General features: G+C 43.0%; 45 protein-coding genes, 2 tRNA genes and 1 pseudogene (1 of these 48 running past the window's edge). 20 read left to right on the forward strand and 28 right to left on the reverse strand.

Translation table 11 applies throughout. The features are described from left to right. Together RH96_RS14580 and RH96_RS14585 are read right to left on the reverse strand one after the other, a co-directional pair. The coding region (locus tag RH96_RS14580) for a hypothetical protein (RefSeq protein WP_010199868.1) at nucleotides 1-1,729 on the reverse strand (1,729 nt) is incomplete at its 3' end. 769 nt (nucleotides 1,730-2,498) lie between these two features. After that, on the reverse strand, nucleotides 2,499-3,377 hold the full coding sequence (locus RH96_RS14585; protein ID WP_010199869.1) for a transferrin-binding protein-like solute binding protein: 879 nt from the start codon (nucleotides 3,375-3,377) through the stop codon (nucleotides 2,499-2,501). A gap of 110 nt (nucleotides 3,378-3,487) precedes the next feature. Here RH96_RS14585 and RH96_RS15125 point away from each other — a divergent pair, with 110 nt between their 5' ends. Beyond that, nucleotides 3,488-3,802: a hypothetical protein gene (locus tag RH96_RS15125; RefSeq protein WP_010199870.1), complete on the forward strand. Its 315-nt coding sequence runs from the start codon at nucleotides 3,488-3,490 to the stop codon at nucleotides 3,800-3,802. Here RH96_RS15125 and RH96_RS15375 read toward each other — a convergent pair. The 7 genes and pseudogenes from RH96_RS15375 to RH96_RS08685 all read right to left on the reverse strand — a co-directional run. After that, nucleotides 3,801-3,962 (reverse strand): annotated as a pseudogene (locus tag RH96_RS15375) (transferrin-binding protein-like solute binding protein); the annotation flags it as partial. The gene RH96_RS15125 and the pseudogene RH96_RS15375 sit on opposite strands and share 2 nt — an antisense overlap. Beyond that, nucleotides 3,890-4,081 carry a hypothetical protein gene (locus tag RH96_RS14590; protein WP_010199871.1) on the reverse strand — a complete coding sequence of 64 codons (192 nt, stop codon included), beginning with the start codon at nucleotides 4,079-4,081 and terminating at the stop codon, nucleotides 3,890-3,892. The pseudogene RH96_RS15375 and the gene RH96_RS14590, both read right to left, overlap by 73 nt. Nucleotides 4,082-4,104: 23 nt before the next feature. Further along, nucleotides 4,105-4,722, reverse strand: a complete 618-nt coding sequence (locus RH96_RS08665) for a hypothetical protein (RefSeq protein WP_010199874.1) — start codon at nucleotides 4,720-4,722, stop codon at nucleotides 4,105-4,107. A gap of 309 nt (nucleotides 4,723-5,031) precedes the next feature. After that, on the reverse strand, nucleotides 5,032-6,426 hold the full coding sequence (locus RH96_RS08670) for an outer membrane protein (protein ID WP_010199876.1): 1,395 nt from the start codon (nucleotides 6,424-6,426) through the stop codon (nucleotides 5,032-5,034). Nucleotides 6,427-6,911: 485 nt separating this feature from the next. Next, nucleotides 6,912-8,426, reverse strand: a complete 1,515-nt coding sequence (locus RH96_RS08675) for an outer membrane protein transport protein (RefSeq protein ID WP_010199878.1) — start codon at nucleotides 8,424-8,426, stop codon at nucleotides 6,912-6,914. A 415-nt stretch (nucleotides 8,427-8,841) separates the two neighbouring features. After that, nucleotides 8,842-10,374 (reverse strand): OmpP1/FadL family transporter, encoded by a 1,533-nt coding sequence (locus RH96_RS08680; RefSeq protein WP_010199881.1) that lies wholly within the window; start codon nucleotides 10,372-10,374, stop codon nucleotides 8,842-8,844. Between the two features lie 216 nt (nucleotides 10,375-10,590). Next, the gene (locus RH96_RS08685; RefSeq protein ID WP_010199882.1) at nucleotides 10,591-10,872 is read right to left on the reverse strand and encodes a SlyX family protein; all 282 of its coding nucleotides are present in this window, start codon (nucleotides 10,870-10,872) and stop codon (nucleotides 10,591-10,593) included. A gap of 243 nt (nucleotides 10,873-11,115) precedes the next feature. Between RH96_RS08685 and RH96_RS08690 the strand changes: the two genes are divergently transcribed. The 6 genes from RH96_RS08690 (at nucleotide 11,116) to RH96_RS08715 (ending at nucleotide 17,674) form a co-directional block, all read left to right on the forward strand. Further along, nucleotides 11,116-13,059: an ATP-binding cassette domain-containing protein gene (locus RH96_RS08690; RefSeq protein WP_010199884.1), complete on the forward strand. Its 1,944-nt coding sequence runs from the start codon at nucleotides 11,116-11,118 to the stop codon at nucleotides 13,057-13,059. A 527-nt stretch (nucleotides 13,060-13,586) separates the two neighbouring features. Further along, nucleotides 13,587-14,171: a ubiquinol-cytochrome c reductase iron-sulfur subunit gene (gene petA / locus RH96_RS08695; RefSeq protein ID WP_010199886.1), complete on the forward strand. Its 585-nt coding sequence runs from the start codon at nucleotides 13,587-13,589 to the stop codon at nucleotides 14,169-14,171. 7 nt (nucleotides 14,172-14,178) lie between these two features. Further along, a complete protein-coding gene (locus RH96_RS08700) occupies nucleotides 14,179-15,399 on the forward strand; it encodes a cytochrome b N-terminal domain-containing protein (RefSeq protein WP_010199888.1) in 1,221 nt (406 codons plus the stop codon). Then, nucleotides 15,399-16,112: a cytochrome c1 gene (locus RH96_RS08705; RefSeq protein WP_010199891.1), complete on the forward strand. Its 714-nt coding sequence runs from the start codon at nucleotides 15,399-15,401 to the stop codon at nucleotides 16,110-16,112. The genes RH96_RS08700 and RH96_RS08705 overlap by 1 nt, the downstream gene beginning before the upstream one ends. Before the next feature lie 205 nt (nucleotides 16,113-16,317). Beyond that, entirely contained in the window at nucleotides 16,318-16,932 is a 615-nt protein-coding gene (locus RH96_RS08710; RefSeq protein ID WP_010199892.1) for a glutathione S-transferase N-terminal domain-containing protein, read from the forward strand. A 304-nt stretch (nucleotides 16,933-17,236) separates the two neighbouring features. Beyond that, entirely contained in the window at nucleotides 17,237-17,674 is a 438-nt protein-coding gene (locus RH96_RS08715) for a ClpXP protease specificity-enhancing factor (protein ID WP_010199894.1), read from the forward strand. Nucleotides 17,675-17,807: 133 nt separating this feature from the next. Here the strand turns inward: RH96_RS08715 and dcd are convergent, their stop codons facing one another. The 7 genes from dcd to RH96_RS08750 all read right to left on the reverse strand — a co-directional run bounded on the left by dcd (nucleotide 17,808) and on the right by RH96_RS08750 (nucleotide 23,989). Then, nucleotides 17,808-18,383 carry a dCTP deaminase gene (dcd, locus tag RH96_RS08720; RefSeq protein ID WP_010199897.1) on the reverse strand — a complete coding sequence of 192 codons (576 nt, stop codon included), beginning with the start codon at nucleotides 18,381-18,383 and terminating at the stop codon, nucleotides 17,808-17,810. A 127-nt stretch (nucleotides 18,384-18,510) separates the two neighbouring features. Further along, nucleotides 18,511-19,614, reverse strand: a complete 1,104-nt coding sequence (locus RH96_RS08725) for a DUF2804 domain-containing protein (RefSeq protein WP_010199898.1) — start codon at nucleotides 19,612-19,614, stop codon at nucleotides 18,511-18,513. 23 nt (nucleotides 19,615-19,637) lie between these two features. Then, nucleotides 19,638-20,063, reverse strand: a complete 426-nt coding sequence (locus RH96_RS08730; RefSeq protein ID WP_010199900.1) for a hypothetical protein — start codon at nucleotides 20,061-20,063, stop codon at nucleotides 19,638-19,640. A gap of 123 nt (nucleotides 20,064-20,186) precedes the next feature. Continuing rightward, entirely contained in the window at nucleotides 20,187-21,413 is a 1,227-nt protein-coding gene (apbC, locus tag RH96_RS08735) for an iron-sulfur cluster carrier protein ApbC (protein WP_010199902.1), read from the reverse strand. A gap of 196 nt (nucleotides 21,414-21,609) precedes the next feature. Beyond that, nucleotides 21,610-22,410 carry a 3-hydroxybutyrate dehydrogenase gene (locus RH96_RS08740; RefSeq protein WP_010199905.1) on the reverse strand — a complete coding sequence of 267 codons (801 nt, stop codon included), beginning with the start codon at nucleotides 22,408-22,410 and terminating at the stop codon, nucleotides 21,610-21,612. A 57-nt stretch (nucleotides 22,411-22,467) separates the two neighbouring features. Continuing rightward, nucleotides 22,468-23,097 (reverse strand): CoA transferase subunit B, encoded by a 630-nt coding sequence (locus RH96_RS08745; protein ID WP_010199923.1) that lies wholly within the window; start codon nucleotides 23,095-23,097, stop codon nucleotides 22,468-22,470. Nucleotides 23,098-23,275: 178 nt separating this feature from the next. Continuing rightward, on the reverse strand, nucleotides 23,276-23,989 hold the full coding sequence (locus RH96_RS08750) for a CoA transferase subunit A (protein ID WP_010199924.1): 714 nt from the start codon (nucleotides 23,987-23,989) through the stop codon (nucleotides 23,276-23,278). 402 nt (nucleotides 23,990-24,391) lie between these two features. Here RH96_RS08750 and RH96_RS08755 point away from each other — a divergent pair, with 402 nt between their 5' ends. From RH96_RS08755 to RH96_RS08810, 13 genes are all read left to right on the forward strand, one after another. Continuing rightward, nucleotides 24,392-25,807 carry a GntP family permease gene (locus RH96_RS08755; RefSeq protein WP_010199925.1) on the forward strand — a complete coding sequence of 472 codons (1,416 nt, stop codon included), beginning with the start codon at nucleotides 24,392-24,394 and terminating at the stop codon, nucleotides 25,805-25,807. 349 nt (nucleotides 25,808-26,156) lie between these two features. Continuing rightward, nucleotides 26,157-28,250 (forward strand): methionine--tRNA ligase, encoded by a 2,094-nt coding sequence (gene metG, locus RH96_RS08760; RefSeq protein WP_010199926.1) that lies wholly within the window; start codon nucleotides 26,157-26,159, stop codon nucleotides 28,248-28,250. 37 nt (nucleotides 28,251-28,287) lie between these two features. Next, complete coding sequence (locus RH96_RS08765; RefSeq protein WP_010199927.1) at nucleotides 28,288-28,572, forward strand: hypothetical protein; 285 nt, start codon at nucleotides 28,288-28,290, stop codon at nucleotides 28,570-28,572. A gap of 439 nt (nucleotides 28,573-29,011) precedes the next feature. After that, complete coding sequence (locus RH96_RS08770; protein ID WP_010199928.1) at nucleotides 29,012-30,058, forward strand: ABC transporter substrate-binding protein; 1,047 nt, start codon at nucleotides 29,012-29,014, stop codon at nucleotides 30,056-30,058. Nucleotides 30,059-30,150: 92 nt separating this feature from the next. Beyond that, nucleotides 30,151-31,176 (forward strand): ABC transporter substrate-binding protein, encoded by a 1,026-nt coding sequence (locus tag RH96_RS08775; RefSeq protein WP_010199930.1) that lies wholly within the window; start codon nucleotides 30,151-30,153, stop codon nucleotides 31,174-31,176. A 356-nt stretch (nucleotides 31,177-31,532) separates the two neighbouring features. Beyond that, the gene (locus RH96_RS08780; protein WP_010199932.1) at nucleotides 31,533-32,432 is read left to right on the forward strand and encodes an ABC transporter permease; all 900 of its coding nucleotides are present in this window, start codon (nucleotides 31,533-31,535) and stop codon (nucleotides 32,430-32,432) included. 72 nt (nucleotides 32,433-32,504) lie between these two features. Beyond that, a complete protein-coding gene (locus RH96_RS08785) occupies nucleotides 32,505-33,299 on the forward strand; it encodes an ABC transporter ATP-binding protein (protein WP_010199934.1) in 795 nt (264 codons plus the stop codon). A 163-nt stretch (nucleotides 33,300-33,462) separates the two neighbouring features. Next, the gene (locus RH96_RS08790; protein ID WP_010199937.1) at nucleotides 33,463-35,805 is read left to right on the forward strand and encodes an FdhF/YdeP family oxidoreductase; all 2,343 of its coding nucleotides are present in this window, start codon (nucleotides 33,463-33,465) and stop codon (nucleotides 35,803-35,805) included. Between the two features lie 63 nt (nucleotides 35,806-35,868). Then, on the forward strand, nucleotides 35,869-36,852 hold the full coding sequence (locus RH96_RS08795) for a formate dehydrogenase accessory sulfurtransferase FdhD (RefSeq protein ID WP_010199939.1): 984 nt from the start codon (nucleotides 35,869-35,871) through the stop codon (nucleotides 36,850-36,852). A 581-nt stretch (nucleotides 36,853-37,433) separates the two neighbouring features. Further along, complete coding sequence (locus tag RH96_RS08800; protein ID WP_010199941.1) at nucleotides 37,434-39,104, forward strand: sodium:solute symporter family protein; 1,671 nt, start codon at nucleotides 37,434-37,436, stop codon at nucleotides 39,102-39,104. Between the two features lie 85 nt (nucleotides 39,105-39,189). After that, on the forward strand, nucleotides 39,190-39,324 hold the full coding sequence (locus RH96_RS15230) for a putative transporter small subunit (protein WP_210539970.1): 135 nt from the start codon (nucleotides 39,190-39,192) through the stop codon (nucleotides 39,322-39,324). Between the two features lie 181 nt (nucleotides 39,325-39,505). Continuing rightward, nucleotides 39,506-39,579 (forward strand) — tRNA-Cys (locus tag RH96_RS08805). Nucleotides 39,580-39,703: 124 nt separating this feature from the next. Further along, nucleotides 39,704-39,790 (forward strand) — tRNA-Leu (locus RH96_RS08810). 366 nt (nucleotides 39,791-40,156) lie between these two features. On the opposite strand, the gene RH96_RS08815 is transcribed toward RH96_RS08810, so the two are convergent. The 12 genes from RH96_RS08815 to tssC all read right to left on the reverse strand — a co-directional run. Further along, nucleotides 40,157-41,218, reverse strand: a complete 1,062-nt coding sequence (locus tag RH96_RS08815) for a hypothetical protein (RefSeq protein WP_010199943.1) — start codon at nucleotides 41,216-41,218, stop codon at nucleotides 40,157-40,159. Nucleotides 41,219-41,283: 65 nt separating this feature from the next. Then, nucleotides 41,284-42,486 (reverse strand): DUF6708 domain-containing protein, encoded by a 1,203-nt coding sequence (locus RH96_RS08820; protein ID WP_010199952.1) that lies wholly within the window; start codon nucleotides 42,484-42,486, stop codon nucleotides 41,284-41,286. Nucleotides 42,487-42,488: 2 nt separating this feature from the next. After that, entirely contained in the window at nucleotides 42,489-45,098 is a 2,610-nt protein-coding gene (locus RH96_RS08825; RefSeq protein WP_010199955.1) for a T6SS effector BTH_I2691 family protein, read from the reverse strand. Nucleotides 45,099-45,116: 18 nt separating this feature from the next. Beyond that, on the reverse strand, nucleotides 45,117-46,031 hold the full coding sequence (locus RH96_RS08830; RefSeq protein WP_010199957.1) for a hypothetical protein: 915 nt from the start codon (nucleotides 46,029-46,031) through the stop codon (nucleotides 45,117-45,119). A 55-nt stretch (nucleotides 46,032-46,086) separates the two neighbouring features. Beyond that, the gene (locus RH96_RS08835) at nucleotides 46,087-48,825 is read right to left on the reverse strand and encodes a contractile injection system protein, VgrG/Pvc8 family (protein WP_010199963.1); all 2,739 of its coding nucleotides are present in this window, start codon (nucleotides 48,823-48,825) and stop codon (nucleotides 46,087-46,089) included. A 103-nt stretch (nucleotides 48,826-48,928) separates the two neighbouring features. After that, entirely contained in the window at nucleotides 48,929-50,080 is a 1,152-nt protein-coding gene (gene tssA, locus RH96_RS08840; RefSeq protein WP_010199965.1) for a type VI secretion system protein TssA, read from the reverse strand. Then, a complete protein-coding gene (gene tssH, locus RH96_RS08845) occupies nucleotides 50,080-53,058 on the reverse strand; it encodes a type VI secretion system ATPase TssH (protein ID WP_010199967.1) in 2,979 nt (992 codons plus the stop codon). Before tssH ends, tssA begins: the two co-directional genes overlap by 1 nt. Nucleotides 53,059-53,220: 162 nt before the next feature. Next, a complete protein-coding gene (tssG, locus tag RH96_RS08850) occupies nucleotides 53,221-54,276 on the reverse strand; it encodes a type VI secretion system baseplate subunit TssG (protein ID WP_010199969.1) in 1,056 nt (351 codons plus the stop codon). Continuing rightward, nucleotides 54,240-56,063, reverse strand: coding sequence for a type VI secretion system baseplate subunit TssF (tssF, locus tag RH96_RS08855; RefSeq protein ID WP_010199971.1), 1,824 nt, complete (start codon nucleotides 56,061-56,063; stop codon nucleotides 54,240-54,242). Before tssF ends, tssG begins: the two co-directional genes overlap by 37 nt. Before the next feature lie 77 nt (nucleotides 56,064-56,140). After that, complete coding sequence (tssE, locus tag RH96_RS08860) at nucleotides 56,141-56,632, reverse strand: type VI secretion system baseplate subunit TssE (RefSeq protein ID WP_010199973.1); 492 nt, start codon at nucleotides 56,630-56,632, stop codon at nucleotides 56,141-56,143. Nucleotides 56,633-56,733: 101 nt separating this feature from the next. Next, a complete protein-coding gene (locus RH96_RS08865; protein ID WP_010199975.1) occupies nucleotides 56,734-57,237 on the reverse strand; it encodes an Hcp family type VI secretion system effector in 504 nt (167 codons plus the stop codon). A gap of 54 nt (nucleotides 57,238-57,291) precedes the next feature. Continuing rightward, nucleotides 57,292-57,671: the end of a type VI secretion system contractile sheath large subunit gene (tssC, locus tag RH96_RS08870; RefSeq protein WP_010199976.1), read on the reverse strand. Its footprint extends 1,111 nt past the window's final position; only the last 380 of its 1,491 coding nucleotides appear in the window; its start codon lies beyond the right edge, outside the window; it ends in the stop codon at nucleotides 57,292-57,294.

The raw sequence follows: 57,671 nt of genomic DNA on the forward strand, positions 1-57,671 counted from the left end.
TACCCGCTGTTAAACCAATCTTACCGGCTTTATCGAAGGTGAGATCGCCTTTGACGTTTTGAGCGACAAAGTCTGCGGTAAATACTGATTTACCAAACTCGATGTCATTACCGATGCCCAGCTTGCGATAAGTGGCATCTCCTGTGTAGCCAACCTTACCTTCCGTCGGCATGTTGGCAGCTTGGGTGGCATTACCAACGACAGCTACGCCATTTACTGGTAGCTTATTTGCACCAAGAGCTGCTGCACCATCAATGTGACCGATGCGCATGTCATCGCCAAAGTCTTTATAGGTTGAGGTATAAGTTAATGGCAGTACACCAAGGGCGGTTGTAATATCAGTGCTGTCGTCGTGAGATTTAAATCCGTTTTGTAAGTTGGTGTCATTCGTACCAGAGGTGGTGATATTGACGATTGGTAATAGACTACCTGAGGCAGTGTCTGCTCGAGCTTCAACACTGTTTGCGGTAGTATTAAAGTCACGACTAGTAGCGGTAAAGGCATTAGGTAAGCCAGCAGCTGATGGGTCGATGTTCAATGACTGAACACCTGATTTAGTGGCTTCGGGCGCATTCTTGATGGCTGCTGCTGCCAAGGCTGCTTCGGCGGCTTGTTGGGCTTGCTGAGCAGCAGCGACTTGAGCGGCGGCAGCTTGTTGAGCAGCTTGTTGAGCAGCTTGAGCAACAGCTTGGGCCTCTTGGGCTTGAGCTTGGGCTTGCTCTGCTAATTTTGCTTTGCGCTCGGCTTCTTTCTGTAAAGCTTCCGAACCACCACCATTTGCTAGAACTTCTTCTAAAGCTTTTTCTGCTTCTAATTTAGCAGCTTCGGCTTTAGCACGAGCGGTTTCTGCAGCTACAGTTGCTTTTTCTGCTTCTGTTTTAGCTTCTTCTGCTGCTTTTGCCTTTGCTTCCGCGGTCACTTTGGCATTGGCTTCTTGTTTGGCTTTCTCCGCTTCTGTTTTTGCGATAGCTTCAGCCGCTTTTACTCTTGCTTCTGCAGCCTCTATCGCCGTCTTCGCTCTAACCTCTGCTTCTTTAGCTTTGTCTTCTGCGACTTTTACTTTTTCTACTGCTTCTGCGGCAGCTTTTTTAGCCAAGTCAACCTGTGATTTAGAGGCTTTTGCTGCTGCTTCAATTTTAGCTACAGCTTCTGCTCTAGCTGCTTCTGCTGCGATTTTAGCTGTTGCCGCTTCTGCTTTAGCAGCGGCAACAGCTTTAGATGATTCTACTTTAAATGTCTCTTCAGCGGTTTTAAGTGCATCTTGAGCAGTTTGTGCCGCTTTTTTAGCAGCATTTATTTCTGATTTTGATGCATTTTCTAAAGCATCAATTTTTTCTTGTGCATCTTTTTTCGCCGTGTCTAGTGCTTTGGTAGCTTCTGCCAATTTAGTTTGTGCAATTTTTGTCTGATTTTCTGCAATTACCGCTTTAGCTTCTGCATCTTTGGCTCTAGCCTCTGCTGCTTTGATTGCTGCTGTATCACCACCAGTTTCACCGCCACCAGTTTCACCGCCACCAGTTTCACCGCCACCAGTTTCACCGCCACCAGTTTCTCCATATTCCACCCCTGGTAAAACAGGGGTTGGTTTTGGAGCAATAGAGTTATCTCCTCCACTCGTTGAACATGAGGCTAGGATCATAGCAGTCAAAAGAACAACACTAGCTTTGAGCGGGGTATTTAATTTTTTTGCTGTTGATACAGCCAAGATTGAATGACGGTCAAGTGGCATTCGAATTCCTCCATGAAAGTTTTATGAATATTCCGTTAAACATAACTTTTATCTACTAACGCGTATAGATAAACAAATTACATACAAAAAGTCAATAAATAAAAATGGAATAATGTCCACTGTAACTTTTAGTTACTAATTAATATCTGTTAAATAGAATATATAGAAATTATGAGGAATTTTAAATGTATGTGTATACCTATTGCTTTGCTAATATTGCATGCCAAAAGTTTAAATTGGTAACCACTATTTATGAGCAATCTATAAAAGTGATTAGATAGAGGCAATATTTGAACTATAGTTCTTTTACAAAGCTAAAATAAGTAGAATATTCTTGGTTTATGCTTATAAAGGCTATGAAAATACAATAATCTCTGATTATTGACGTATTTTCATCAAAAAATTCTGAGTCAATCCGATTAACTGTGATAGAGATGCTTTATTAATATTTTTGTAATGCTCAGGTGACATAGTGAGTGTGTGAGAGTCATCACTTTTAAATGATTGAGAGATAATAATTAGTTATGATTGATGGACTAAAATACTGACTATGTATTCGATATACACCAACATATTAATATATAATTATAAACAATAGTTTGTCTTTAAAAACAAAAATATTTTTCGTTGTGGAATCATCCTTTAATTAAATAAACATTAATTCACTAAAAGAACATTTGTAAACTGAAATAATGATTGCTTTCTCAGTTTATTATCTACAAAAAAAAGCGCCCTAAGGCGCTTTTTTATTACAAACTGTCAGACTAATTTATTGTTTTTCAGCACCGAAGGTACCTTGGAAGGTTGTACCTTCACCTGGTTGAGCACCCTTACCACCTTGGGTTAAAGCTTCCTGATAAACACCGCCTAAGAAATTAGCATCTTCACCATAGAAACCTCCAGCGGTATCGATATTATTCGCATTACCAGCAAAGGTATTGCCAGTGATGTCGGCATTGATATTAATCTCATTACCAGCAGGCATATACTTATAATCACCTTCTGCAAATGTCAATGTACCTTCAAGTTTACTGTTAACAAAATCGACATCAAACTTAGATGAACCATCAACTACTGGACCACTACGATCACCATCTTTCAGATGTAGGTTTTCCATATAGGTAGCGACACCAGCATAAGCCACCATACCGTCATTGATATTATTATCAATATTGTATTGTGCGAGGTCTTTCATGTACTGCATGTCTTCAAGGTTGGTACCATTGCCTTGTACATAGACAGTAGAAACGCGCGCTAGATCTCCTAAGAAACTCTGATTAGGATCACCATACACATGCCCTATTTGCATTTGTGAATCGAAGTTCTTATAAACAGATGAATAATTGAAATCTAATGCTACAGGACCTTGAACCGTAGTAGTCTCAGTGTGAAGCTTGAAGCCATTGGTTAAGTCGGAATCATTAGCACCACTTATATTAATAAGAACTTGCTCTTTCACAGAATCAGGCTTAGTCATGTCAGCACGTGCTGAAAAGCTATCATAACTGGTAAAGTTGTTACCAGCACGATTGTCTACAGGTACTTCAGAACCATCTACAGTCACAGTTTCTGTAAAGTCAGACTTGTCATCACGTATCTCTGCATAGCCAATCGCATCTTCTGTGAATGAACCCTCTGCACTACTCAACGTATTACTTTGGAAACCTGTAAATTCTGCGTCTGCTTGAACGCTTGGATTAACTGGTGGTGTTGGCGTTGGCGTTGGCGTTGGCGTAGGCGTTGGCGTAGGCGTTGGCGTTGGCGTTGGCGTTGGCGTTGGCGTTGGCGTTGGCGTTGGCGTTGGCGTTGGCGTTGGCGTTGGCGTTGGCGTTGGCGTTGGCGTTGGCGTTGGCGTTGGCGTTGGCGTTGGCGTTGGCGTTGGCGTTGGCGTTGGCGTTGGTGTTGGTGTTGGCGTTGGCGTTGGCGTTGGCGTTGGCGTTGGCGTTGGCGTTGGCGTTGGTGTTGGTGTTGGTGTTGGTGTTGGTGTTGGTGTTGGCGTTACGGCTTCATTTTTTTCGGCACCAAAGGTACCTTGAGAACCATTGCCTTCATAGATACCACCGATATAGTTAGCATCTTTACCGTAGAAAGCACCGTCAGTATTGTAGCCATTGTCGTCAGCTGCAGTACCTGAGAACTGATTACCAGTAATATTCGCTGCTAAGTTAATATTGCCAGCTTCGGCAAAGTCCAGTTTGCCTGCCCATTCTTCGCCACAAAATCCGCTGTGAATGCTGAGGTGCCATATTCAATAGCATTACCAGGACCTACTTTACGGTTGGTTGCATCACCGGTATATTCAAACTTACCTTCGGTCGGTAGAGTCGCTGTCTTTTTACCAACGGCTATCACACCATCTACTGGAATTGTGCTGCCTAGTGCACTAACACCACCATCGATGTGAGCACACGCAACTCATCATTGTCACCAAAGTCTTTATAGATCGAGGTATAAGTCAGGTCACCTGCGGCCAGTACGTTACCGGTGCCACTATAAGATTTAAAACCGTTTTCAGTATCGGCATCGCTATCACTTGATAAGGTCACTGCTGCTGGTGCTGGTACGATTCCTGTCAAAGCTTTGTCAGCACGGGCATCAACATCTGAGGTACTACGAATAGCGAAATCACGTGTGGTCACTTCTCTCACACCTGCAAGCTGACCTGTGTTCACAGATAAGTGCTGTACACCTGATAAGTTTGCTTCTGCTTCAGAGCTGTAACCTGGTGTTGGTGTTGGTGTTGGCGTTGGCGTTGGCGTTGGCGTTGGTGTTGGTGTTGGTGTTGGTGTTGGTGTTGGCGTTGGTGTCGGTGTCGGTGTCGGTGTGATTACTGGACTATCATTAAAGATATCACCTAGTTTGTACGAATTATTATTATCGCTAGCACACGAGGCCAATATCATTGATGTCAAAAGTACGACACTTGCTTTTAATGGGGTATTGAATTTCTTTGCTGTAGAATTAGCTGAGATTGAATGATGGTTAGGTAACATTCGTATTCCTCCATGGATTATAATGAGATATTCCCTTCATATTCAACTATTTATATAATAGCTGAATAATTTTTATAGATACTAAAAAGTAGCTTGATCAGTCAAAACTTAATGGTTTATTACTTTTGAAGAGAGATAACTTTCAACTTCGATAGTAACAACCGACTTAGTAGCGTTCTTTATTAATATCTATAATTTTATTTAAAACATTGCAGCTTATTATAAAGCTCACCCATTACAACTCGATAAGCTTTATAAAATTTCAATCAAAATAAGAACTAAGTTTAAAAACTAAGTTTAAGAATGAAGTTACTGGCTCTGATAAGACAGTTTTACACCAGCGATGTAACCATCGTTATCTTCAGATTTACTAACGATACTGCCGTTCGGTAACTGTCCAGTCGCATCACCAAACTTCAAGTATTTTCCACCGACAGATACGGCCCATTCAGGAGTGACATTATATTTAACCCCACCACCGATACTATAGAAACCATCAATAGTACCCAATGAACTGACAGGATCACCTGCACCAGAGTCATAACCAACCACAACAGAACCCGCTAATTTTTCGTTGAAGCGTTTAGCCAAACCAACGTCGACTTTCCATTGGTCTTTGTCATAAGACAATAGTGGTAAGCCACCAGCAACGGCTCCTTTAGAGTAGGCATTATAAAGAGGAGGCACAATACTAAAGTCACTCCAAGGCACCCAGCGTACATCTAATGTGCCTAGCAGCTGATATTTTTCACTTAAACCCGTCTGAATGTTTAAGTTAACTGACTCTGGTGTGGTCACCGTTGCTTCGGTAGTCGCATCAGCACCAATAGCTGCCGCCAATTCAGGCGTGATTATATCGTTAGGATTAAGTTCATTATATTTACCAATAAATACACTTTTTATAAGATCATTATCTAATAGAGGTACTCTTTCACCTACCACGGTTTTATGATCAATTTCCGAGCGATAAGTTAATGCTGCATTTAAGGCAATCTCTGGTTTACTATAGGAAAGACCAGCCGCCCAACCATAGTCAGTGTCTTTATTGACGTTGGCATCATAACCTGTTAATGGACCATATGCTTGGCCACGTAAATGCACTTCTGCTTTTACTTTTTGTATCACTGGACCACCATATACTTGGAAGCCGTTAGATTTAAAACCTACCAAACCTGTCCATGATTCAGTATGAACGCTAACGTTGGTGTTTTTATCATAATCAGGATCTAGAACAGCTGGATTAATGAATTCATTAGGAAATGCAGTTCCTGTTGAAGAATCTACGATTGTCTGTTTTCCTGGTTGAGATACAAAAGCATTATCTCCTGTATACTCTACTTCTGCTCCAAAAGGCTCATCATAGAACACACCGATACTAATACTGTCATTAATATCCGTTTTTACACCATAGCGAGCAAAAGTATAAGGATCGTCGGTAGCATTACCCGTATTTACACCCTTTTCGTACTCATCTTCGTTAGAGGTAATACCAAGACGAGCACCGTTTGCGATTGCCCCAGCATTATCATTAACTGAAACATCCGTGTTGATGTAAGCATACTCAATCTCGGCGTAAGTACCAGGGTTAAAAAAACCTTTGATGTCTTGACCTGAACGATCAAGACCAGCTGCTTGCGTCAACGATGCAGCTGACAGTGTAAGTAGAGCGAGAGTGAGTTTAGAGATAGGGAATTTTTGAGACACTTGATATCCTCCATGAATAAAATAACTGGCAAAAAGCTTAATTACGGTATGACTTATATCAGTAATTGAAACCTGTGCTGTGCAATCCTTTGCCAAACGATTTAATTATTTAACTAGCAGATGTAACTACCGCTTACGCAATATTACCTTTCATTGTTATCAGACATCACTACTATGTAATACAACGTAACTGATTTCAGTATCATAATTAAAGTTTGCTGCTATAGCAATACCCTTTTCGACTTTTCCCAAAAATAGATTTATGTTAGTTAAAATTTTTATATATTTACAGTGTTTAAAGGTATCTAATAATCGATTTGATGAAAAACGATAGAAAAGGAATATAGTTATTCTTTACTACTTTCGTACAGTATTGATAATTAAGACTATTTTTTTAATTTTTTCCCAACAAAAAAAGCAGCCACAATGGGCTGCTTTTTATTGTTAAATCTAACACTTTAAAAAAAGTAACAAGTGTTCACTTATTACTGCGCTTGATAAGAAAGCTTCACGCCAGCGATATAGCCATCATTGCTTTCAAAATCAGAAACAATTTTGTCAGTTGGTAATTGACCTTTGGCATCACCGAACCATAAGTATTTGCCACCGGCTGATACGGCCCAGTTTTTGGTAACGTTATACTTGGCGCCAAGACCAACACTATAATAGCCATCGACAGGACCTAATGAAGTAGTCGGATCACCAGCACCGCTATCCCAACCAACCGTACCACTGATCGCAAGTGCTGGTGCTACACGCTTAGCCAAACCTAGCTCGACTTGCCACTGATCGTCTTCATACTCGACCAAGTTTAAACCATCATCCGCATATAATGGATTATTCTTACTAACTTCATTATATAACGGTGGCGTAATTACGAAGTCACTCCAAGGCACCCAACGTACTTTTGCGGTGGCTAATGTAGTTGGATTAATACCAGTTTGGAAGTCAAAGTTGATTGATTCAGGGGTTGTAATCTCGTAATTACTACTCTGAACGGCAGCCGCTGGATTACCCGCTAAAAGCCCAGCTAATGGATAGGTTTCAGAGATCTTTATATCATGATCAATCTCAGAGCGATACGTTAGCGCTGCTTTTAGTGCAATCTCAGGTTTACTATACGACATACCTGCTATATAACCATAATCCATATCAGGATTACTATTTGAAGTATAACCGGTAGCAAGATCGTAAGCACTGCCACGTAGTCTTACTTGTGCTTCGATACGTTGAGCAACCGGACCACCATAAACTTGGAAGTTTTTATTAGCGCCAAATTTTGCGCCAAGAATAGCTGTTAAGTTTTGACTGCGAACCTCAACTTTAGTGGTTTGGGTGTTGGAGAGCTGAGCATTAGCATAATTATCAAAGCCTATTACTGGAGCCAACCTTGCTTCGCCAGCTGCAATATTCGCCTGACCTTGTACAATTTGTGGACGTAAAACTGCTTCAAGCGCTGGATTGTTCTGAATAGCTGCTTCTGCTTGTGCTACCTGAGCTCTCGCAGCCGCTAAACCTTGTCGAGATTGGTCAACAAAATCACTTAATTCTTGAGCATTGGTAAGACTAACACCTGGTACTGCTGGGTCCAATCTTGTTGCGATTAGATCATTAATTGCAGTAACTGGTGAACCAGTAAAATTACTATCGCCAGTATATTCAGCAGCGGCACCAAAAGGCTCGTCATATATGACACCTACACTAAACGTATCATTGATATCTGATTTTACGCCATAGCGGAAGAAGTCATAATCTTCAGAAATATCACCAGTTTTGTTACCTTTAACGTAAGCTGAGTTATCATCTCCGACATAGGCATTATCTCTACCACTGACATCAGCATCAATATAGGTATAAACCGCTTCGGCATAAGTTCCATCTTGAAAGAAAGCAGTGACGTCCTGACCTGAACGATCTAGACCGGCAGCATTCGTCATGCTGGCTACAGAAATAGTAGCAATAGCTACCGCAAGGGTTTTTAAGTGAAAGGTAGCGCGCATTATGTATCTCCAAACATCCTAGTTGTTTAACCGTCCTATGAATCTAAAATTGGCCATGGTGCACGCAAATTTAAACTATGAAAACAGTGTCCTGATTTCGATCATAATGGCTTTTTGACACTAAAACAACACTTAAAGCACTTTATTTCCTAAATATGACTGAACAGTACAGATTACATGTAACTGACATACTAAACACTTGTTTCCTTTAGTAAAACTATCTTTTGAATTTACTTTTTACTGGACTAAAATCGTCTTTTTTCTTCATGCTCAGTCATCAATAAGCATACCCTGATAATAGAGTGTACATATTTGACTATCCTTATTTTGAGAAAAAAAAGCGACCCGCTTAGGATCGCTTTTTTTTCTGCTAAATTGGCAAATAGTATCAAACTAGATATATTTTAGTTTGATACTATTTCGCTTGATAAGATACTTTTACACCAACTGCATAGCCATCGTTATCTTCGAACTTACTAACCACTGATTTGGTTGGTATTTGACCATCAGCATCACCAAACCACAGGTACTTACCACCGGCAGACACCGCCCAGTTCTCAGTGAAGTTATATTTTGCGCCAAGACCAGCACTATAATACCCCTCGATAGGGCCTAGCGAGGTCACTGGATCACCAGCGCCACTATCCCAACCGACCGTTCCGGTAACGGCTAATGCTGGCGACAAACGCTTGGCAAGACCCAACTCTACTAACCATTGATCTTCATCATAGCTGACTAAAGACAAACCTTTATCATCACCCGTTGAACGCTTGCTGACTTCGTTATAAAGGGGTGGCACGATTGCAAAATCAGTCCAAGGTACCCAGCGTACTTTTGCGGTCGCTAACGTCGTTTGATTCACGCCTGTTTGAAAGTCAAAGTTGACTGATTTAGGTGTGGTGATATCTATTTTGTTACCCTGAACAGGATCGCCACCCAATGCGGCAACTAGCGGATAAGTCTCATCAATGTTCAAGCTATGGTCGATCTCTGAGCGATACGTTAACGCAGCTAGTAGTGCAATTTCAGGCTTGCTATAAGAGACACCGGCTAACCAACCGTAATCTTGGTCAGAGCTGATATGAGTGGTATAGCCAGTAGCAGGACCGTAAGCACTACCACGCAGTGCTACGTCAGCCTGAACTTGCTGCATCACAGGGCCACCATATACTTGGAAGTTTTTATTTTCACCAAGTTTCATACCTAAGATACCAGTAATACTTTCAGTGCGGACTTCAACATTGGTACCTTCGTCGTTAGCTAGGCGACCATCAGCAAAACCTTCTAACTGTTCCAGTTGGCTTAATTGTGCTTGACCTGCTGCCAATTGTGTCTCACCAGCCGAAATTCCTGCTAAACCAGCATTGATCTGCGGACGCAATACAGACTCAAGCGCTGGGTTCTGATTAACAGCAGCCTGAGCTTGTCTAATTTGCTCTCTCGCTTCATTTAAACGAGTTTCAGAAGCATTTAACTGCTTGTTCGTTCCTTCAACTAAATCTTTTAGTCCTTGAACATCAGTAACACCCATACCACCTAAACGCGATGCTATAATGCTATTGACTGCAGCAGTTGGTGTACCGACAAAGTTATTATCACCACTATAATCAGCAGCAGCACCGAAAGGCTCGTCGTATAAGATACCAACACTGAATGTATCATTGATATCTGCTTTTACGCCATAACGGAAAAAATCATAAGACTCAGCGATATCATCGATTTTTTTGCCTTGCTCATAAGCCTTTTTATCAGGACCGACATAAGCATTGTCATGGCCACTGACATCACCATCGATGTAAGTATAAACCGCTTCGGCATATAAGCCGTCTTGCAAAAATGCGGTAACGTCTTGTCCTGAACGATCAAGACCAGCAGCACTAGCAGTGCTAGCGACAGAGAAAGCAGCAATAGCTACTGTAAGGGTTTTTAGGTGAAAGGTGGCCCGCATTGTGTATCTCCAAACATCCGCATTGTTTTACCGCCGTACCAAAAATTGCTAGGTAGGCAGCAGCTAAGGAGAAGGATACTAATGTCTTTTTTACCTTAAGACAACTGTAAAAATACATTATTACCGAATTATGACTAGACAGTCATCGACCATTAATCATATTCAAAAGTAAGAATATATTCTAAATAGAGACAGCTTCTCTTATTTTAACGGTTTTTAATAATGCGGTGGCCTATCAGACATAACATCAAATGGAGCAATTCCTCCTTCGGTATCTTGGCTTTCAACTTGCTTGTAAATAAGCTGCAATTGACGTTGTACAGTCTGAATATGCTTGTCTTGCCGAGCGATAACTTCATCGAGTCGCTCTACCGTTAGCTCCAGATGAGCCATGTTCATCTGTAACTCAATCACTTGAAGTTGTAGATCGCTTTGGGCAGCAGATGAATTGCCTTGAGGGTTGGTTAAAGGTGTCGTTGGTGGGACAGATTGATCCATATTTTTCTCTAAGTGATAGCATTCATATACTGAATTTGCTGGAATATTCATTTTTGATTGATGACCGTGAAATGGTAGCAATTAATAAGCAATGACATGCATAGCATATTGACTACCAACAAATAGCAATAAAATAGTACTGATAAACCATTTACTCGCACTACAGTCAGGTGGTGGCATGTTATACTGCTGCCAATTTTGCAACAACCCCTACCTCACTATTATATAAGCTTAAGATATTTTATGGCACTGATACATCTAAAAGATATTCACCTCGCATTTGGCGTGGCTCCCGTTCTTGATGGCGTTGATTTTGCGATCAATGCTGGCGAGCGTGTGTGTTTGATTGGTCGCAATGGCGAAGGCAAATCCACTCTATTTAAGTTGATCAATGGCTCATTGCAGCCTGATAGTGGTGAAGTCATCATCAATAGTAGTGTACGTGTTGCGATGCTTGAGCAAGACGTACCAGAAACCAGTGGCCGCATACTGGATATCGTCATGGGTGGTAGTCGTCGCACTGCTGATCTGCTGGTTAACTATAATAAGCAAGTCGATATGTGTGCCAATGGCGATATGGATGCCTGTGAGCGTATGGCCGACTTACAGCATGATATCGATGCAGTACATGGCTGGGATTTAGAGCGTGATGCCACTCGTCTTATTACTACGATGGGACTTGATCCAGATGATGACTTGTCGTCGTTGTCTGGTGGTCGTAAGCGCCGTGTACTACTTGCGCGCTCACTAGTTACCAAGCCTGATGTGCTGCTTCTCGATGAGCCTACCAACCATTTGGACGTTGAGAGCATCGAATGGTTAGAGCGCTTCTTATTGGATTGGCAAGGTTTGACATTATTGTTCGTTACCCATGATAGAGCATTTGTGAATAAACTGTCGACGCGCATCATTGAGCTTGATCGCGGTCAGTTGACCAGCTATGACGTAACCCAAGGTGAAGGTGGCTACGCACGCTATCAAGAATTAAAAGAGCTACAGTTATTGGCTGAAGAAAAAAATAACGCGAACTTTGATAAAAAATTGGCGCAAGAAGAAGTTTGGATTCGTCAAGGAATTAAAGCGCGCCGCACCCGTAATGAAGGCCGTGTCCGTGAGCTAAAAGCCTTACGTGAAGAGCGTGGCGACCGCCGTGAACAAGTGGGCAATGTAAACATCACCATGGGTCAAGGCGAAAAAAGCGGCAAGCTGGTCTGCAAAGTTAAGAACTTGCATCTTGAGTATGATGGCAATGTATTGGTTGATAACTTTACGACGACTATTATGCGTGGCGACAAAATCGGTATTGTCGGGCCTAATGGCGCGGGTAAAACCACACTTATTAAAGCTCTACTCGACATGTCTGATGACGAAGTCACCAAGACAGGCAGCGTTGAGCTAGGAACCAACTTAAAAATCGCGTTTTTCGATCAGTTACGTGATCAGCTAGATTTAGAAGCGAGTGTTGCACAAAACGTCTCAGAAGGCTCAGACTTCGTCGAAGTTGGCGGTCGTAAGACACATATTATGAGCTATTTGCAAGATTTCTTATTTGCTCCAGAGCGTGCACGCACACCTGTTAAGGCATTGTCTGGCGGTGAACGTAACCGCGTCCTACTTGCCAAGCAACTATTGAAGCCTGCCAACATTCTAGTACTCGATGAGCCAACCAACGATTTGGACATGGCGACACTTGAGCTATTAGAGGAATCAGTCGCAAGCTTTGGTGGTACGATTTTGCTCATCAGCCATGATCGCTCATTCATGGATAATGTCGTCACCTCAACATGGGTATTCGGCGAAGATGAAGATGGCAAAGGGATCGTCAAAGAGTACGTCGGTGGCTATCAAGAGTATCTGGTACAAAAAAATCGTGAGCAAGCAGCACAAGCTGCTAGAGCACCAGTAAGTAATACAAATGCAGCAAATAAATCAGCTAGCAAGCAAGCCGTAGCAAAACCCAGTATCACAGCCAAAAAGCTCAATTATAATGAACAGCGTGAGTTAGATAATTTGCCAAAAGAGATTGCAGTGCTTGAAGCGGAACAAAATGAGCTGCAAGAAAAGCTGGCTGACGGCTCATGGTTTACTAAAGACTTCGATGCGGCAACAGCAGCTAGTGAGCGTTTACTAGTGATTGAAGATGAAATGATGAGCAAGCTTGAGCGCTGGAGTACACTTGAAGGCTAGAATGAGTCGCTAAAACGTACCTTTAAGTACCTTTGAAATAGACACATTCCATGAACTGATATTTTAAGTTTCTATCTATGGCATATTTAAAGGCTAAAATAATCACCACGCTATTAATAGTGTGGTGATTATTCGTTTACGACCACTTACACAGAGATTAGGGACTGAAAGTTAGTGAACATTCCCTCGATTTCAAGTATCATTCGCTATTGCTAAATACCCTTATTAATTATAAGGTCATCGCGCTGACAAACCTTGCTGGCATAAAAACAGTAACGATACGGCGATATCCAAGCCATCGTGGACAAATAATGTTGTTCAACCTCATACTATGCCCTATCAAGGTTGCTTTATTTTTAACGCAATAATTTATTTTATGACCAAAATAGCTTAGAATAGCAACAATTAGCAAAATTAGGCACAGCTAAAGTGGCTTGATATTGTATCTATATTTTTTAAGCCAATATTCTCTAAGCCACAAACCCAGTGTGGGATAATCCCATTTCATTCACCTGGAGGAAGTATTAATGAGCCATGCCGAAGGCGTTAATGTAAAACGCCGTAGAGTTCTTATTGCCTCGACTGCCGCGATTGGTGCAGCTGGGGTAGCTGCCTTGGCAACACCTTTTGTCCGCTCTTGGACGCCAAGCGCAAAAGCTGAAGCTGCAGGGGCTGCAGTGACCCAAGATATCGGTTCTATCGAAGATGGACAAATGATTGTCATCAAATATCGTGGCAAACCTATTTATGTGGTTAAGCGTACCGAAGATATGATTGCAGGATTAGAGTCAGTTAAACCATTACTGTCTGACCCAGACTCTCTTGCCTCTTTACAGCCTGAATACTGTGCGAATCCTACGCGCTCTTTAGAACCAACTGTATTGGTCGTTGAAGGCGTGTGTACGCATTTGGGCTGTGCGCCAAACTATCGCCCTGACGTTGGTGCCGCTGACTTAGGCGGTAATGACTGGTATGGCGGATTTTTCTGCCCCTGCCACGGTTCTAAGTATGACTTAGCAGGTCGCGTCTTTAATGGCGTTCCAGCACCGCTTAACTTACCCATCCCAGAGTATAATATGGATGGTACCATCTTGACGGTTGGGGAGGCTTAATATGAGTATGGGTAAAAAAATCATGCACTGGGTGGACGCGCGCTTTCCGGCGACCGAAACCTATGAATATCACATGTCCAAGTACTACGCACCAAAAAACTTTAACTTTTGGTACTTCTTTGGCGTGCTATCTATGGTCGTACTGGTCAACCAATTGGTGACGGGTATCTGGCTAACGATGATGTACAACCCAAGTGCCGAAGGGGCATTTGCGTCTGTTGAATACATCATGCGTGATGTGAAAGGCGGCTGGCTTATTCGCTATATGCATTCCACTGGCGCCTCGGCGTTCTTCGTGGTGGTCTATCTGCATATGTTTAGAGCCTTGCTTTACGGTTCGTACCAAAAACCACGTGAGCTTATTTGGCTCATCGGTATGGGTATTTACCTAGCATTGATGGCAGAAGGTTTCTTCGGATACTTGCTACCTTGGGGCAACATGTCATTCTGGGGTGCACAGGTTATCTTGAACTTACCTGCCGCGTTGCCAGTGATTGGTGACGGTCTTGCCGAATGGGTACGTGGTGATTATATTATCTCCGGTATCACCCTCAACCGCTTCTTTGCCTTACACGTTGTCGCTATTCCTTTAGTGCTCGTGGGCTTGGTCTTTATGCATTTAGTGGCACTGCATCATGTGGGTTCGAACAACCCTGATGGCATCGACATTAAAAAGCTAAAAGATAAGAACGGCGTGCCATTAGACGGTATTGAGTTCCATCCGTACTACACCGTTCATGATATGGTTGGTATTGTGGTGTTCTTTATCCTGTTCTTTGCAGTGGTATTCTTCTTCCCAGAGGGCGGCGGATTCTTCCTTGAGCCACCAAACTTTGAGACAGCGAACTCGCTGAAGACGCCTGCTCATATTGCACCAGTATGGTATTACACGCCATTCTATGCCATTTTACGTGCAGTCCCTGACAAGCTGGGTGGTGTGATTGCGATGGGTGGTGCGATTGCCGTATTGTTCTTGATACCATGGCTCGATAGATCGCCGGTACGCTCTATACGTTATAAAGGCATTTTATCTAAAATTGCTTTAACCGTGTTTGCGATTAGTTTCTTAGTTTTAGGTTACTTAGGCGCGACGCCAACAACGCCAACAGCAACATTGATGGCTCGTATCTTCACTGTCTTGTATTTCTTGTTTTTCTTACTGATGCCAATTTATACCTCTATCGAGAAGTGTAAACAGCCACCAGAACGCGTTACCGGAGGTCACTAATGAGCACGCTAATTAAATCCCTAGCTGGTCTAGGCTTAGGCGCGGCACTGACTTTGACTGCTGGTACTGCACTGGCAGCGGGCAGTGGGTGTGGTACATTCACCAATGCTGAGGGTGTGGAAGAGCACTTGCTCTGTAGTGAAGCCCCTATTGACTTTACCAATAAAGGCTCGCTACAAAACGGTGCCAAGATTTTTATGAATTACTGTGCAGGTTGTCACTCAGCACAGTATGTTCGTCACTCTCGCATCGCTAAAGATTTAGAGATTCCACCTGAGCTGGTCGAAAAATATTTGATGGTGACGACCGATCAGATTGGTGATCATATCAATGCTGAGATTGACCCTGAGGTTCAGGCTTCATGGTTTGGTGCTGCGCCACCAGATTTGTCACTTGAGACAAGACTGCGCGGTGATGACTGGGTATACACTTACCTACTATCATTTTATGAAGATCCAAGTCGTCCTTGGGGCGCCAATAACCTAGTGCTTGCAAACGCTGCAATGCCTCATGTCTTGCACAATATGCAAGAAACATTGAGTCAAGAAGAGTTCGAGTCTGAGGTCGGTGATTTGGTTAACTTTATGGCGTGGATGGGTGAGCCTGCTCGTCACGACCGTCAAGTAATTGGCTTCTTCGTCATTATCTTCTTATTGGTTTTACTCATCCCAGTCTACTTGCTCAACAAAGAGTTCTGGAAAGATGTAAAATAATTAGAAGTAGATAGTATAAAAACCAAGCATTATATAAGGCACTACTTCGGTAGTGCCTTTTTTATGTTTTGATGGTTTAATATCTAATGAAAACTCAAGACATCAGACAAATAAAGCGCTCACCAGCAACATTTACGCGAGTTACCTTGATAAACACAGCGACTTTGTTTACGATGACAACCTTCACTATTAACATTAGGCTTTCATGATTGATGCGAATGACATTCCCAGTAGTCAGCTGATTTTATACGCTGATGACGGCTACGACAGTCATGTAGTACGCCTATTACTTGAAGAAAAGAAGCTCGCTTATTATTTATCACGTTTGCATTCTGAGCGTCCTGAAGATTTGACTGAGCTCAACCCCTATCACACCTTGCCTGTTCTGCAACAGCGCGAGATTGCGCTCTATGAAATTAACGTCATCTTTGAATATCTTGAGGAACGTTATCACGCCAATAAACTGCTGCCTGATACCCCGCAAGAGCGGGCTCAGTTTCGTCAATTGGCATGGCGTATACAACGTGATTGGTTGGTACTCGGTAAGCGACTGCTTATGCATCCAGATAGCTTTAACAAAGCACAAGCTGCCTTGGCAAAAAAGCAACTCGCTGATTCATTGATTACCTTATCACCGCTGTTTGCTCACAAGTCTTACTTTATGGCGGATGAGTTTGGTTGGTGCGATGTACTACTCGCGCCTTTATTATGGCGACTTGAGGAGATGGGCATCGAACTACCTCGGGCTATTAGTCGTCCGTTGTTTGACTATCAAACGAGAGTCTTTGAGCGCAGTAGCTTTCAAAAAAGCGTGCGTTAATTAGTGCGTATCTTTAATTCACTCGATAGCCATCTAAATGGGCTAAAAATGGATAAATCTTGCCAAACATCGTCAAATAGCTGGTTAATATCCCGATATTATCTGCGCTATTTTTCTTGTTTAACGGCAATTTATCTCATTTTTATCACCATTTTTGAAATGAAGATACGCCCTAGACAAGTATAAAAAGCTGTCCTAGAATAAGTACCAATAAAACAGACGTTAAGCAGCAGTTATCCTCTGATAAATTGCTGAAATAACTGTATTTTAATTATAAAATATCATTAGTATAGGAAATCATCAGATGAGCGAAACCACCTCTATTACTCCGACCCGCCCCTACATGGTACGTGCGCTATACCAGTGGATAGAAGACAATGACCTGACTCCCTATCTGATGGTCGATGCAACGGCTGAAAACGTGCAAATTCCAACCGAACACGTGCAAGATGGTCGTATTGTCTTGAATATCGCCAGCCGTGCCACTGGTAATATGAGTATGGAAAATGACTATATACATTTCAGTGCGCGTTTTGGCGGTGTGTCACAAGATATTTGGGTACCACTGACGGCGGTGCTAGGTATTTATGCGAAAGAGAACTCGCAAGGGATGTTTTTTGATCCCAATGAATATGACAATTATCAGCCTGAAGGCGATTCACCAGTTGCTGCTAAGAAAAGCCCAACAGCAGCACCCAAGCCGAAACGTGATAATAAAGCAGGCTTAAAAGTATTGAAATAGTCGGTTTTTTTACCTAAAAAAGCTGGTCGTATTGAATACGGCCAGCTTTTTTGTTGTCAGTCTAAAAGTGTAACGGCTTTTAAAACGCTTAGATTTTTGGCGCTTGGGTTTTTGGCGCTTGGGTTTTTGACGCTTAGGTTCTTGGTAAAGTCACACCGCGCTGGCCTTGATATTTACCACCGCGATCTTTATAGCTGGTCTCACATACGTCATCAGCATCACTTTGGAAAAATAGCATTTGTGCCACGCCTTCACCCGCATAAATACGCGCTGGCAAATTGGTGGTATTACTAAATTCTAAAGTCACATGCCCTTCCCACTCAGGCTCAAGCGGCGTGACATTGACGATAATTCCGCAACGGGCATACGTTGATTTACCCAAGCAAATCGTTAATACGTCACGTGGAATACGGAAATATTCCATGGTGCGTGCTAGCGCAAATGAGTTGGGCGGAATGATGCACTCATCACCGACGATATCAATAAAACTTTTTTCATCGAAGTTTTTAGGATCAACGACGACTGAATGTACGTTGGTAAAGACTTTAAACTCAGGGGCACAGCGCACATCATAACCATAGCTTGACGTACCGTAGCTGACCAAACGCTCGCCTGCATCATTAAATCGTACTTGACCCGCTTCAAACGGCTCAATCATGCCATGTTCTTCGGCCATTTTACGAATCCAGCGGTCAGATTTGATAGACATTGTTGTTCCTTAGCAAATATTTAATAGCGACGATTATACGGAATTGAAGGCTCAATTTATAGAGCAATGGCGACTTTAAAATTAATACGTCCAATAGCCTAATTATCATCAACCTATATTTTACAATCTACCATTTGGCAAAGTGATCTTCTGCTAAGCCCATCACCTTATCAAACTTAATCACCTCATTTTTGATGCGAATCTCACCACTATAAAAGCCAAGCCATTGCTCAAAGATACTGGCAAGCACACCAAAGTTATCCGTCTTCTTATAAACGGTCATCGGTGTAAAGGTTAAGTCAATATCCACGTTGCTCCAGCCTAGATTCTGATGATAGACACGCCAAGTATTTTGCACGGATGTATTCCAATCTTTACGTATAAATAGCACTGGTGGTAGATAATAAATCTGCCCATCCAGCCAGCACGCATTTTCGCTAACCCCTGTTTCATTGACGCCCATCGACAAGTTCAACGTAAAATGACGACCATCGGGCAAATAGTGATTAATACAAGTCCAAAACCAATTGGTCTTGTGACGCATATAGCCGAGCGTCCAATCTAGATTGGCGATAGTCGTTTCGGAAAAGTGGATTTGTTTGGCTTGAGCATCCGTATTAAATTTTGAATTGGCTTTAATAAGCAAATGACCAGATACGGCTGTTAATGGCTCTTTTTGCGTAAACGTCCAGCCACGCCTGCCAGTTGGTGTGCATATAGCCAGTGGCTGCGCTTGCCGCGCCAGTGTCGCATTGAGTGCAAGATATTGACTGTCCAGCGCTACCTTAATTTGTGAAGGCATAAAATCTAATGTCACGGTTAAATTCGCATGGAAAAACGCCATTTGCCCTTGATGACAATCACCCTCCAATAACGTATGACGAGTCAACGGCTGCAATGCTTCACAAACCTCCAACTCATCCGTCTCATCGTTGTACAGATAAACAAAAGCACTGGTTGCCAGCTTAATCGTCGCCAATGCTAGACAGATTCGATAAGGCGGCTGAATAATTTGGATAAAGCAGAATTGGTTGGCCTTTAATTCTTTGCGCCAATTTGGTAAGGTTTTTTGTGAGATAAGATGGCTGTGATAGTCCAAATAATTGATATTTTTGACGTGAGCAAAGATGCCAAAAGTAGGCTGACCGTTTTGAATAAGCTCATTGAGAACAACTGGCTTAATGCGGGTGGATAAGTGTTGTTGGTTTTGGTCGTTGCGACTTTGATTCATAATTAAGGCATCCTAGCCATAGTTCATTGAGAAACTACCTGTCCTTGGTAGCTGACTGCGGTACTTATAATTCTTCTTTTTGCCTGTCTTGACGCTGCCCAAATTGCCTCTCTCGCCGCTTTAATCTCTATCGACGTCAATCCATCTGCCAGCTCTTCAGTCACATTGACTACGGCAAAACCATTTATGCCAAATGGATGTTTGGGAAATTTAAGCAGTAGATCAGTCAGCGCCTGTAATGCTTTAAAAAAATCGGCAATCACCATTCGGCGATTACTAAAATCAGCATGGACTTCATAGCGTTTGCTACTCCCATCTTTATAGTAGCAGACGGCAATCAATTGATTGTTTGAGAGTTCAATCACATATATCGGTGGGCGGAATAATTTCAGTAACCTATACTGTTTGGGAATATTGTCTAAATGACGTTGATAAATCGATAAGCTCACAATATTCCCTTTTTAAAAAACTAAGCCCTTCAAAATTTGCTTACTTAGGCTATTTAACTATTACTAGAAACCATTAAAAACCATTAAAAACCATTAAAAACCATTAAAAACCATTAAAAACCATTAAAAAATACGCTTATCATCGATAGGCTTAGCAAATTTATTAATATTGGCTTCGATATTTTTAGCAATGCTCATATAGTAAGGTGCAAATTCATCATCGGCTAAGACACTTGGCTCACCTTTATCCACTTGTGCACGAATACCGCTCGCCAATGGCAACTGACCTAATAGCGGCACCTGATATTGCTCAGCGATTTTTTCGCCGCCACCCATACCAAAGATAGCTTCGGTATGATTACAGTTGCTACACGTATGTAGTGCCATGTTTTCGACCACGCCAAGCACTGGTATATTGGTTTTGTTAAACATCTCAACGCCTTTCTGCGCATCAAGTAAGGCAATATGCTGCGGCGTCGTGACAATCACGGCACCCGTTACGGGAATGCGCTGTGCTAGCGTGAGCTGAATATCGCCCGTACCCGGTGGCATATCAATCACTAAGTAATCTAACTGCGGCCAATTGGTTTGGTTATACAGCTGCATCAAGGCACCAGTAGCTTTTGGTCCGCGCCACGCGACAGGCGTATTGTCACCGTCGAGCAAGCTGCCAATCGATAGCATCGCCATGCCATGCGCATTGATAGGAACGAACTGCTCATTTTCTAGCTCAGGTCTGACATTATCGACACCCAGCATGGTTGGCATACTAGGGCCGTAGATATCGGCATCGAGCACGCCAACACGGTTGCCAAGCTTTTGTAATGCCAAGGCGATATTGACGGTAGTGGTTGATTTACCAACACCGCCTTTACCTGACGCCACCACGATAATATGACGAATACGCGGATGCGCTGTCAATGATGCTTGTGTCGGTGCGGCTTTGGCAATCGGCGGTTCGGCATCAGTTGTCTTACTACCAGTCGTTTCTGATGACTGACTTTGACTGTCCATTGCATTGGTGGTCTTGGGCATTGCCTTCGGTAAGCTTGATCCTGTCCCTTTCGCTGGTGCTGGTAGACGGACATTCATGTGAATCGCTTTGATACCGTGCGGATGTAGCAGCTGCCCGAGCTCTTGTTGGATGATTTCAGGGTTACTATTTACGGGAAGACGCAAATCTAAGGTAAGCTGATCACCATCGCGCTCAAGTCCTGTGACCATGGTGGCAATGCTAATGGTACCTACTTCGTAACCAAGCAGCACCTTGTCTACAGCACTATCGCGCTCTGCCCGCTGCTCTGGTGTTTCTGGTTTTTTAGTAGAGGTTTTCTTCATAAAGTTAAACATAGTGACCGTTACTGCCTATACAAGTGGTTAGGTATGGTAAAAACTCAGTGAATACTGTCGTAAATAGCGTAAACAATATAGCTCATGAGCATGTTAGCCAAACCTTTTATGATGACAGTGTAGCTGAATTGGACGCATAAAAAAACCACAACGCCAGTAGGACTGACGTTGTGGTTTACATAGTTATATCTGTATATTAATTCATAAACCAACCATGACTGGCAACGATAGACTGACCCGTAAATACATTGCTTGGGAATGCTGCTAAAAATAGTGCCAACTGAGCAATGTCTTCGACCGTCGTGAATTCTTTGTCGACAGTATTGACCAACATAATATCATTCACTACGGATTCTTCGCTAATGCCTTTTTCAGCCGCTTGTTGCGGGATTTGTTTTTCGACCAAGGGCGTTTTGACAAATCCAGGACAAATCACATGCGCGCGCACATTGTGCTCGGCACCTTCTTTTGCCAATACTCGGCACAGTCCAAGTAAACCATGCTTGGCAGTCACATATGGTGCTTTAAACATTGATGCTTCATGCGAATGCACAGAACCCATATAGATGACCGTACCGCCTTTATCGTCTTTATACATATGCTTCACAGCGGCTTTGGTGGTCAAAAATGCCCCGTCTAGATGAATAGCGAGCATTTTTTTCCAGTCGTCAAATGCCATTTTATTGATTGGGTCGATGATTTGAATACCAGCATTGGAGACGAGAATATCAATCCCACCAAAGGTATCGACTAGCTGCTGCACACCTGCGTTTACCGCATCCTCTGAAGTAACATCCATGGCAATTGCCAATGCGCGCCCACCAGCCGCTTCGATAGCATCAACTGTTTTCTGCGCTGCTTCAAGATTAATATCCGCAATACCAACCGCAGCGCCTGCTTTTGCATAAGTTTCAGCGATGTCACGACCGATACCACTTGCAGAGCCAGTGACCAACGCTACCTTCCCTGTCAAATCATGCTGTAATTGAGTCGCCATCTTTTATGTCCTTTCATTACATAGCTTTTCTGAATACTATTATTGGGCAATGCTCGCTTATTGGGCAATAATCACTGGCGTTTTTTCTTGGAGTTCTTCGAAGCTGACCCCGTCTGCCAGCTCAACTAACTTCAAGCCACTGTCAGTCACATCGAGTACCGCAAGCTCAGTAATGATACGATCAACGACCCCTTTACCCGTTAATGGTAGCTCACAATTGGCAAGGATTTTTGGTTCTCCGTGTTTGTTGACTTGCTCCATCAACACAATGACTCGCTGCACGCCAGCGACTAGATCCATCGCACCGCCCATGCCTTTGACCATCTTTTTGGGAATCATCCAGTTGGCCAAATCCCCTTTTTCCGAGACTTCCATCGCGCCCAATATTGCAAGATTAACATGACCACCACGAATCATCGCAAACGACTCTGAACTACCAAAATAACTGGCGCCTGGTTCTGCGGTCACTGTTTGCTTGCCAGCGTTAATCAAATCAGCATCGACATTGTCTGCCGTTGGAAACTCGCCGATACCTAGCAGGCCGTTTTCTGACTGTAGCCAGACATCCACATCTTCAGGAATATAATTGGCAACTAGGGTTGGTAGACCAATACCTAAATTTACGTAATAGCCATCTTCTAATTCTTTTGCGGCACGCTGTGCCATCTGCTCTCTTGTCCATGCCATGGTAACTTCCTTATTTTTATAACCACCCCAAAAAATATGATTAGCGGTGTCAAACTCGCTTAGTCTACTAAATGTAGCACTTTCACTCGTTTTCCTTGCTACTCCAATTTTCGGAAATGGTATTACAATATTTTATTATTAATGTCATCTTTTAAAAATATTTCGATAACGCTATCAATTAAGCGCCTTCGGCTGCCTTGATTGTCGTCTTTTCGATACGCTTTTCAGGGCTGTTATTTAATACAATACGCTGCACAAAGATACCAGGCAGATGCACTTCATCAGGATCGAACGTGCCAGTCTCTACAATCTCTTCTACTTCGACAATGGTAATTTTGCCTGCCATGGCGCAGTCTGGATTGAAGTTACGGGCGGTTTTGTTAAACATTAAGTTGCCCGATTTATCTGCTTTTTGCGCTTTGATTAATGACACATCAGCACGCAATGTATGCTCAAGCACATAAGTACGCCCATCAAAATCACGTGTTTCTTTACCTTCAGCTACCAGTGTGCCGACACCAGTTGCTGTGTAGAATGCAGGAATACCTGCGCCGCCCGAACGTAGCTTTTCAGCCAAGGTTCCTTGCGGGGTCAGCTCAACTTCTAACTCACCTGCCAAATATTGACGCTCAAACTCTTTGTTTTCACCCACATAAGAGGAGATCATTTTTTTGATTTGGCGAGTTTGTAGTAACAGACCAAGACCAAAGTCATCGACACCTGCGTTATTACTGATACAAGTTAAATCCTTCACCCCACTATCACGCAGGGCTTCGATTAACGCTTCAGGAATACCACACAGACCAAAGCCGCCGATAGCGAGGGTTTGTCCATCACTAACGATGCCTTTTAGCGCTTCTTCGGCACTGCTATATACTTTTGATTGACTCATACTAAACTCCTTTTTTATTTAATATTTTATATGCAGCGTTACTTATGCAGTGTTACTAGGGCGTGTCCTCATTTTAAAAATGGTGATAAAAATGAGAACACCCCTTAACATTCGAAATCACAGGAACCATCATTTAAAGTAATACGTTATATATCGGTATATCATAAATAAAACACTTATGCTAACTTAGCACATTATTCTCATAGCGACTAGAGGATATCCATAAGTCAGAAACCGTAAGGAATAGCGCAGTCGCTGAGTGTATCGCCTGTCAACACTTCATCAGTACAAATATGCATGACATAACAACCATTGACCATGCTGTACTGCTGAATTTTACCATTGACTACTATTGATAGGCTCTAAATACTCGCTACTTTAATTTTGCCAAGGAGGGCCATCATGTTTAGTACACTTGCTATTGTCATTACTCTATTATTACTCATGTTTTTTGCTTATCGCGGTTATTCTGTGCTGATCTTAGCACCGATTATGGCGACACTAGCAGTCTTACTGTCAGGTGACTTCTTAAGCACCATCCCCGCTTACACCGATGTCTTTATGGGCGCGTTAAGTGGATTCTTACTCAAGTTCTTCCCTATATTCTTGCTGGGCGCACTGTTTGGCCGTTTGATGGCAGACTCTGGCGCGGCAACCGCCATTGCCAATACGGTCGTCGAAAAGCTCGGTGCCAGCAAAGCCATTCTTGCTGTGATTTTGGTCTGTGCCATTTTGACCTACGGCGGTGTATCGTTATTTGTCGTGGCATTTGCCATTTATCCAATCGCCAAAGACTTGTTTAAAGCAGCAGATATTCCGAAACGCTTAATTCCAGCTGCCATTGCGCTTGGGTCATTTACCTTTACCATGACTGCATTACCGGGCACGCCAGCCATTCAAAACGCCATACCTATTCCTTATTACAATACCAACGTATTTGCCGCGCCTATTTTGGGTATTATCGGCGGTACTATCATGTTTATTTGCGGTTGGTTGTGGTTGCAATCACGCGCCAAAAAAGCCAATGCAGCGGGCGAAGGCTATGGTCAGCATGATGATGAAGATGTGGGCGGCGTTGGCGCAACGGCAAAAGAAGCTGAGGTATTAAGTACTCACCAAACCTCATTTACGGTTGCTATGATTCCGCTGGTATTGGTCATTGGTTTGAACGCCTTATTGACTTACGCTGTCTTTCCATCGGTCGACTTTAGTGGCTTGCAAACCCAGTTTCCAGACCTAAATATCGCAGGCTCACTCGGATTATGGTCGATTATCATCTCATTAGTCTTGGCTTGTGTGGTGTTAATTTTGCTGCGTATTGGTCATTGGAACAATCTACAGAAAACCATTAACCGTGGTACTTATGATTCTATGTTGCCGATTTTTAATACGGCATCAGAAGTTGGTTACGGTGCGGTTATCGCCTCATTAGCAGGCTTTCTTATCATTCGTGACAGCATTCTAAACTTAACTCCTGATAACCCTCTGATTTCAGAAGCTGTGGCAATGACCACGCTTGCTGGCATTACCGGTTCATCGTCTGGCGGTTTGAGTATTGCGCTGTCGACATTGGGTGAAGATTATCTAAGAATGGCGGTCAATGCTGGTATCGACCCTGAACTAATGCACCGTGTGGCCGTTATGGCAGCGGGTGGTTTGGATACACTGCCACACAGCGGCGCGGTCATTACTTTACTCGCTATTTGTGGTTTAACCCACAAGCAGTCTTACTTAAACTTAGCCATGGTTACGATGGTCATTCCATTAGTGGCTGTGGTCGCTGTTATTACCTTAGGTACCATGTTTGGCTCATTCTAAATTGAGTTAGCCTATAAGTCGTTTATCAGGATCGACTATTAATACCTACACAAGTAACACCTCAATAAAAAACCCACTTGGCACAATGCTTGGTGGGTTTTTTGTGGCTGCTCTATAACCATTCTATAACTATCAAATACGGCGCAAGCCTATTGTTTATGGCTGACAGATGCCTGACAAACGATAAGTAATTACTAAGGAATATCACAAATTTATCTGAATTACGGTATCATAGGCACACTTTTTGAATTTTTATTATTTTTAGTATTAATAACATCGCATCGACGAGCGACTAACTGCTTAAGATGTTCGATAACTAACCCGTTTTTATAAAAATATAGGTGATTTTGTGCGTGAGATTCTAGTAACCAGTGCGCTGCCCTACGCCAATGGCTATATCCATTTGGGGCATCTTGTAGAATATATTCAGACTGACATTTGGGTGCGCGCGATGAAAGCGCAAGGTCATCAGGTTACCTATGTCTGCGCGGATGATGCACACGGTACGGCGATCATGCTCAAAGCTCAAGATAATGGCATCACACCAGAAGAGCAGATTGCGACAGTTAAAGCTTCACATGAGGCCGATTTTAGTAAATTTTTGATTGATTTTGATAATTATCATTCAACCCATTCAGAAGAAAACAAGCATTTCTCTGAGCTGATTTATCGTCGTCTTAATAGCGCTGGACATATCAGCACTAAAGATGTCGAGCAACTTTTTGATCCCGAAAAGCAATTGTTTTTGGCCGATCGCTTTGTCAAAGGCACTTGCCCTGAATGCGGATCAGCTGACCAATACGGTGACAACTGTGAAGTATGTGGCACAACATATAATGCCACCGAACTTAAAGACCCACAGTCTACGCTATCGGGCGCGACACCTGTGCTCAAAACCTCTAAGCATTATTTCTTTAATTTGCCAGAGTTTGAGCAGTTCTTAAAAGATTGGACACGCAGCGATAACCGTTTGCAAACCTCTGTCGCCAACAAGCTACAAGAATGGTTTGAAGCAGGTTTAGCCACTTGGGATATCTCACGTGATGCGCCCTATTTTGGTTTCCAAATTCCAGATACGCCAAGCGATGAGCCAGACAAATATTTTTATGTATGGCTAGATGCGCCAGTTGGCTACATGGCAAGCTTTAAAAACCTATGCGATAAGCGTGCTGGTACAGACCAAGCGCTTGATTTTGACCGTTACTGGATGCAAGAAAACGAGCACAAAACCGAAGTCTATCATTTCATCGGTAAAGACATCGTTTACTTCCACGCCTTGTTTTGGCCAGCAATGCTAGCTGGTAGCGAGTTACGTACGCCAACTGGTGTCTTTGCTCATGGCTTCTTGATGGTCAATGGCGAAAAAATGAGTAAGTCACGCGGCACCTTTATTAAAGCCGAAACTTATGCTGAACATCTACATCCTGAATACCTGCGTTATTACTTTGCCAGCAAATTGTCTGACAAAGTTGAAGACATTAACTTAGATTTAGAAGACTTTATGCAAAAGGTCAATTCTGACTTGGTTGGTAAAGTCGTCAATATCGCCAGTCGTAGCGCTGGTTTCTTGGTGAAGAAATACGATGGTATGCTGTCAGAAGTTTGCGTAGAATCGGCATTATTAGAAGACATCACCAAAACGGGTGATGAGATTGCTGCTGCCTACGAGAATCGTGAATTCTCACGTGCCATGCGCTTGATCATGCAGTGTGCAGACAAGGCTAATGAGTACATTGATGACAAAAAGCCATGGTCACTGGCCAAAGTTGAAGGCAAAGAGCAAGAAGTTCAAGATGTCTGCTCGGTAGCCATTAATATCTTCCGTCAGTTAATGGTTTATCTTGCTCCTGTCTTGCCTGAACTGACTGCCAATGCAAAAGAGTTTTTGAACATTGATAGCTTAGACTTCGCAAGCCGTAACCAATGGTTGCTGGGTCACAGAATCAATAAATTCAAACCACTCATGCAGCGTATCGAAGAAAAAGATGTTGCTGCGATGGTTGAAGATTCTAAAGCATCATTAGCTCAAGCAGACGCTCCTGCCGCGACTGAAAGTAGCAAGCCTGCCGCAAAGGATAAAACACCTGCAACAGATGCGGATGCTGAACAAACTGACTATATTGGTATTGACGATTTCTCTAAAGTTGAGATGAAAGTCGCACATGTTTTAGAGTGTAACCATGTAGAAGGTGCTGATAAGCTATTACAGTTCACGCTAGATGTTGGCGAAGACAAGCCGCGCAATGTGTTCAGTGGTATCCGTAAGTTTTATGAGCCTGAGCAATTGGTTAATAAAAAGGTCATTTGCGTGACCAACCTTGCCCCGCGTAAGATGAAATTTGGCGTATCAGAAGGCATGGTACTATCAACTGGCGATCCAAAGACAGGATTGACGGTCGTTACCTTGCCTGATGCTTGTATCGTCGGTGATGTGCTTGCTTAATTAACATGGCTGATGCACGAAATATTGGAGAATGATAGTGGTATTGCTTAGACTGTTAGCAGATGTTCTCCTTTATTTAACAGTAGGCTTGCTGGTTTACTGGTATTTTACCGAAGATATAACAGCACTATTTATAGCCATTGCTAGTGGTGTTATCAGCGCGTTGTTGTTTATCATCACCACAGATATCAAACAGTCACGGCGTAACCATCGTTCAGAGCCTTCGAGTATCTGGGATTGGTTGTACTTTATCGACATACTAGAGATTCCTTTTTATTTGATTGGCTGGCTATTTCGTAGTTTATGGCGGGTCTTTGATTGACAGTTAAGCAATAGATTAAACATAAAAAAAGACGTCCTAGATGGCGTCTTTTTTTATGTCACTTATATAGATAGTGGAATTCCAATAATTTCGATATAAGCAAACCAAGTGCAAGCGATACATTAGTAAGGCTTGCAAGGATGACGATGTAGCGGATTTACATGGATTTGACTACAGGGTCTGTTGAACATTCAAATATTAGAACTGCTGATCGCAAAACCATCACTATATGGCTGAATAATACGGGTGACGAATACACTTTAATTTTTTATTGCGATAAGTTACATTGCTGTCATAATATAGCCATCATGATCAAGGAATCGATCACCTCAATGTTAGCCTACTATCGCAGAATTGACATCACAGAACTGATATTACAGAACTGATACTGCTGTCATTCGGCTGACCTGCACTCTCTAACCTATGAGCCAGACTAATAATGACCATTGCTTCTACTCTACGCCTAAGCCTAAGCCTATGCAGCATTGCCATCAGTACGCTCGGCCTAATCGGCTGCTCAAATACTGACGATACGGCAACTACTGATAACACGACAACGACAGATAAACCAGCCAAAACGCTGGCCATCACGCAGATTGTTGAGCATCCATCGCTAGATGATATGCGCCGCGGCATCATTGACGAACTAGCAGATAATGGTTATATCGAAGGCCAGAATCTGACTATTAACTTTCAGAGCGCGCAAGGAAACACGGCTACTGCTGGACAAATTGCCAAACAGTTCGCAGGAGACAATCCAGATGCTATCGTGGCTATCTCTACCCCGTCAGCACAATCGGTTGTGGCATCCACCACAAGCGTGCCAATTGTATATACCGCGGTTTCAGATCCACTTGCAGCCAAGCTCATCAATGCAGATGGCACCCCGTTTCAAGATAACTTGACCGGACTGTCAAGCCAGTTGCCATTAGAGCCACAGATTGACTTATTACAACAAATCAAGCCCAATGCCAAAACCATCGGTTATGTGTATAGCCCTGGTGAAGCCAACTCGGTAGCACTGCGTGATAGGCTCAAAGAGATGTTGCCAACGCGTGGATTGTCTATACTCGACATACCTGCCAACCGTCCAACTGATATTGGTATGGCGACGCGTAGCTTACAAGGACGCGCGGATATCATCTATACCTCAATGGACAATAACGTAGCGTCTGCGTTTGAAGCCATGACACAAGCCGCAAATGAGCTAAAAATGCCCATTGTGGCCTCTGATGAGTTTAGCGTTCAGCGCGGGGCGACGGCTGCTTTAGGCGTTAATGACTATGACTTTGGTCGCAAGACCGGCAAAATGGTCTATAGAATATTAAATGGCGAGGCTGTCAGCACCATCAAGCCTGAGATCATGAATGACTTAACTTTATATGTCAGTCCGAAGCATGCCAAAGCACAAGGCGTTAGCCTATCAGCAGAAATGATGAAAAATGCAGTCAATGTTGATACTAAAGCAAAAACCGATAACAAGTAGCCAGCAATAAGAGCATCAACCAGCAGTAAACGCTTAATAAGTACGTTAATTATTTATGTATGGACACATTATTATTTTTAGGAGTAACACCCATGTTGTATCAGAATCGTTTTGCTAAAGCCTTACTATGGGGCGGTGTTTGTACCGCTATTTTGACCGGTTGTAGCCAGTCAGCAGAAGACACCACAGCTAATGATGGCACCGCCACTGGCGATGCGGCAACCGCTATGAAAACGGTAGCCATTACGGCCATTGTTGAGCATCCAGCCCTTGATGACGTGCGTAAAGGCGTTATTGAAGAACTCGCGGAAGCAGGTTTTACAGAAGGTGAAAACTTAACTGTTAATTTCCAAAGCGCACAGGGTAACACGGCAACCGCTGGGCAGATTGCCAAGCAATTTGTTGCAGACAACTCAGACGTTATCGTTGCCATTGGTACACCATCAGCGCAGTCGGTTGCGGCAGCTACCAGCACTATTCCTTTGGTATTCTCTGCGGTGACTGACCCAGTAGAAGCCAAACTGGTATCAAAGCTTGATGGTTCTGGCACCAATGTGACTGGCGGTTCTGATGCGCTCCCTTATGAGCCACAAATTGAATTGATGCGCCAAATTATTCCAAGCTTAAAAAATGTGGGTTACGTTTATAGCCCAGGTGAAGTGAACTCTACTATTATCCTAAAAAATCTAAAAGAAAAACTGACACCAATGGGCATCACCGTACACGAAGCGCCTGCTCAGCGCAGTACGGATATTGCCATGGCAGCACGTAGCTTGGCTGGCAAGGTTGATATGATTTATACGTCAACCGATAATAACGTGGTCTCTGCTTACGAGTCGCTGTTCCAAGTCGCCAAAGAAAGCAAAATCCCACTGGTTGCCTCAGACACTAGCTCTGTTGCACGTGGTGCCATTGCTGCATTAGGCGTTGACTATTATGCACTTGGCCGCGAAACTGGTAAAATTGTGGTGCGTATTTTGAATGGCGAAAAAGCAGGTGATATCCCTGTTTATACCCCTCAAGCACTTGATTTATATGTCAGTCCAAAAAATGCTAAAGCGGAAGGCATTACATTGCCACAAGCCGTTATTGATAAAGCAAAAGAAGTGGTAGAATAGCGTCCTCTGAATATAAGCATCGAGTCAAACGATGATATTAATGGTTTAATTCTAGATTGTTGCTTATATTTACTGCTATTATTTCAGTATAAAAATGACCCAGCTACTGGTATATGAGCTGGGTTATTTTTAATGTGATATAAGCATTAAAACCGAATGTCGAACCAAGGTATTTTATGCTCATTCCTCATAGGAAGATGTTTTGGTTTACCCTAACCGCAGATTGCTTAATCTGTTAAATTCACCGCTTAGCCGTTTAGATTACTCTAGATTATAGAAAGCATTATTCATTGCTGCTTGCCTGTTTATCTATGATAATAATCGCTAAACGCTTGATTATGACTTACTGATACCTTATGTCTTTAATTGCTTTTTTTGGTGCACTTGAAAGTGGTCTGATTTACGGCCTCGTCGCACTTGGCGTACTTATCTCATTTCGTACTCTCGACTTTCCCGACTTAACGGCAGACGGTAGTTTTCCATTAGGGGGCGCAGTCGCTGGTATCTCTATCGTTGCTGGTGTCAATCCTTGGCTGGCATGTGCCTTTGGTATGCTTGCAGGCTCGATCGCTGGTATTGTCACTGCATGGTTGCATGTAAAGCTTGGTATATTGCAGTTATTGGCCAGTATTTTGGTCATGGTGGCACTATATTCAGTCAACCTACGTATTATGGGCGCACCAAACTTGCCGCTACTGGGTGAAACTACCGTATTCAGTACGCTAGTCACCGATGGTAATGGCTACTGGATGCGCTGCTTAATTATTGGCGTGGTCGTTATCGCCGCAAAGTTGTTGCTGGATTGGTTTTATAATACCGAAACTGGACTGTCCATGCGTGCAACTGGCTCTAACTTGCGCATGGCACAAGCACAAGGTATCAATACTTCATGGATGACCATCATCGGTATGGCCGTCTCCAATGGTTTGATTGCTCTTGCAGGAGCGCTGTTTGTCCAGACTCAGGGCGGCGCGGATATCTCTATTGGTATTGGTACGATTGTTATTGGTTTAGCAGCCGTCATCATCGGTGAAACGATCATTCCTGCCAAACGCATTTGGTTGATTACTATTGCCGTGATTATTGGTGCCATCCTTTATAAACTATTTATTCAAGTGGCACTATCAAGCGACACATTGCGTAGTATTGGCTTTGGCCCGCAAGATTTGAACTTGATTACTGCCCTGCTGGTGGTGTTCGCATTGGTGTTACCAAAAGCCAAAACCAAGTTTTTGAGCCGTAAAGTACGGGCATAATATCAAACGACTAAAGCGGTGATAGGCGATAACCATCCGCCAAGCTTGAAGCAAATATAAGGAATAACGATTATGATGCAAGCCACAGATTTGCGGTTGACCTTCAATCCTGGCACACCCATCGAAAACCCTGCCCTGCGTGGTATTAATTTAAACATCGCTGACGGTGAATTTGTCACCGTTATCGGTACCAATGGCGCGGGGAAATCGACTTTTTTAAATGCAGTAAGTGGTACGACACGTGTGGATAGCGGTTCAATTCTGCTCAATGGCATTGATGTCACCAAAAAAACAGCTCATCAACGTGCTCATTGGGTAGCTCGTGTCTTTCAAGACCCGATGGCTGGTACGTGTGAAGCATTAACCATTGAAGAAAACATGGCGTTGGCCTATAAGCGCGGTGGTAAACGCGGTTTGAGTTTTGCATTAAACCCAAATAACCGTGAGCTGTTTCGAGAAAAGCTGTCTGTACTCAAGCTTGGATTAGAAAATCGTCTAACGGATCGCATGGGGCTGCTATCTGGTGGTCAACGTCAAGCGGTCAGCTTACTCATGGCCTCACTACAGCCATCCAAGATACTTTTGCTTGATGAGCATACTGCCGCCCTTGACCCTAAGACAGCCGCCTTTGTGTTAGAGCTGACCGATAAAATCGTCACTGATAATAAACTGACCACCATGATGGTCACGCACTCAATGCAGCAAGCCTTGGCACATGGAACCAGGACTGTCATGCTACATCAAGGACAAGTGGTGCTAGATGTGGCAGGAGATAAGCGTCAAGGTATGACGGTGCATGATTTGCTCGATATGTTTGAGCAAACGCGCGGTGAGAAAGTGGAAGATGATAGCTTGATTTTAAGTTAAAAAATTCAGTTAAATAAATCTAAGCTGAAAAATAGAAAACGCCTGTTCCATAGCAGGCGTTTTTTGTTATCTATAGTTAATGCTTGTACAAACTTTTCATTAGTCACTATATAGTTGTTATATATCAGTACCCACTTATCATTATTTATCTATGAGGTCTGTCATGCGCAAAATTCCTGTTTATACTCACCCTGCTGCTGGTTGGCCTGCTCTGATTTCCTCCACTCGTAAACTGATGGACTATCAAACTTTTTTGCGTGGCAGTGTCAGCGTCTTCAAAAGCAACCAACCTCAAGGTGGCTTTGATTGTCCAGGCTGTGCATGGCCTGATCATAAATCGCATAAAATGCTTGATGTCTGTGAAAATGGTATCAAAGTGCTGGCAAGTGAAACAATGACCACAAAGGCAGACGCTAAATTCTTTTTAGACCATACTGTCACTGAGCTACAGAAATGGTCGGGCTACGAGCTGGAACATATTGGTCGCCTATCAGAACCAGTATATTATGATGCAACGCAAGACCGCTATATAGCGATTTCTTGGCAGGCCGCTTATGAGCATATCGCTGAGCAGTTGGGACAGCTTAATTCGCCTGACGAAGCATTGTTCTATACTTCAGGTCGTGTCACTAATGAGCCTGCCTTTATGTTTCAGTTATTCGTCCGCTGCTTTGGAACCAATAACCTACCAGACTGCTCTAACATGTGCCACGAACCAACTTCGGTCATGCTTGGCAAGCAATTAGGCATCGGTAAAGCAACGGTCAAGCTAGAAGATTTTGAGCAAGCCAAATTGATACTGATGTTCGGCCAAAATCCAGCGACCAATCATCCTCGTATGCTTGAGATGCTTGCCCACTCTCACGAGCAAGGATGCCGAATCATCTCGATAAATCCTATGCGTGAACAAGGCTTAAGTAAATTTAGAAACCCGCAAAAACCGACACATATGGCAGCAGGACAGAGCGATGACATGGTCGATGAGGTCGTTCAAATTCAAATCGGTGGCGATGCGGCTCTACTGACGGGTCTGGCTAAATGGCTGATTGAGAATCATAAAATTAATACTGATTTTATTACCACCCATACCTCAGGTTTTGAGCCATTGAAACAATGGTTGACCGAACAATCATGGGCAGATATTCAGCTTGGTTGCGGCATTTCTCAAGCAGAGATTATTAATCTTGCTAAGCTCGTAGCAGACAGTCCAGCGACTATTTGCACTTGGGGCATGGGCATTACCCAGCATGTACAGGGCGATGACAATGTCGCTATGATTACCAATTTGCTATTGCTGATGGGTATGATAGGTATCGACGGTGCAGGTGCATCACCTGTGCGGGGGCATTCCAACGTACAAGGCGATCGCACCATGGGTATCCATGAGCGTCCTAAGCAAAGCTTACTTGATAGCCTAGAACGTGTGTTCGGGCACCCAATGCCACAAGACAACGGTCTTGATGTCGTTGCAGGGGCAAAAGCGATGATACAAGGTGATATTAAGGCATTCTTTAGTATGGGCGGCAACTACTCGGTTGCAGCGCCTGACTCAAATAACATCCAACAAGCATTAACCAAAAACAAGCTTAACGTCTTTGTTGGCACCAAACTAAACGAAACCATGCTGTATCCGGGTGAAAATAATCTCATTCTACCTTGTGTCGGTCGTACCGAACACTTAGTCACTGCTAAAGGTGAGCAGTTCGCTACGATTGAAGACTCGATGTGTCAAATAGTACCGACTCAAGGTAGCCTCAAGCCCATTAGTAATACGCTAAAATCTGAAGCTCAGATAGTTGCCGATATTGCGACACAGATGTTCGGCTCTGACTCGTCCATTCCTTGGCAAGCGATGGGAGAAGACTTCGACTTGATTCGTGATTATATCGCCCAAGCTATCGATGGATTTGAGAACTTTAACGTGCGTATCCGTGAGTCTGAGCGTGGCTTTCATTTATATCATGCGGCTCGTCATCGCGTATGGAACACCGATAGCGGCAAAGCGCAGTTTGAAGTACCAAAGTATCCGATTACTTATGTCGCAAGCCAAATGGCAGAAAAGACATCGGCGTTTAAAACTGATACCCAAAACGCCCAAAATACTAATGACAGTCAAAACATAGAACAAAAAGTCTGGCAGTTAACCAGTGTACGGAGCCATGATCAATTCAATACTATGATATTTGGCTATCAAGACCGTTATCGTCAGACCAGTCGCCGTGATGTTTTGTTTATGCATCCTGATGAAATGACACGATTGGGATGGCAAAAAGGCGACAATGTTATGGTGTCGCGCCAAGACAGCGATGGTGAGCAACGCACATTGGGGCCTTTGGTACTTACCGACATGGATATCGCTGCCAACGCCGTGGCTACCTACTATCCTGAATGTAATGACTTGTTTGATTTGGACACGCATGCGCCAGACTCTCACATTCCCGCCTACAAGTCTGTTACCGTCGTCTTAGAGCGCGTCAATGCAGGCGAGCTGGCGGTTTCTGCCTAATAAACGTGTGCAAGATGGAAGGTGAGTAATGTTAATAATGATAAAAGGCTGTCAGCATTCATAATGGCTAAATTAAACACTCAAGCTGCAGCCATCGACATGCCTGAAGCGACGGCAGAATCTACTGTGACACCACTATCGCGCGCGCATTTGGTGCAAAAACATTATTATGCGCCTACGGAATCAAGTGGTAGCCAGCAAACGTATATTGAAGATCAATCGGCAAATTTGGTCGTAGAAGCAGCGATTTCTATTATCATTAACGGCATTCATTATGCCGTATTGATGGCAAGTCCTTATCAGTTAGAATATTTAGCGATAGGCTTTTTGTTCAGCGAAGGTCTGATTCAACACAGCCATGACTTATTAGATTGGGAAGTCACCCAGCTGACAGACGTTGCAAGCTATCAAAGATTTACTCAACACTCAGATGAAGACGATACGGCTGGTTCCTTTGGGCAAACCTTAGCACAGTTGCAGGACTACGATATTTATGTGGTGGAACTGACTTTAAATCAGCGCAGTCATCAGCGCATCCAAGCCCAACGGCGGCAGCTGGCAGGGCGTACAGGGTGCGGCATGTGCGGTATCACGGGCTTAACACAAGCGCTGCCCGACTTAAGTATCTATCGCCAAGACAAGAAAAGAATAAAAGTAGATACCCCAAGCCTTGGTGACCTATTAGAAATACGGCAAAAAGTCGATGCCATGCAACATACTCACCAACTGACAGGCGCTGTCCATGCAGCGGCAACTATGCAAGGACAACACTTGCACCTCTTTGAAGATGTCGGCCGTCATAATGCCCTCGACAAGCTCATTGGTTGGCAGCTGCAACACAAGGCAGATATCAATTGCGTGGTCATGACCTCGCGCCTATCGATTGAGCTGGTACAAAAGTCTATTCGAAGTCACATACCTTGGCTGATCGGCATGTCTGCACCTACCAGTACTGCTGTGCGGGTTGCTGAGCGCTATGGCTTAGGATTGGCTGGATTTTTACGTGATAGCAGAGTCACTTACTATTCAAATCATTCCAATGGATAAAGTTTGAGGTTAACGACGTAATAGGTTACCCTACCCTCACGAACATGTTACATACACTTAACAGACCTGTAGTTTTATTTATTAATGCTAAGTTCATTGTGCTGATTATTCACACAGTATTGGATTTGGTATTTAAATTACAGGTGATGCATCAATGCGATAGTTGAGTAAAAATCTCTTAACTATTGCTTATTACAGCTGATAAGGCTGTCTAAATCGAGCTCAGGTCATGTAATCATGGCTTAGTGCTTATTCGTAATTCCGCTATAGACGCTCATCATATGAGCTTTTTTTAGCACTCAGCTACCTTTGTGTATGCCTATTCATAGCGTCATGGTTTATCCATTAACTGACGCCTATCGAGAGTAGCCCCTATCATTTTGATTTAACACGATGTGTGACATCAAAACTAGGGCACGACGCTTAGCACTTGCTTAACATTACAGTTGCTATTTTGCTATTTTGCTATTTATATTAGCCACATACATTTGGTATGAGGGCTTTTTAGACTATGTCGTATGCTAAATAGTTTGGAATAGATAATTTTACTAAACCTTATTTACTTAAAACAATTGCGAGGTATGAGTTTGAAAACTGAGTCATTGTTTCAATTTTCGGCGCTCACCATTATTTTATTATTGGTGGCGTTTTATGGTGGTACATATCTGCTGTCTTTATTAATTAAAAAAGACAAAGAGACAACGTCCGGCTTTATGGTCGCAGGTCACAATGTGGGCTTTGGGATGGGCGCGGCAAGTATGACCGCGACCTGGATTTGGGCGGCCTCATTTTACGCTGCCGCCACCTCTGGCTATAAATATGGCGTATCAGGGCCGATACATTACGGCTTTTGGGGTGCATTGATGATTTTGTTCATCTACCCTTTTGGCATGCGCTTTCGAGAGCTTGCTCCCAACGGTCACACTTTAGGTGAGCTTATCCACGCCCGCCACGGCTCATCAAGCCAATTAATTTTAGCCATATCCAACCTTATGGGCAGCTTAATTAGCTTGATGGTCAACTTTACCGCTGCTGGTGCATTGGTGTCAGTATTGTCACCATTATCGTTCCAGACAGGGGTGATTATCGCGGGTGTTGGGGTATTGAGCTATACCTTAACCTCAGGGTTTCGTGCCTCAGTCTTTACTGATTTTGCCCAATTGGTCGCTTTGATGGCGATTGGTGTCATCATCATTCCAGCGGTGCTATTCTCCATGGGAGGTCCTGCAGTGATGGTCAGCGGACTATCGAACTTGACCTTAGAGCAGCAGGATTTCTTTTCTTCTGAGGCATTCTTTCAGCAAGGGGCACCGTATTTTGTCGCGGTATTGGCCTATGCTATCGGTAACCAGACCATTACTCAGCGCTTATTTGCGATTGATAAAACCAAGATTAAGGCGACATTTATTACCGCCACAGTTGGCTATGCGGGTATCGTCATTGGGCTTGGTATGATTGGCTTGATGGCCTTGACCATTGGTATCGAACCACTCGATGGCAATATGAACAACCTGATCCCGCAAATGGTCAGCACTTATCTGCATCCCGTCTTCATCGCATTATTCTTTATTCTGGTCATTGGCTCGTTATCTTCCACAGCTGACTCGGATTTATCGGCGCTATCAACCATTATGATGGCCGATGTCTACGGTAAAAATATCGCCAAAAAAGGTCATGTTAAACCTAAAACCATGATGCTCGTCGGTCGTGGCACGATGATTGTCGCGACGGCAGCGGGACTTATCTTTGCTAGCTTCAAGCTTGATATTCTAGTAATGCTGGTATTCGTTGGTGCCTTGTGGGGTGCGATTGTTTTCCCTGTTATCGCCAGTGTATTCTGGAATCGTGTCACTAATGCCGCCTTTACTTCAGCAGTGATTGTCGGGCTCCTATTATTCTGTGTGGCGCGTTTTGAGTTGATACCCATCGTTGGCATCACCGCCCTATTTTTTGAAATCTTAGCCAGCGTTGGTGGTGCAGTTGTCATCGGTCTGATGGTATTTGGTTTCTTAGGTCGTAAGATCGGCATGAGCGCTGCTGCTATTACGCTGGTGCTGATGTTAATCTTTGCCACTGGGTTCCTACGCCAGTACATGATTTTACTCGCTTCACTGACGGCTTACGGTGCCAGTACTATCGTTTGTGTGATCGTCAGTCTCATGGGCGATGAGCATTTCGACTTTGAGTTGATTAAGCAGCGCGTAGACAATTACGATAAAAAAACTGAAATACCCTCATCACCTAAATCTTAAATCAAAATCGTTTTATCCGAATAGTGATTAGTTAGCAGTATATGGCTAATCGCTACTTACTTAAGAAATATTATAAGGAGATATCATGGACAACGTTTTTATCTACGGCTTATATATTTTAATTTGGCCCGCCATTACTCTTGGGGTACTGGTACTGATTTGCACCGCCACCTATCGCGATATCAAAAAGGCCAAACGTGACAATAGGGATATTGTTTAGCGCATTATATTTTAAACAATCATTATTACACGCTAGTTTACTGACGGCTTGAAAAAGCCTATTAACAGTATAAACGCTCCTAAATTGGGGCTAAATATAGACAAGATAATAAATAACCTGCTTTTAACTAAAAAATGACTTGTAATTTACTATATTTTTGCTAATATAGGCGACCTTGATTGGCTGGATGGCAGAGTGGTCATGCAGCGGACTGCAACTCCGTTAACGCCGGTTCGATTCCGACTCCAGCCTCCAATTATTTATTAACTTTACGTTAATTTTGGCTTGCATTATTATCACAACCGATTATAATAGCGACCACTTATCTAGTAACTAGATGGTCTATCAGCTAGTTTACGTTAAAGATAAAACAAGTTTTGCCCGGGTGGTGAAATTGGTAGACACAAGGGATTTAAAATCCCTCGCTAGCAATAGCGTGCCGGTTCAAGTCCGGCTCCGGGTACCATTATATTAAAAGGCTTCCAAGCAATTGGAAGCCTTTTTCTTATTATATTACTTCTCTCATTAAACTAAATATCTTCTTTAAAATCCCACTCCCTAGATGGTCTGCAGTAAGAATTTCATCTATATTTTTTTAGAACCACTCTTCTTTACATCTCATATGCTACCAGCAGTAAGTTTTATTGCCTTCTGTTTGCATGGCAGAATCAGTAAAAATTCATACAAACAATGCTGTATTGGTTTTGAAATTGTTAAATTATAATTTGAGTCCATTACTTAAAATCAGTATTAATCTCATGAGTATTCTAAACAAACCCTCTACTTATCTTATTTATTCTTCAAATTAGGGGCTATCGTAGATAACTACTGGCTAACTATTATAAGCCACCACCGCCCATACAAATAAACCCATGTTAATAAGTATTATACATACCCATCTGACATTAACTTCCCAATTTCTACCGTCAAAGGCTAATTTGGCTTCATCAGTTATGGGCTGAATAGGATAAGGGTTGTCTTGACCGTCCCATGTAAGTAGCTTTTGAACGTCAGGATGTAAGATGGCTCGCTTAGTACATTGGTAATGATTAGCCTGAAATAGATTACCTAAAGCTATTATTGAGCCTATTATAAAGACCATGATCTGACCACCGCCAGAATGATCACTCGGCAGTATACCGTTTTTGCGATAAATAATATCAGCGCAAGCAAAAAGTGATTGACTGGTATCCGCAGGGTATGCTTGGCAGAGTTCGTTGTCTATTGGCAGCTCATCAGCAGGGCTTTCCATATAGGTGCGAATAAACGCCCATTGCACTCGTGGGTTGACTCTATAATCCTCAAGCTTTAAATGATGGGTAATGTCTCCTGTCTCAGGATCAGCGACGTAGAGATTGAGTGGTGTGTAAGCTTGATTATATTTGTCCAGATGCAAGTCTGGATGTACGTTTTTATAGTCGACTACTTTAAGCTCATAAGGCTGTCTAAACTTCATCAGTGGGCGGTAATAATAAGCTATTTTCTGTTCTTTTTTTAAAAAATAATACTGGGTGCGAATGAAGTGTTTTCTAATAAGTTGATAGAGAAATAAAATTAGTGGCGTACCAAATACAACAATCCATAAGAAGCTGAATACTATATCAAAAATACTAAATTCACCATCTATAAAGACAACCTCTCCAATATCTTGAAGAAAATAATTACCTAACCAGAATGAAGAAAAATAAACCCACCCAATAGCAAAATAAAACATCCAAAAATATGCTGGCAAGAAGGTCAGATAATCAGGATTAACATCATGAATTTCTTTGTTAAGATGTTCAACGTCTTCTATTTTTTCAAACAGCTTATGATCTATATTTTTTCTGTAAGGACGCTCAAGTGGATCGTTAAGCTCACTGATATTCTTTGCAAAGTCATCGCGTAATTGCATTTACAGCCTTCTTATTTTTATCTAAGATATTTCCCACATCAATAAAAAAGGTAACCAATGATTTATTAAAATAACCACTCTAAGCTAACCACATACCAAAGCTTACCGACCATACTCGGATAATCGCCATGTGGTCTCATTGAACCCATCATGTCTATAATAAACGCGCCTACAAACAGCATGACAATAGTAGCAATAATAATACCTAGGCTGTAAACCACTGTCTTCCAAATAGGATGATTGCGCTGTTCAAGATTGCCTGCTGGTATATGTTTATTCAAATCATAAGGATCATTGGGGTCAATCTGACATTCCGCTTCAATAGCTTTGCTAAAACGATGACGGTAACTGGTCAGCATTGAGATCACACGGCCCACATAACGCAGAGCTAATAAAGGTAGAATAACTATTGTCACTGGGTAAAATCTAAACGTTCGTTTTGGATACTCCATATTTTCGTGAGAGTAGTGTACTACGTTCAATATCAAACGCTTAAATGACATCAGCGGGGTTTCACGTTTTTTATGTATAGGGTAGATGTAGCGTACGGCTTCTTTGACTGCTTTTAGTTGCTGATCATCGCCTTCCATATAACGACGGATAAACTCAAAATAACTGGTTAAACTTTTATCAAAGACATTGTTTTGAAAGGCGAGTGCAAACATGCCTGTCACGGTTTCACCATCCTTATCAAAGGTGACCGCTCTGATGTCTCTATCTTCATTAATATAAGCAATAAAAAAGGTTAAGTCGTCCCAGTTATACACTTCTACTTTACGGTTATATTGACGGACATAGACCTTACGGGTTTTGCGATTGAAGCGGATGGGATAATGCCATGTGGTAAACAGCTCGGTTGAAAGCACATTGATTAATGGAGCGAAGAATAGAATCATAGAAAAAGCGAGAATAAGACCAATACTAAGAAATACGATGTCAAAATCTATTGTGGATTTTACAATCAGATAGAGGATACCATTACTCACAGATAGCCCCACAAACCCTAAACATAATCCCCATCCTACCGCATCACCACGTCGTCTTTCATTGCGCCCTGTAGTCTCAAGATAAGTCGAGTTAAACTGTACCACCGTTTGTTGAGGGTGCAATGGCACATCATAGTTTTTATATTTATCCAAAGGCACTGTCTCATGGATGCCTTTAACGTCTGCAAGCTTCTGCCCTACCGCTTGATAACCTGGGGTCAAAAATGGCGGTTTCTTTGTCAGTCGAAACCGCCCTTCCATGTCTACAACGAATCCACTCATTTTTAGTTGTCCTTAATGTCAATTTCTATGCCTTCAGAAGCTTTTTCCAGCTGTGCCTTCTCAAAATCTAATGACCACTCATTAGAATCTATACCCCAAGTACCATACTTGACCCATTTTTCTAGTGGTGTTTTTTGGAACCACATGATAGCCAAACCAGCGACAATAGATACACCCAAAATGACCCATCCAGCTATAGGTACCCATGAGCCACTAACGCCAAATACGAGCAAAGTAGTTGATATAACGCCCGAACCAGCAGACGTTAAATATAGTGTTCCCATTACGACATCATCATTAGCATAATTCTCCTGAGCTGCTTGATAATCATAATAAGCAAAAACGGCAGCCCCACCTATATTGAGCCCCCTAGCACCTGCTTTTAGACTTGAGTACGCAACTTCAGTACCTTCTAACATTCTAGCCAATTTAAGCTGTCTATGAGGGCTATCAGTTGGTACTGCCCCATAAAGCTCTCTTCTTAAGCCAACAACATCAGCTCTATGCTGTACCACACCGCCTGCAAGTATCGCTATACTACCACCGAACTTATGTAAAGGCTCTTTTGCATCGGTATCAGCAGACTCTACAACGCCTTTGAACAAACTCAAACAAGACAATACTTGTAGTACACCGCCAAAATTACCAACACCTGACTGAGCTGCTTGGTTTTTATAGAAGCTTTTAAACTCCTCAAACTGTAGTCTTCGGTCAGTCATCATAGATTTTGCGACACCTGCTGAACTCTTAGCACCGTTAGCACTAGTCAAAGCATCTATACTCACAAATGCGGTCACTTTAGTAGATATATTTTTATCAATATCAATGCCTTCATTTTTCATTTGATCGACAAACTGTGAAGCGGCATCTCTAAGTTTATTGTTACTTAATTGACTACCTCCATTTTTGCTCAACTCTGTTTTCAATAGTCCATAAACACCTTTAGTAATATCTCTAATGTTGCCCTCAACAGTAACCACAGACAAAGGCCTTCTAGTAAATATACTCATCAATAAATCACTGCGTCCAAGCCGTATGTTAGGGTATGAAGTACTAGTTACTTTTCTCTCAACACCCTTTTTACGAATATAGAGATATGGATCAAAAATGAGATTTTCTAAGGTAATAGTAGTACCAGACTTTTTTATCTTTTCTAGATATTGATTTTTTATCTTTGATAGTATTTCACCTGCAGCAGCAGACCACGACAAGGTGACAATACCGTCAATAGTAATTCCACTAGTAGAGATAGATTCTATCTCACTAATCATAGTTTCATTATTAAAACAGCAGGCTCGTCCTAAATAATTATAAGGTTTTAAGAGCGAATATAGTGACAACATATACATATAACTTTCAGCTACTTCCGAGTACTTAGCTGTTGAACCAACGAAATTTTGTACAGTAAGCGTATAGCTGGCACAACTATCAACATCAGTATTATCAAAATTATAGGTCATTTCATTGTTTAGATATTCTGAAAACCACATGTTTTTATATCTTTCAACTAGAATAGCTAATTGCTTTTTTCTATCTCTATCATTACTAGCTTGGGTTGAGCTATATAAAGACAGCCAGTTCAACATTTCCTCATATCTTATTGAATCTTTAAATCCATTCTCCCAGTTTTTTTTATAATAACCTCTTATCAAATCCTCTCTAGAGCTGAATAAAGCTACATTAGCTCCTGTAGGGGTTCTTAAAGCTTCCGATTTCTGCTTGGCAACATATTGTGGTGCATTGGCTTTTATTTGTTTTTCTATATCAAGTATGGTGTTGGCAACTAATTGTTTCTGATTTAATTTATCAAATGAATCAGTAAACATACTTTTTAATAATTTTGAATCATAGTAATCCTCTATATTTAGCATCATTTCATTTAAATCAATCAGCTTACCAACTTCGTCATTGAAATAAACATTCAAAACACGATTGTCACTACTTTCTATCTTCGATAATTCAGTTGTGAGACTCTTTTCTTCATGTGATTTATCTGGAGCATAAGGCTGTTTAGTGAACGGATTGATATAATTTAAATATTCAGTGGCATAATACTGAGTGATTGGATCTTTTCCTTCCCCATCTGGGTCATACTCCCATAAGTTATAACCTCCACCATTTTGTGATTCACTAAGTTCTAAAGATGATTTACTACTTGACTGAGTGACAGATACAGGTACTTCAATCATATTGTTAGTTTTAGCGCCATCAGTATTATTTTGATGTCTTTCAATGACTGCTTTCGTCCATTTAACGGGGCTATAAGCGATCCATAATGTGTCAATATCTTTGTTTGGATTGGGAATACGGATAAAGCTGTTTAATGCTTGACAGTTACTCCCTGCCAAGCATGTTGAGTCTGCATATGGCAAGTCAGGCTCATTTGAATAAGGAAGCTTACCTGATATACCAGTCACCGTAAAACTTTTTAAATAACGACCTTGAGTAATAATATATCCATACCACTCTCCGTTGTTATCAAGAATGTAGACATAACCTTCACGAAGCAATCTCGATACAATTTTTAATTCTTTTTCTTTAAAGCGGTATCCCCAGCGTACAGGCAATATCGCAATTCCATCAGCCAAACACTGCTCACATCTCTCTGCCATGACCTTACTCCTTATCTTTTAATTATCTATTTCTGCTAGACCTGACTGCTCATAGCACTCATACAGCCATCGGTTCATCATCATCATACGATCTACAGGGTTGGTAAGATGCGTGGCGGCGGTCAGTTGAGTATTTGCTTTGTCTAACCAACTAATTAATGTCTCATATTGATTCAATATCAAATCACAACCACCAATACCCTTTTTCACAAAGAAGCGATTGAGCATACTAATGTCATCTAACTGGTTCTGAGTGAGTGGACAATAGCTTGACTGATGTTGGATATAATTCGTATGGTCAGGGATATAGTGATGAATATTATCTACACTGTGCCAGTCACTACCTAATGCCAACCACAGCCGCTTGGGATAGCCATAGCGATTGGCGATATAGTGGTGCTGTTGTAACGGTAAGAGGTGAATCAGCACTTGCGCATCTAAGTAGCGTAGATGTTTTTTCTTGCCACCTTTTTGGATGATTTGGTTAAGGCCTAATGTTTTAGCTAGTTGTGCTGTGCCTAGTAACCATTCATCTTCGTCAGTTGTGTCTGACTGCTGCCATTCAGGTAACTGTGGTAGATACTCTGCGGCACTAATTCGAGTTTTATTCGCTTTTATATTGGGCGGAGTGTAGTCCAGTAAAGTGAGTATGCCATGATGACAAGATAGCAGCTCACACTGCTGCAAATGTAGTTCTAGGATATTACTGATATCTGAGCTTAGCGTGATCATGACTGGACTATCGATCATATGATAGCTAAGCAATTCTTGTTGTAATGAATATATAGCGTCGGGGAAAGCAGAATTAATCTCTTCAATCAGCTCTGTCTGGTTATGATGAACAATCATGACATCAAAGGTACTAAGTACTCGAAAATCAAGGCTTTGAGTCTGTAAGCTTACGCTCAGTGGTTTTTCCATTTGGTTCATCATGAGACTGTCATACTTTTATATTTGTATATGAAGTTTAAGTGAAAGCTATCTTTACCTATAAATCAGTAGTAGCGGCATGATTATCCTCAGCTTGATCTGCTAACTTCTCACAAGCTTCAAACTGCATCTGCTTCATCACTAGATTTCTAGCCTCCGCGCCCCCACTACCCCAATCCACCTTACTCGCCTTATAACCCACACGAGCAGGTGTAATAAAAGTCACATTACCACCCGATATCTCGATACCGCTACCTGCTGCTTTTAGCGTTAGCGTATCAGGCGCGATAATCTCAATACTGTCTCGGCTATGGATGCGTAGTACTTGCTCACTGTCAAGTCGCATCTCGTTCTGATGCGCTTGTATCGTCACATCGCCATGAGCGGCAGTATGGGTTTGCGCTTTGTTTGAGTAGTAATGCACATCCCTTGCCACCAACTGGTTCATCTGCGTTTGGCTGTGATGATGGGTGCTGTCAGTTGCGTGGCTATGCGTGCTTTGGGTACTGGTATGCTGACTGTGTTGTCCGCTGAGTATAGCGAGATGACGCTGAGAGTCGATAAGCAGATTAGGTTGTTGCCATTGTCCGGACTCGCTTAAGGTTGCGTCGTTAGTGTCTTTGCTAAATTGGGCAAATTGGGTTTGCGCATCTTTACTGTTGCTTTGCTTGTTATTACTACTATCCTCTAGTCCCACTGGTTGATGGGTGTCAGCCAACTGCGCGTAGGCTTGCTGATGTTGGTCAGCGGTTTGTAACTTACCGTGACCGTCATGACTCATATGAGGATTTGATGAGGGGTCTGATGCTTGGCTACTGATATGAATACCCGTACTACCTTGCACATTGGCGGCCGCTTGGGTCTCTAAACTGATGCCTTGTCCTCGTGCTTGCCCACGAGTGTGGTCGCTATGCTGATACAGATGACCAATGGTTAGGCTGGACTGGAAGCTGGTGCTATAGACGTTAATCTGTGGACTGTTTGGATGGGCGTCAAACATGAGCTGGTTGTAGCCGTTAATAAGGCTGTTTTTGGTGGCATCCCCTGTGCGGCTGCTGTCGATACTTTGAGTTTTGATGCCATCAATAGGATGAGCATGGCTTTGATTGATGAACCAAGCTGGACTGGTGGCATCAAGGCTACCTGAGTCACTGACGATGCTATTATGCTGAGCATCAGAATTGCCTTGCCCGTTATGGGTACTGCCAATGATGATGGGATGGGTGATGTCACCACCGATAAAGTCGATAAGGACATGCTGTCCATGACGCAGAGGATGAGTCTGTCCCATATGGTCGGCAACGAGGTGACTGGCGATGGGTATCCAATGACCGCTGTCACTATTGTTATCCTGCCCATCTTCTTCTTGCTGCCAGTGATATCTGATATGGGCACGGTGGTTGCGATCATGGGTGATGGCGCTGCTATCTGTATCAATAATACTGGCACTCATGAGACCTGTCAGACTCGGATGCGGTTGTCCAAGCTCGCTCAGCTGTGCGCCATATGGGATATGGTGGTGATGAGGAAATGGTAGATAGCAGGCAGTGATATGATGGACGTTGTTGTCATTGTCGTCATCATTGTCATGACTGGCATGGTTCGTATTGGGCTGTAAGGTAATGGGATCAAAGGGCGCAGCGCCGAACCAGTCTGCTGGTATATGATTGTTAATGTGCTGATGAATAGAGACGAGACTGATCGGATCGGTCAAATAAGGGTTACCATCGATATAGTGGCTACTTGGCAGATTCAGATGACGGATGTTGCCGGTTAGGCTGCCTAGATTGGCAAGCTGCTGTGCGTGCTGCTGATAGCGGGTGGCAAGCTTATCGAGACCTTTATCATCAAAACGACTATGACTGTGCAAAAAGCGCTGATGCGTGCTGTTTGATGAGTCGATAGGTTGCTCGCTACTGCTACTGCCGGTATAGGTACTCATCAAGCGACTGTCATAACGATGTAGATCGCTTTTCTGAATATGCTGGGCAATACGGGGACGAATGGCGGTGATGCGGTCTTGTCTGTCAGCAAGATTGGCGGGGTTTTGGCTTAAGATGCTTTGAATGTCATTTGTGTCAGGACGCAATGCTTCGCTATCATGTGGTAGTAAGACTAGAGTGTGCTTGTCGCTCTCATGACGATGATAGCCTGTGATGCCGTAGAGGGCAAGGTATTGGGTTAAATAGGCAAGATCGGTCTGATTATACTGTACGCTGTGCTGAATATGATAGTTGCTGTCATCACTGAGGCGCTCGTCAATCTCGATGTCCATATCATATGGGCTAATAATATCTTTGATAAGCTCGCTTAGGCTTAGATGATGATGACGGCGATTATGACTGTTAAGGCGTAATTGGCTTACCGTAGGTTCGCAGATAATACGGTAGGCGGCCATACCACTGTTGCTACCGAGAGCAACGGCTTCGGTGATGATACCGTGACGGGTTTGGCTGAGTAGTATGGCGTCACCCGTGTGCCAGTGCATGGCTAGTTTTTGCCCTAGCCATTGTTGTATATCCAGTCCTGCTTGTGGGTGCAGTAACGTAATACTGATACGGTAGCCGCAATAGAGTGCCAGCTGACGTTGCTGATAGGACTGCGCGCGTTGGTCGTGATGATAAGGGCTTGGGTAGGCATCAGGCGCTGGCATCAGCGCGGGCTTACCCCAAACGCTGTCAGGTAACGGCATACCTAACAAGCTCTCAACCAAGTCAGCTTGCTTAATAATACTGGTGGCAATATCAGGATGGGCACTACTAAGTTGCACATGCCGCTTTGTTTGAGTCCATACCATGACAAGCCCTTCTCTATCTAAAGGTTTAGCGATCAAAATCACAAAGTAAAAAGTAATGCAAGCATTGCAATTTAACCAACAGTTCTATCAATCCAACTTTAATTTAATGATCATCGTCAGAGGAATCACGTTTGGGCTGAATACCAATCATGTCAGACAGCATCGATAATTGATCTTCGTTTTTGATGATATGAGTGAGCCATTGATCCAGCGGCATGTCGGCCCATTCAATCGCCCGACCGAGTAAAAAAGTCACTGGGCTGTGCGGCTCATTGGTGGCAAAATACTCTTGAATTTGAGCCAGTAGTTTGAGCGCTTGCTGGCGGTTGCTTTGATGATCACGGTTACTGGGGTTAAAACTGGTTGAGCTAATATTATTTGTGCTGGCTGATTGTCCACTACTATCCGACATTGCACTTTCACCAATACTGTCCATAGTATCGGCTACGCTTTCTTGAGAAGAAACACTACTAGTGGTATCGGAATATTCTGGTATCAACGGTCGCAAATGCTGCGTCAGTGCAATCAATAAATCCGTCACTGGTGCGAAGACCGGTGCATCCATACCCATCAGATTATTGAGCTGATCGGTCAGTGTCTGCCACTGCTCAGTGACTTTATTAAGATTGCTCATCAGTGCTTGTTGCCAAGTCTCACTACTGGTTTTGATGGCGTGGTTATAGTCACTCAGTGTTAATTGGTTAGATGTTTCGCTGTCAGGGTTTTGCTGCCGCTGCTTGTCATGATCACGCGCGGTTAGATAGTAATTGTAGTTGTAGCTCTCGGCCTTTGTATCAGCCAGCGATAGTTGCTTGATATCATCGGATAGCGCCTTGACGAACCACGACAGCAGCCCTGCTCTGATGTCCATGCTATCTTCTTCACCATCTAATGGTGGATACATGGTGAGCCAATATTCGTCATTAAATGCTTGCAGTACGCTCAGCCCATGACTGATGCCTGCTAAATGATTGGTGTGACTCAGTGCATCGACGTACCACAGTGCCAGCTTCATGTCTTTACTGGTATCGCTGAGCAACTCTGCACATTGGTCTTTGACAAAGTCCCAGTCGGCGACTTTTAGCTCAGTGACCCAGTTGCCTTGTGCCAGTAATGGGTCATCTTCTTGACGAGCCGCAACGATGGCATCGATACGTGGATCAAAGATGAGATCTTCACCCACCCCATGATGGCTGCCATCGATAGGCGCGATAAGGGTGTCAATATCGGTTAGTAAGGAATTACCCATATTCATTATAATAAATCCTTCTTAACAGATTTTTTACTGATGGTTTTTTTCACTGATGGCTTTTTTACGGCAGCCTCTTTAGTAGCAGGCTCTTTTTTAGTAGAAGATTTTTTGGTAGCTGGCCTCTTAGCTGCAACTTGTTTGCTAGGCGCTTTACTTACGTCACCTTCAACCTCACTGTACTGCGCCATGTGATTGAGCGCTACAACAGCATCAGTATCGAGACGATAGGCAAAATTGTCATTCTCATCGACGAATACCGTCATTTTCTTTAGCACACTTTGACTGTCATCATGGGCCAGTAGCTGACCCGCCAGCTGTGGTAGCAAGGTATGACTGATGATGGCATCGGCATTACGTGCACCAGAGTCGACCTCATGACAACGCGATAAAATGAGCTCAATGACTTCATCGTCAATGACACAAGGCACATCATAATTGTCATGAATACGGCCAGTAATTTTTTCCAGTTTCAGGCGAATGATTTCTGCGAGCGCGTCATCCGTTAACGGATAATAAGGAATGACCGTTAAGCGACCCAAAAACGCGGGTTTAAAGGCTTTATACAAATGCGGATTAATAACTTGTTTTAGGCTATCACTGTCTGGCAGGCTAAAGTCAGTAACGGCTGGATCAGTATTGATGCATGCCTGCATAATCGCAGACGAACCAACATTACTAGTCAATAAAATAAGGGTGTTTTTGAAGTCAATCAAACGCCCCTCGCTGTCTTCCATCACCCCTTTATCAAAGACTTGATAAAACAAATCCAATACGTCTGGATGGGCTTTTTCTACTTCATCGAGCAAGAGCACGCTATAAGGGCGACGGCGAATCGCTTCGGTCAACACACCACCTTCACCATAGCCAACATAACCTGGCGGCGAGCCTTTTAAGGAGGCTACACTATGCGCTTCCTGATACTCTGATAGATTGATGGTAATAAGGTTGCGCTCACCACCATACAATACCTCTGATAATGCCAATGCGGTTTCCGTCTTGCCCACACCACTTGGCCCGACGAGCATGAACACCCCTTGTGGACGATTGGGATCGTCTAGCCTAGCTTTCGCAGTATGAATCCGCTTAACGATAGCGGCAACAGAATGATCTTGCCCAATGACACGCGCTTGTAAGGTATCAGCCAAATTCAAGATATGGTCTTTTTCATTGCCTGCCATATCGTTGAGTGGAATCCCTGTCCAATCCGAGATAATCTGTTTAATCACTTGTCTATCTAATACAGGATGAATGAGGCGATGTGTTTCTTGTATTTGTTTTAGCGATTGCTCGATATTTTGATATTCAGACTGTTTGTCTAAGCGCTCTTTTGCACTGAGCGTATCAGAGCCACTTGTCTTACCATTCAATTGCTGATTAATTGCATCAAGCTGATCATTAAGCTGACGTTGCTCCTGCCAGCGAGCTGTCATGTCAATAATGCTTTGTTGATTCGACTGACGCTGCTCATCAAGTACCGCTATTTTTTGGCTGACTTTCTCTTTTTCATCCACACCGCCGATACGCTCAAGCTGTTGACTGAGATTGTTGATATGCTGCTCTAATTGCACACCTTTGGCTTGTAGCCTATCTAGCTGATTGGGCATGGCTGTCTTTGATAAACTCACCCGTGCCGCTGCCGTATCTAATACGCTGACCGCTTTATCAGGTAGTTGTCGATCACTGATATAACGTGCGGATAATTCAACCGCCGCTTGTAGCGCATCATCGTCTATTAAAATACCGAAATGCGCCTGCATCTTGGCACTCAACCCACGAATCATCGCCACTGCCGTTTCAATATCAGGCTCATCGACTTTGACCACTTGGAAGCGGCGCGATAATGCCGCGTCTTTTTCAAAGTATTTCTTGTACTCTGACCACGTCGTCGCAGCAATGGTTCTCAGCTCACCACGAGCCAGCGCCGGTTTCAGTAAATTCGCTGCATCGTTTTGACCTGCCTGCCCACCAGCACCGATAAGGGTATGTGCCTCATCAATGAACAAAATAATTGGCTGTAGCGAGGCTTGTACTTCTTCGATGACTTGCTTGAGACGATTCTCAAACTCACCTTTGACGCTCGCCCCTGCTTGTAGTAAGCCCATGTCGAGACTCCGTATCGTCACGTCTTTTAGCTGATCTGGCACTTGACCGGCAACTATTTTTTGCGCCAAGCCTTCTACCACCGCTGTTTTACCCACGCCTGCTTCACCCGTCAAAATAGGATTATTTTGGCGACGACGAATCAAAATATCGATCAGCTGATGAATCTCAAACTCACGGCCGATAACTGGATCTATTTGCTCGGCACTGGCCTTTGCGGTCAAATCGTAAGTATATTTATCCAACGCAGGGGTTGGCTTAGTTTCAGTTTGCTTAGCGTCTAAAGATTCTTGATTGTTAATGTCATTGTCTTCACTATCAGCACCACCATCAGCCCCCTTATTGACGCCTTTATTATTGGTACTTTTATTACTGCTTGTTCCACTACCCTCGGTACTACCGAGACACTGGCGCTCATAGTCATCTTTTAAGGTAAAACGATCGATATACTGTAGCTGCTCAGGAAGGGTTTTAAGTATCGACTGATAACGCTCATATGCCAACAGCACGAGCAATATGTGCCCAGAGCGGATTTCTAGTGCGCTACTATTATCAGCACTCTGACCATGTTGGCTACTGGCAAGCTCCCACGCATCTTCTAGCAACGCCATCAAATCCTGACTAAAAACAGGGGTCGAGCCTGTTGCTTGACCAAAGGTATCTAGTAAGTCTGTGATGTCTGCTAATAGTGACTGCTGAGCAATCTTATTGAACTTCAGTATTTGAGCCACATCATTGTGCGGCGTCGCAATCAGTTCATGTAGCAGATGGACAGTATCAACTTCACAATGCCCGTTATTGATACAAAGCCTAGCTGCCTGCTGCAAACACTGTCGACAGCTTGGGCTTAAGCGGGTAATTACAGCTTTTAACTGGCTCATAAACTTTTTCCTTTGACATTCTCAATAGACTTAACATTATTTTTATTAAACTGATGTATCAAAATTAGAGTGGCTTTTTTTAGAGCAACTTTTAGAGCAATTTCTTACAGTTACTAGCAAACAAGCAACTTACAGTTGATTCACTTCAAAACGATATGAATGCTACTGAATAGGCAGCGCATAGCGGGTATCATCATAGTGCTCGGTTGCAGGCTGAGATACCAAAAACCCACCCTGCCCTAAGCCGCCAAATCCATCCTCAGATAACGACAAAGGGGTAATATATTGCTTGTCTAGCTCCAGCTGCATTTCGACCGCCAAACTCACACCGCACCATTTACGAATAAAATCGATAATGACGCGATACATATCCCCTGCTGGTAACAGTCTTAAATAGCGTTTGGCATCCAACTGATGAAATACGATTCTAATTTTGCTATCGAACTGTACAGCCCTCGCGCCGCAAAATGTAGATACCCCAAGTGCCGCATGTTGTCCACCAAGCGCGGTCTGCTCGCTAGCGGGCAGATCAAACCATTCTGGTACGAACTGCTCCACACTCACCGTACTATCTAAAAAATGTGACAATACATGTGCTAACTGATCAGCCGTCAGACGTCCTGGGGCAATCATGCCAGCATAAGCAATCAAGCTATCGATTGCCGTTAGCTTTTTCGGCTGCCGTGCCAGCGCTCGCAAGCTCAGTAGATAGTTGTCTTTTTTATTGTTTATCTCATACTGTAATGGCAAATTATAAAACCAGCTCGCTTGTACGTACAAATCCGTCAACCGATGATTAAATAAATCTAAAAATGCCGGTGCAGCTTTATCTTTTGCATGGTGTACTCGCGAGGCCAAATGATCGGTATACATCGCAGGCAAAGCTGATAATGGGCCTGTCAGTCCAATAACTGCTGGACAAACCTCTATCTGTCTGGCCATTAACGAACTGGCATTTAATGAACTGTCCTTTATTTGACGATCCTTTACTGAACGGCCACTGTCTTCCATATTGTCTTGAGCAATGAGCGCCATCGACTCAATTTCAGCTTGCGGATACGCCAATGATAACGAGGCACGGTAGCGCACCTCAATAGGGGCATGCCCCATACCGACTTCATGCTGAACCAAACGCAGTGCTTGCAATAGCTCATAGGATTGCGGCGCCGCCAGTAAATCCGTTAAATAAGAGGACTGAGACCGCTGCGTGGCTGACATCTATATATCTCCTCTTTAGTAACGGCGTCACTGATGGCAACCTCAACGAAGCTGTTTAAGCTGGCGTGATAGCCAAAAACATGAGCCAATAAATGGGCAAACTGGCGGATACTCACTCCAGAAAAATTCTTTTGGTTAATCTGAATATCAATGACCGTACCGCGTACAAACCCAGGTTGCGGCGAGCGCTGAATCCGCTGAGCTTTGATACTGGTGGTGACAGAGACGATGCCTTCTACCAGCAGTTTATTCGAGGCAGATTGGGTAATATCATATAGCGACAGATACTCTTTCATCAGCTCAGCGTCTTGGGCGGCCAATGATAAAAAATTCAAACTGATCAGCGATATTAGTCGCCAACGCTCCTCACCGGTGTATTCAAACCGTGCCGTTCTGGTAGGCTGCTTTAATAATGACAGACTACTAAAGCCCGTCATCCCTTCACTAAACAAATCACCTCGGCTTTGACCGAACACCACTTGCGCGGGCAAGTCTCTATTGGTGCATAGCAAAGCGGCACTTATGCTCACCGCACCTGATACATCCTCACGCTGCTTTTCTACAAACATAATCTGATATTCAAAGCCCTGCTTAAATTCAGCCATATCCTTATCGCGTTTGATATGATAATAACGACCGTCATCTTGCTGCTCATAGTGATTGAGCGCATAAAATGGATGATACTCACGTTGTATCAAACGATTATTACTTTGCTTGGACTCTATGACTTTATTGACCTCATAAATCTCATGTTGAAACAGCGCACGAGTATCGGGCACCAAATCATAATAGATAGAGCGATGAGTGACTTGAATGGGCTTAGCGGCTGCCTTGAATAGATTGACCACGGGCGTACAAAACAGCTTAATACTGCTGGCACTCAGTTGCTGCAAGTTTTTTAAATGGATGGTGTTTTTTTTATCAAACTTAAAATAACAGCGAATCTCAAAACCAGTGCTATCAATTTTTAAATTGGGACAAACACGGCCAAGATTGAGGCGCAAGAAATTGAATTTTTCAGGGAAATAAAAATACTCTTTTAATAATGCAGAGGCAGCGTTACTCACTCGATGACTAGGAAGAATTTGCTGCTCAGGATCGAAGCCTATAATCTCAAATGGACTACCCGTTATCTTATTGACCTGCCTACCATGAAGATGCGTTTGTTTCACATCACACCCTAGCAGATCCCACAAGCTGGTGCCTTGACTGGCATCCTCATCTATATATAAATCTAGCGGATGATTTAACAAAGCCTGATAGTCAAAGCTCGGATTAAGACCTCTGAATTTAATGCTAATGCAGCCGTTAAGCAGTCCATGCTGATCATCGTATACTTCTTGGCGCGTCTCAAAATCGACGCTATCTATCTGTAGCGGTAGCAACGTCACGTCTTGGGTTGACTGAAACTGGCAAGGCGTGCCGTTTATTTTTTGACTAGCAAACATACTTTTTTTAGGTACTAAAACAGGCTCACTCATCGCATTGCCCTGCACGCCTAGGTTAAACTGTGCAATAGAAACCGATGGAAAAGGCTTAAGGTAATCGGGGTAAACGACTTCTAATAGAGACTCGGTAAAGTCTGCGTATGAATCATCTAGCTTTTTATTAATGCGCGCACTAATCAGGGAAAAAGCCTGTATCAATCGCTCAATATGCGGATCATCTACCGTATCGTGACCCATCAATAACCGGTTGGCAATTTTGGGATACTTTTTGGCAAATTCTTTTGATTGCTTATTAAATAAACTAAGTTCATGCTCAAAATAAGGAAGTAGACTGTCCATGATGCCTCAATATAGTGATCGCTGTTAACTGTAAAGATTGAGCGGTAGCACTGGTTATTTCATTAAATTAATAATGACTATTTTATTAAATAACGCTGAGAGCTTGGCTCAAAGAATGCATCGAAACTGACCAACTCTTGGGCAGGATAAACTTTCAGTAAAGCCTCGATAGAAAAACACAGCTGATTGACATCTACTGCGCCAATATCTAGCGACACTCTGACATTCTGCAGACGACTGTCTTGCTGCTCGACTGTCTGCGCGATTTGTCGGCAGATATAATCACAGTCTACAGGATTGGCACTACTCAGTCCCACAAAGTCCAATATGCCAAAGTTTAGTATCGATGAGCGTACATGTTGATAGGCTTGCAGCTTATTCGACACCACACAGCGAGTATTTAATAACGCTTCTAGGTCTTGGGCTACTGAAGACTTTAACTCATCAATATTGAGCCTGCGAACCACGAGTTCATGCGCTAAATGACGAGGCTGGTCATCGAATAGTTGCTCAAATAAATTTGGGCGAAACCCAACTTTATGATTAGAGACGTTAGCGGCGTAATTCATGGATATAGTCATCCTCATTTAAAAAAATAAAAAAGAAAGGCCTAGATATAAACCTTTCTTTTTCGGTACGATAAGATAGACAACACCTGATACAGCCTAACTTAGGCAGTATAAGTAGCAGTGTTATTGGCTAATGACCACTTCTTAGTCACAGCACCTTTAGCAGTACCATCGATATCTTGCTGGGTGTAAGTCCACTCAACAGCAGCATACTTGATACCGACTTTTTCGATTGGCACGCCTTCAGAGCGGACAGTTGGCTCAACGCTAGCAATGAGCGCATGCTTAAGCTTTATTTCAAGATATTTAACGCGCTTGTCACCGTTGGCACGATAAAAGTCAATTTGAATCTCATCAAAAGTATAGCCAGCAGAACATGCTTCCCATAGCTTAGGACTTGTCGAGTCCAAATCTTTCATAAAGGTCATGTCGGCATGTTCACAGCGCTCAGAAGTGTGACCACCAACGCTGCTTGCTGTCGCTGATTTTGGCTGACGGATCAAGTGATCCCAAGTATTTACTTCAAGCCAACCTTTATGCTCGCTGTCACGAGACTCACCGTCAATTTTGTACTTACCACGGAACTGAATATAAATATCTTTCATATCACACACCTTGTATTTAAAAATTTAAATTTAACGTTGGATTTTAATAAACGATCAGCTGTTGCTAGACTGCGGCAGTTGAGTGACCAGACGCAAAGAAACAGACAATTCGTCAAGCTGAAAGTGTGGTCTCAAAAAGACCACGGACTTGTAGACACCAGGTTTGCCTGGCACTTCTACAACTTGTACAGAAGCTTCGCGCAGTGGGTACTGGGCTTTTGCTTCTTGTGAGGCTCCATCATCTAGCAAGACATAACGAGAAATCCAATCATTCAAGAACGACTCAACATTACCAGGCGCTAAGAAACTACCTACCTTATCGCGCATCATTGCCTTTAGATAATGGGCAATACGTGATACTGCCATTATATATTGCAACTGAGTCGACAGTACCGCATTGGCATTGGCATCATCGTTTTGATAGGTTTTGGCTT

Origin of the sequence: Psychrobacter sp. PAMC 21119, from assembly GCF_000247495.1 — a bacterium.
In the GTDB taxonomy this organism is placed as follows: Bacteria; Pseudomonadota; Gammaproteobacteria; order Pseudomonadales; family Moraxellaceae; genus Psychrobacter; species Psychrobacter glaciei.

Excerpts from the sequence above, each read along its gene's own strand:
- RH96_RS08665 (WP_010199874.1), bottom strand. The coding sequence starts at position 4,722 with ATGTTACCTAACCATCATTCAATCTCAGCTAATTCTACAGCAAAGAAA.
- RH96_RS08675 (WP_010199878.1), bottom strand. The coding sequence starts at position 8,426 with ATGCGCGCTACCTTTCACTTAAAAACCCTTGCGGTAGCTATTGCTACT.
- RH96_RS08680 (WP_010199881.1), bottom strand. The coding sequence starts at position 10,374 with ATGCGGGCCACCTTTCACCTAAAAACCCTTACAGTAGCTATTGCTGCT.
- RH96_RS08685 (WP_010199882.1), bottom strand. The coding sequence starts at position 10,872 with ATGGATCAATCTGTCCCACCAACGACACCTTTAACCAACCCTCAAGGC.
- RH96_RS08690 (WP_010199884.1), top strand. The coding sequence starts at position 11,116 with ATGGCACTGATACATCTAAAAGATATTCACCTCGCATTTGGCGTGGCT.
- petA (WP_010199886.1), top strand. The coding sequence starts at position 13,587 with ATGAGCCATGCCGAAGGCGTTAATGTAAAACGCCGTAGAGTTCTTATT.
- RH96_RS08700 (WP_010199888.1), top strand. The coding sequence starts at position 14,179 with ATGGGTAAAAAAATCATGCACTGGGTGGACGCGCGCTTTCCGGCGACC.
- RH96_RS08705 (WP_010199891.1), top strand. The coding sequence starts at position 15,399 with ATGAGCACGCTAATTAAATCCCTAGCTGGTCTAGGCTTAGGCGCGGCA.
- RH96_RS08710 (WP_010199892.1), top strand. The coding sequence starts at position 16,318 with ATGATTGATGCGAATGACATTCCCAGTAGTCAGCTGATTTTATACGCT.
- RH96_RS08715 (WP_010199894.1), top strand. The coding sequence starts at position 17,237 with ATGAGCGAAACCACCTCTATTACTCCGACCCGCCCCTACATGGTACGT.
- dcd (WP_010199897.1), bottom strand. The coding sequence starts at position 18,383 with ATGTCTATCAAATCTGACCGCTGGATTCGTAAAATGGCCGAAGAACAT.
- RH96_RS08725 (WP_010199898.1), bottom strand. The coding sequence starts at position 19,614 with ATGAATCAAAGTCGCAACGACCAAAACCAACAACACTTATCCACCCGC.
- apbC (WP_010199902.1), bottom strand. The coding sequence starts at position 21,413 with ATGTTTAACTTTATGAAGAAAACCTCTACTAAAAAACCAGAAACACCA.
- RH96_RS08740 (WP_010199905.1), bottom strand. The coding sequence starts at position 22,410 with ATGGCGACTCAATTACAGCATGATTTGACAGGGAAGGTAGCGTTGGTC.
- RH96_RS08745 (WP_010199923.1), bottom strand. The coding sequence starts at position 23,097 with ATGGCATGGACAAGAGAGCAGATGGCACAGCGTGCCGCAAAAGAATTA.
- RH96_RS08750 (WP_010199924.1), bottom strand. The coding sequence starts at position 23,989 with ATGAGTCAATCAAAAGTATATAGCAGTGCCGAAGAAGCGCTAAAAGGC.
- RH96_RS08755 (WP_010199925.1), top strand. The coding sequence starts at position 24,392 with ATGTTTAGTACACTTGCTATTGTCATTACTCTATTATTACTCATGTTT.
- RH96_RS08770 (WP_010199928.1), top strand. The coding sequence starts at position 29,012 with ATGACCATTGCTTCTACTCTACGCCTAAGCCTAAGCCTATGCAGCATT.
- RH96_RS08775 (WP_010199930.1), top strand. The coding sequence starts at position 30,151 with ATGTTGTATCAGAATCGTTTTGCTAAAGCCTTACTATGGGGCGGTGTT.
- RH96_RS08780 (WP_010199932.1), top strand. The coding sequence starts at position 31,533 with ATGTCTTTAATTGCTTTTTTTGGTGCACTTGAAAGTGGTCTGATTTAC.
- RH96_RS08785 (WP_010199934.1), top strand. The coding sequence starts at position 32,505 with ATGATGCAAGCCACAGATTTGCGGTTGACCTTCAATCCTGGCACACCC.
- RH96_RS08790 (WP_010199937.1), top strand. The coding sequence starts at position 33,463 with ATGCGCAAAATTCCTGTTTATACTCACCCTGCTGCTGGTTGGCCTGCT.
- RH96_RS08795 (WP_010199939.1), top strand. The coding sequence starts at position 35,869 with ATGGCTAAATTAAACACTCAAGCTGCAGCCATCGACATGCCTGAAGCG.
- RH96_RS08800 (WP_010199941.1), top strand. The coding sequence starts at position 37,434 with ATGAGTTTGAAAACTGAGTCATTGTTTCAATTTTCGGCGCTCACCATT.
- RH96_RS15230 (WP_210539970.1), top strand. The coding sequence starts at position 39,190 with ATGGACAACGTTTTTATCTACGGCTTATATATTTTAATTTGGCCCGCC.
- RH96_RS08815 (WP_010199943.1), bottom strand. The coding sequence starts at position 41,218 with ATGCAATTACGCGATGACTTTGCAAAGAATATCAGTGAGCTTAACGAT.
- RH96_RS08820 (WP_010199952.1), bottom strand. The coding sequence starts at position 42,486 with ATGAGTGGATTCGTTGTAGACATGGAAGGGCGGTTTCGACTGACAAAG.
- RH96_RS08825 (WP_010199955.1), bottom strand. The coding sequence starts at position 45,098 with ATGGCAGAGAGATGTGAGCAGTGTTTGGCTGATGGAATTGCGATATTG.
- RH96_RS08830 (WP_010199957.1), bottom strand. The coding sequence starts at position 46,031 with ATGATGAACCAAATGGAAAAACCACTGAGCGTAAGCTTACAGACTCAA.
- RH96_RS08835 (WP_010199963.1), bottom strand. The coding sequence starts at position 48,825 with ATGGTATGGACTCAAACAAAGCGGCATGTGCAACTTAGTAGTGCCCAT.
- tssA (WP_010199965.1), bottom strand. The coding sequence starts at position 50,080 with ATGAATATGGGTAATTCCTTACTAACCGATATTGACACCCTTATCGCG.
- tssH (WP_010199967.1), bottom strand. The coding sequence starts at position 53,058 with ATGAGCCAGTTAAAAGCTGTAATTACCCGCTTAAGCCCAAGCTGTCGA.
- tssG (WP_010199969.1), bottom strand. The coding sequence starts at position 54,276 with ATGTCAGCCACGCAGCGGTCTCAGTCCTCTTATTTAACGGATTTACTG.
- tssF (WP_010199971.1), bottom strand. The coding sequence starts at position 56,063 with ATGGACAGTCTACTTCCTTATTTTGAGCATGAACTTAGTTTATTTAAT.
- tssE (WP_010199973.1), bottom strand. The coding sequence starts at position 56,632 with ATGAATTACGCCGCTAACGTCTCTAATCATAAAGTTGGGTTTCGCCCA.
- RH96_RS08865 (WP_010199975.1), bottom strand. The coding sequence starts at position 57,237 with ATGAAAGATATTTATATTCAGTTCCGTGGTAAGTACAAAATTGACGGT.